Raw genomic sequence first — 46189 nt, 5'->3', positions numbered from 1 at the left:
TACCGGCTCTGAAGTCGAGCTGGCTGTTGGTGCGTATGACAAACTGACTGCCGCCGGACGCAAGGTACGCGTGGTGTCGATGCCGTCAACGGACGCATTCGACAAGCAGGACGCCGCCTACCGTGAAGCTGTACTGCCGAAAGCGGTAGCGGCGCGCGTAGCGATTGAAGCGGGTATCGCGGATTACTGGTTCAAGTACGTCGGCCTGAACGGCGCGATTGTCGGGATGACGAGCTTCGGCGAGTCGGCTCCGGCTGAACTGCTGTTCGAAGAATTCGGCTTCACTGTCGATAACGTGGTCGAAAAAGCGCAGGCGCTGCTGAAGTAATTACGCCTAGTTAACGCCGATATGAGAAGCCGTCAGCTAACGCTGGCGGTTTTTTTTCATCTTTAATTTGTCCTACTGCTCGACACTCGTTATCCGCCCTAACTCCTGCTTTTTTATTTTTATGACGTAGGTCACTCTTCTGGCGTGTGCCAGACGAGAATATTTCTTTTATGCGTTAATTCGTTTATGCTAGCTGAAGCGTTTCAGTTGTTGTGCTGACGGCGTTTCGCCAGGGGTTCTCTGGTGTCTAAGAAGGGTATATTCTATGCACTGGGTAACCCTACCATGACATAAGGAACCACAAGGAACGCCATGACGATCCGTATTGCGATAAACGGTTTTGGCCGCATAGGCCGCAGTGTTTTACGTGCGTTGTATGAATCGGGCCGCCGAGCCGAGATTACCGTTGTGGCTATTAACGAGCTGGCGAGCTCGGAAGGTATGGCACACTTGCTCAAGTATGACACCAGCCACGGCCGTTTTTCGTGGGATGTTCGTCAAGAGTGCGATCAACTTTATGTCGGTGATGACTGTATTCGTCTGTTACATCAGGCAGAGATTCAGCAATTGCCCTGGCGAGAACTCGGTGTAGATATCGTAATGGATTGCAGCGGTGTCTACGGTAGCCGGGAAGATGGGGAAGCCCATCTGGCGGCAGGTGCGAAGAAAGTGTTGTTTTCTCATCCGGGAACGACGGATTTAGATGCCACGGTAGTGTTTGGCGTCAATCACGATCGGTTGGAAAGAGGGCATCGCATTGTTTCCAATGCGTCCTGCACAACCAACTGCGTTATCCCGGTGATCAAGCTGCTGGATGATGCCTTCGGTATTGAGAATGGTACGGTGACGACGATTCACTCATCGATGAACGATCAACCGGTGATCGATGCTTATCATCACGATCTGCGGCGTACTCGAGCCGCCAGCCAGTCGATCATTCCGGTAGATACTAAACTGTCGGCGGGGATCACCCGTATTTTTCCGCAGTTTGTCGATCGCTTTGAGGCGATCTCGGTGCGGGTGCCGACGATTAACGTCACGGCAATTGACCTGAGCGTTAGCGTCAGGAAAGCCGTAAACGTGAATGAAATTAATGCACTATTGCAAAAATCAGCGCATGAGTCGTTTCGTGGTATAGTTGATTATACTGAATTACCATTAGTGTCAGCTGATTTTAACCACGATCCGCACAGCGCCATTGTCGATGGCACGCAGACTCGGGTCAGTGGTCAGCATCTGATTAAAACATTGGTCTGGTGCGATAACGAATGGGGTTTTGCCAACCGGATGTTGGATACAACACGGGCGATGGCAGCCTGCGGTTTCTAGTACGATGGTGGCGATCAGGGGTCGCTATCTCGCTCAAGCAACTTTAAAAGAGAATCAACAAGAGGATTCACCATGTCTGTAATTAAGATGACCGATCTGGATCTGGCTGGTAAACGTGTTCTTATTCGTGCGGATCTGAACGTACCAGTAAAAGAAGGGAAAGTGACGTCTGATGCGCGCATCCGTGCCTCTCTGCCGACCATCGAAATCGCTCTGAAACAAGGCGCTCGCGTTATGGTCACTTCCCACTTGGGACGCCCGACCGAAGGCGAGTACAACGAAGAGTTTTCTTTGCTGCCTGTTGTTGACTACCTGAAAGAGAAACTCTCTTCTCCTGTACGTCTGGCGAAAGACTATCTGGATGGTGTTGATGTCGCCGAAGGCGAGCTGGTTGTACTGGAAAACGTCCGCTTTAACAAAGGCGAGAAGAAAGACGACGAAGTCCTGTCCAAGAAATACGCAGCGCTGTGTGATGTGTTCGTGATGGACGCCTTCGGTACGGCGCACCGTGCACAGGCTTCAACCCACGGTGTAGGTAAATTTGCCACTATCGCTTGTGCGGGTCCGCTGCTGTCTGGTGAGCTGGAAGCGCTTGGTAAAGCACTGAGCAAACCTGCACGTCCGATGGTTGCGATTGTGGGCGGTTCTAAAGTTTCTACTAAACTGACCGTACTGGATTCTCTGTCTAAAATCGCTGACCAGCTGATCGTCGGTGGTGGTATCGCCAATACCTTCGTTGCTGCACAAGGCCACAACGTAGGTAAATCCCTGTACGAAGCAGATCTGATTCCTGAAGCGAAAAAACTGCTGGAAACGTGTGATATTCCTGTACCGAGCGATGTCCGCGTGGCATCAGAATTCTCTGAAACTGCGGCAGCAACGCTGAAGTCTGTTACCGCGATTAAAGACGAAGAGCAGATTCTGGATCTGGGTGATGTTTCCGCTGAGCGTCTGGCTGAAATTCTGAAGAGTGCCAAAACTATCCTATGGAATGGCCCAGTTGGCGTCTTCGAATTCCCGAATTTCCGTAAAGGAACCGAGACCATCGCCCGTGCTATCGCAGAGAGCGACGCATTCTCTATCGCAGGTGGCGGCGATACGCTGGCTGCGATCGATCTGTTTGGTATTGCAGACAAGATCTCCTACATTTCTACCGGTGGTGGCGCATTCCTGGAGTTTGTTGAAGGGAAAAAACTGCCAGCAGTCGTTATGCTGGAAGAACGCGCCAAGCAGTAATTTAAGGTAAGGGCTGCTTTTACCCTTTCCTGTGGTTGTCTCGACAGGTAGTTATCACAATATCGTGTCGGGACAACCTGTCGATTTAACATCGATTTCTCTAACCCCTCCACGGCCAACGAAACGGGACACGTAACATGTCTAAAATTTTTGATTTCGTAAAACCCGGTGTCATCACTGGTGATGACGTTCAGAAAGTTTTCGCAGTAGCAAAAGAAAACAAATTCGCTTTGCCAGCAGTGAACTGTGTCGGTACCGACTCAATCAATGCTGTGCTCGAAGCCGCAGCCAAAGTGCGCGCGCCGGTCATCGTTCAGTTCTCTAACGGCGGCGCAGCATTCACCGCAGGTAAAGGCCTGAAAGCGGAAGGTCAGCAGGCGGCAATTTTGGGTGCGATTTCTGGCGCTCATCATGTGCACCAAATGGCTGAGCATTACGGTATTCCAGTAATTCTGCACACTGACCACTGCGCGAAAAAACTGCTGCCGTGGATCGATGGCCTGCTGGACGCGGGTGAAAAACACTTTGCCGCTACCGGCAAACCGCTGTTCTCTTCTCACATGATTGACCTGTCTGAAGAGTCTCTGGAAGAGAACATCGAGATCTGTTCTAAATATTTGGCGCGTATGGCCAAAATCGACATGACCCTGGAAATCGAACTGGGTTGTACCGGTGGTGAAGAAGACGGTGTGGATAACAGCCACATGGACGCTTCTGCTCTGTACACCCAGCCAGAAGATGTTGACTACGCGTACACCAAACTGAACGCGATCAGCCCACGTTTCACCATCGCTGCCTCTTTCGGTAACGTGCATGGCGTATACAAGCCAGGTAACGTGAAGCTGACTCCGACCATCCTGCGTGATTCTCAGGAATATGTTTCCAAGAAACATAACCTGCCACACAACAGCCTGGACTTCGTGTTCCACGGCGGTTCTGGTTCCAGCGCTCAGGAAATCAAAGATTCCGTCAGCTACGGCGTAGTGAAAATGAACATCGATACCGACACCCAGTGGGCAACATGGGAAGGTATCCTGAAATACTACAAAGAAAACGAAGCCTATCTGCAAGCTCAATTGGGCAACCCGAAAGGCGACGATCAGCCGAACAAGAAATACTATGATCCACGTGTATGGCTGCGTTCCGCTCAGACAAGCATGGTTGCTCGTCTGGAACAAGCCTTCAAAGAGCTCAATGCGGTTGATGTGCTCTAAGTAAGACGACTGACATAGTTTGATGCTAAGGCTCCTACGGGAGCCTTAATTTTTGGGGCCGATGTTGCGGTTTTAGATGCGGACGTTATGCTTTCCCAGTGATTAAGAAAACAGGAGCTTTTAAATGGAAGAACTTAATACGGGTTTGGATCAGGCAGGGAACTGGTTGGTGACACATCAGAACTTGTTTTTGCAGTATGCCGTGAATATTGTTGCAGCATTAGTGATCCTTATCGTTGGTCTGGTGATCGCACGGATCGTCTCCGGCACCATCAATAAGCTGATGATTAAACGTTCTATCGATTCAACCGTGGCAGATTTCCTGTCTGCGCTGGTTCGCTATGGCATTATCGCGTTCACGCTGATTGCAGTATTGAGTCGGGTTGGCGTACAGACGGCATCGGTGATTGCCGTGCTGGGTGCCGCGGGCTTGGCTGTTGGTTTGGCATTGCAGGGGTCGTTAGCCAACTTTGCTGCGGGCGTTTTGCTGGTAATTTTCCGGCCTTTCCGTACCGGCGAATGGGTCGATTTGGGCGGCGTATCCGGCTCGGTCACGCAGGTACAGATCTTCTCGACGACGCTGCGCACGTCTGATGGAAAAATTATCGTGGTCCCAAATGGCAAAATCATCGCTGGCAACATCATCAACAGCTCGCGTGAGCCGGATCGCCGTACCGAAATTATTGTCGGCGTGGCCTATGATGCCGATATCGACGTAGTGAAAAAGCTGCTGGGCGATATTGTCGCCGCTGACGATCGTATTCAGCATGACAAAGGCGTCACGATCCGCCTGAATGAAATGGCGGCGTCATCGCTGAATTTTGTGGTGTGGGTATGGACGACCAACGGCAACGCACAGGCGGTGTACTGGGATCTGCTGGAAAGCTTTAAACGCGTGCTGGATGAACACCGTATTGGCATCCCTTATCCGCAAATGGATGTGCACTTGCATAACTTACAACCTGTAGTGAAACAGCCAGAATAAACTCTCTGATATAAGCTTGCAGGTATGCACCATGTCCTGATATCGGCATGGTGCATCGCCAGAAATCGTCCCTTTATCTAACATTTCCTTCTTCTGCCCTTAGTGCATTAGCATCGCTAATGTAGCGTTAGAATATTCAATTTCACTTATTTAATCGGCTTTCATAAACTCCCCGCGACAACAATAAATGGCGTAGGAGAGAAGTATGTGGGCGGTCTATTTACAGGGCGTTCTATTAGGGGCGGCGATGATTCTGCCATTGGGTCCACAGAATGCATTCGTCATGAATCAGGGAATTCGTCGACAGTATCACCTGATGGTGGCGCTGCTATGTGCCGTGAGTGACATGGTGTTAATTACCGCGGGTATTTTTGGCGGCAGCGCGTTGCTCAGCCAGTCTTCGTTGCTATTGGGCGCAGTGACCTGGGGCGGCGTTGCGTTTTTGCTTTGGTTCGGCTGGGGAGCAATGAAAACAGCCTTCAGCAAAAATATCACGCTGGCTAGCGCTGACGTAATGAAACAGAGCCGCTGGCGGATTATCGCTACCATGCTGGCGGTGACTTGGCTTAATCCCCATGTTTATCTGGATACTTTCGTGGTACTGGGGAGTTTGGGGAGCCAGTTTGCGGATGACGCTCGACGCTGGTTTGCGCTGGGAACGGTGACCGCTTCCTTCACCTGGTTCTTTGCGCTAGCACTATTAGCTGCTTGGTTGGCACCGTGGCTGAATACACCTCGGGTACAGCGAGTTATCAACTTTTTTGTCGGTGTGGTGATGTGGGGAATTGCTTTGCAACTAGCGCGTCACGGCTGGCAATAGTGGTTAGAAATAAATGACACCGCTTTACGCTACGTTTCAGAAATTCACCTATATTGTGTGGAGTCGGTAATACGTTATGTTATCTGGTAAAAGATACCCTTTTTGTATCTTTCATTCTGGAACGTGTTGTGCCGAAGCAGCAAAAAACTGCTGAGCCACATGCGTGATGACACATAAGTAAGGAGAGAGTGTGAAGCGAGGTATGATGAAGCTAAATGCACTGGCGCTGGCTGCCGCAGTAGGATTTGGCGGTGTGTCGATAGTTGCACAGGCGGCGGAACTGCCGGATGGCCCGCATATCGTAACGTCGGGGACATCCAGCGTAGACGCGACACCGGATATTGCACGTTTGGCGATTGAGGTGAGCGTGTCATCGAAAAATGCGGCAGAGGCGAAAAAGCAGGTTGATTCCCGCGTTGCACAATATTTCGATTTTCTGGGTAAAAACGGCATTGAGAAAAAAGATATTAATGCTGCCAATTTACGCACACAGCCGGAATATGACTATCTGAAAACGGGCGGTTCGGTGCTGAAAGGCTATCGTGCAGTGCGTCAGGTAGAAGTGACGCTGCGTCAGTTAGACAAACTGAACGAACTGCTGGATGGTGCGTTGAAGTCAGGGTTAAATGAGATTCGCACGGTAGAGTTAGGTGTTGCTAATCCAGAAACGTATCGCGATGAAGCGCGTAAGAAAGCCATCGAACAGGCGACGAGTCAGGCGGCATCGCTAGCCCAGGGCTTCAACGCCAAGCTGGGACCGATCTACAGCGTTCGCTACCATGTTGCCAACTATCAGCCGATGCCAATGGCACGGATGTTTAAAACGGCAGATGCGGCAGCACAAAGCGAAGCAGCGCAAACGTATGAACAGCAAACCATTCACTTTGACGATCAGGTGGATGTCGTATTTGAGTTGCAGCGCGCGCAATAAGAGATGTGCTAGCGAGTTGATCGTACTAACAGGCCTGTTTAGACAGGCCTGTTAGTTTTTACTACGACGTCAGTAGCACTTTCTCAGTACGTTATGACTGCCTCAGTACCTGATGGCCGTGTGAGAGCAGGGCATCCGTCACTTTCCTCATCATCCGACTTTCCGGCGCGAAGCGATGCCAGTAGAGCATCCGGCGCTGAAATAGCCCTGGCGTCAGGTCGACTAATTCGTTGTTGGCAAGTTCTCTCTCGATTTGCAGATGCGGGATCATGCAGCAGGTCGTGCCCTGTCGTGCCAGTTGTACAAAGGCTTCCGACGAATTCACGATATGGCAGGGAACGCTGCCCGGCGACAAATCAAAGTTCTGCTGTAAAAAAGCCTGATGCATATCATCCAGATGGTCGAAGGCAACCGCGGGGGCGCGTAGCAGCGCCGAGCGCGTCACGCCATTCGGGAAATAGCGGGCGGCAAAGGCTGGCGACGCGACAAACAGATAATCCAGCGCGCCCAGTTTATCCACCAGACAGCTCGGCAGCGGCTGAGACTGAATACTCACGGCACCGACCACTTCACCTCGGCGTAGCCTCTCCTGAGTGCGCGTTTCGTCTTCTACCTGCAAATTAAGACGAATCGGCGAATCGACCAACACCGGCTGTAACGCAGGCAGCAGCCAGGTTGCCAGACTGTCGGCGTTCACCGCCAGCGATAGCAGCAGTGGAATATCGCTGTTGGTTTCATTCCCCAGCCACTCTTCTTCGAGTAACTCTACCTGATGAAGCAGAGCCAGGAGCTTTTGCCCTTGTTCCGTTGGACGAGGTGGGATGGTTCTAACCAACAGCGGCTGGCCGAACAGATTTTCCAACTGTTTAATACGCTGCGAAACGGCAGATTGGGTAATACACAGTTTTTGGGCAGCGCGTTCAAAACCACGTTCGCGGATGACGGCATCCAGAGCCTGAAGCGTTCGATAGTCCGGGCGTTTCATGAAAGTCAAAGTCCCCTGAATGAGTCTGTTTTTTTTCACTATGCCACATTTTGCTGGTTTGCCATGCAGAAATCTTATTTTGGCTATCGTGTGAAATCACGATTCAGCACGGTACGTGTCAAATTGCGTGCGTGAAATAATGCATCGGTGATGAGGTGAATTGCACGCTTTCCCCAACGCGCATGTTCTATAATACGCACACGTTTTCGTATATCGATTCTACAGGCCAAAAGCAGATTATGACGCAAGATGAACTGAAAAAAGCAGTGGGATGGGCAGCGCTTGACTATGTTCGCCCTGACACCATTGTGGGAGTAGGAACCGGATCGACGGCAGCACACTTTATTGATGCGCTGGGTTCGATAAAACATCAAATCAAAGGCGCGGTTTCCAGCTCGGATGCCTCAACGGAAAAGCTGAAAAGTCTGGGCATTCCCGTTTTTGACGCCAATGATGTGGATTCGTTGGATGTCTATGTGGATGGCGCCGATGAGATCAACGGGCATATGCAGATGATCAAAGGCGGTGGTGCTGCACTGACCCGTGAGAAAATCATTTCGGCACTGTCGCGTCAGTTCATCTGCATTGTTGATGCGTCAAAGCAGGTTGATGTGCTGGGTAAATTCCCGTTGCCGGTTGAAGTTATTCCGATGGCGCGGTCTTACGTGGCGCGTGAACTGGTGAAGCTGGGTGGTCAGCCGGAATATCGTCAGGGTGTGGTGACGGATAACGGCAACGTCATTCTGGACGTACACAACCTGAATATCATGGATGCGGTCGCGGTAGAAAACCACATTAATGGTATCCCGGGCGTTGTAACCGTTGGACTGTTTGCCAATCGCGGTGCGGATGTGGCATTAGTCGGCACGGCTGATGGTGTAAAAACCGTCGTTAAATGAGTGCATGAGCGTTCTGACGTGGTTGACGGTCACGTCAGAAATTTTTTAGCTAAAAAAATCTATTTAGTTAACAGCTCATTTTTGGCACTTAATATCACATTTTCTTATTTTGTTTATCGCCGATATGGCGATGCACATCTTTGGCAATATTTTTTGCCATAAATCAGGTGCGCTTCTCTGTAGCGCGATTTGGGCGAAGCAATCGTTTGTATTGCTGACTGCGTAATTTTTGTTATGTTGGCAGAGGCTATTTAGCACTCTGTCACATTTGAAGTCTGAAAATAAGGTCGGGAAATGGCAAAGGTATCACTGGAAAAAGACAAGATTAAGTTTCTGTTAGTGGAAGGCGTGCACCAGAGCGCGCTGGATAACCTGCGTGCAGCGGGTTACACCAACATCGAGTTCCACAAAGGGGCGCTGGATCCTGAAGCATTGAAAGCTTCTATCCGCGACGCGCATTTTGTGGGGATTCGCTCGCGTACCCATCTGACAGAAGAGATTTTTGCTGCGGCGGAAAAACTGATCGCGGTAGGGTGTTTCTGTATCGGGACTAATCAGGTTGAACTGTCGGCCGCGACCAAACGCGGTATCCCAGTGTTTAATGCACCTTTTTCCAATACCCGCTCCGTGGCAGAAATGGTGATCGGCGAAATGCTGCTGATGCTGCGTGGTATCCCGGCAGCGAACGCGAAAGCGCACCGTGGTATTTGGCACAAACTGGCTGTGGGATCGTTTGAAGCTCGCGGTAAAAAGCTCGGGATCATCGGCTACGGCCATATCGGTATGCAGTTGGGTATTTTGGCTGAAAGCCTGGGTATGCACGTTTACTTCTATGATATTGAAAGTAAATTGCCGCTGGGCAATGCTCAGCAGGTGCGCCACCTGTCCGACCTGCTGAATATGAGCGACGTGGTGAGCCTGCACGTGCCGGAAAATGAAAGTACGCATAATATGATGGGTGCGGAAGAACTGGCACTGATGAAACCAGGTGCCATCCTGATTAACGCTGCTCGCGGTACGGTGGTTGATATTCCCGCGCTGTGTGAAGTGCTAAGCAGCAAGCATTTGTCCGGTGCAGCGATTGACGTATTCCCACAGGAGCCGGCAACTAACAGCGATCCATTCCTGTCGCCGCTGTGCGAGTTTGATAACGTGCTGTTGACGCCGCATATCGGTGGATCCACGCAGGAAGCGCAGGAAAATATCGGTGATGAAGTCGCCGGGAAACTGGCGAAATATTCAGACAACGGTTCTACGCTGTCTGCGGTGAATTTCCCAGAGGTGTCGCTGCCGGTTCATGGCGCACGTGCAAGCCGCCTGCTGCACATTCATGAAAATCGCCCAGGTATGATTACCAAAATTAACCAGATCTTTGCTGAGAAGGGCATTAACATTGCCGCGCAGTATCTGCAAACGACACCTGAAATTGGTTATGTGGTGATTGACGTAGAAACCGACGGTGCGCAAACGGCACTGCAGCTGATGAAGGCGATTCCCGGCACGATTCGTGCCCGTCTGCTGTTCTGATGTCTGATTGATCAGTGAGTCAATTGATCGGTAAATAATCAGCCCCGAAAGGGGCTGATTGCGGTATTAAAGCGCGATAACGATCTTACCGCGCATATGCCCTTCCAGCACTTTATCATGAGCCTGCTTCAGCGTTTCTACCGTTAATCCTTGCAGCGTTTCGCTGGCGGTACCCTGAAGTTTTCCTGCATCAACCAGCTGTGCGACTTCGTGCAAAATGTTCCCCTGTTCCGCGATATCCGGTGTGGTGAACATGCTGCGGGTAAACATGAGTTCCCAATGCAGCGCCGCACTTTTGAGTTTTAGCGCCGTTTGGTCGAGCGGGGTTTTGTTTTCCACGATAGTGCAGATGTGGCCCATTGGCGCGATCAGTTTGCTGATGGCGTCCCAGTGGCCATCGGTGTCGTTCAGGCAGAAAATATAATCGACCTGTTTGATCCCTTCCTTTGCCAGTTCCTCGACCAGATTACGATAATCCACGACTTTATGTGCGCCGCGCTGGCGGCACCACTCTGCCGAGTCAGGCTGTGACGCAGTGGCGATGATGTTCACCGAACTGCGTAATGCCGCCAGAGAAATCGCGAGCGAACCTACGCCACCCGCGCCGCCGATAATCAACAACGTTTTCTCACTGTCGGCCTGCTGTATTTTCAGATGCTCGAACAGCCCTTCCCACGCGGTCAGCGCCGTAAGCGGCAGTGCAGCAGCGGCTGCCCAGTCCAGAGACACGGGCTTGCGTGCCACGATGCGTGAATCAATCAACTGATGTGTGGTATTGCTGCCGGGCCGGGTGATATCGCCGGCGTACCAGACTTCATCGCCCACCTGAAGGTGGCTAACGGCGCTGCCGGTTTTCAGCACGATACCGCTGGCATCCCAGCCGAGAATTCTGGGTTGCTGTAACCCATTTTGACGTAACCCGGCATGAACTTTGGTATCAACGGGGTTGATGGAAATGGCTTTTACGCCGATCAACAGATCGTATTCGCCGGGTTCGGGAATGTCCTGCGTAATGGCGATGAAATTTTCTGGCTGTTGTGGATCAACGGCTATCGCATGAACGGTCATGATGTGTTCCTCATTATTTTCAGAATAGGGTCCTGTGAATGTGACAAGTGTAGAACACTGAGATAGGACTGATAAGATGGACAATAAATAATGAAGTGTTCGGCTAGGGTGAACAATGATGTTTAAACAATTACAGGATATGGCGCTGTTTGCGCTGGTGGCCGAGTGTGGCAGCTTTACACAGGCGGCGCGAAAAGCGGGGTTAGCAAAATCTAGCCTGAGTTTGCGCATTAGCCAGCTCGAACAACAGATCGGTCTGCGATTGCTTAACCGAACGACGCGCCAGCTAAATCTGACGTTTGCTGGTGAGCGTTACCTGATTCACTGTCAGGAGATGCTGCAAGCCAGTGAGCGTGCCGATCTCGCCATACAGCGTTTGCGTGATAACCCCAGCGGACGGCTGCGTATTACCAGCCCTGCTGGGTTAGGTTCCACACTGCTGGCGCGGCTCACCGCCGAGTTTCAGCAGCGCTTTCCGGCGGTATCACTGGATGTTCTGATTTCAGATACGGTGATCGATCTGGTGCAGGAGGGCTTTGATGTCGCTTTTCGCACCGGCAAACCTCACGATTCGTCACTCATTGGGCGTTCACTCGGGCAGACTCCGCGCTATTTGCTGGCATCGCCTGACTATCTTGCACGGCATCCGGCGTTGCTTCACCCGCAACAGCTCCAACAACACCGTTGTATTGCGCATCACGCCTGGACAGAGTGGCTTCTTCACCGCGGTTCAGAACTCTATCGCTGGTTATTGCCTGACGCACACATTACAGACAATCTGCTTTACGCCCGCGAGTGCGCTATTGCGGGGGCGGGGATTACGCTATTGCCGGATTTTCTCTGCCGGGATGAGGCAGTATCTGGAAAGTTGGTTAGGGTTCTGCCGGATTGGCACGCGGAAGCCAATGAGCTTTATCTGGTGTACCCCAGCCGCAAGCTGAATTCGCCTGCACTCGCGTGTTTTATCGACTTTGTTTTGCAGCATCGCGCGTTGGATGATTACTCAATACTTTTGAGAAAATAACAGTGGTATATTGCGCAGAGATTTTTGTTTCATTTTTATGTTAAATCGTAAATTTTTATTGAAACGTGATTTCTATCAACTTATTTTAGGTGCGTTTTAGATTGGGAATGCCGATAACAATCTTGGTTCCTTTTGACTTTTTTATGAAAGGCATGTCCTGCGTGGCGTTTTGTCACGGTGATATTCGGGCTCTGTCACATTGATTAGTGATAGAGATAATGTATACCAGTGATGGTGAAAATGAGAATGCAATCGATGTCTGTTCAAAAAGAGAAGTTGAGTTACATCAACAATATACGTCTCGTATCGTTATTTATTACTCTTTTTTCAATTATCCTGATTCTCTTTGCGCTTTCTATTGGCACAGCGAGCTATTTCTTAAAGCAGAGTAATGATTCACTGGATAAAGCAAATGAGCTGTCTGATATTCGCGCGGGTATCAGCAGTAGTCTCGATCAGCTGCGTGTTGCCAGGCTGCTGCTCATTCAGGCGGGTGCGGCAAACCGTATTAGCGACCACGAGGTATTTAAAGCTGCTTCAGACCAAGCTGCTGGCCGGGTCAGAGCCTCACAGAAACGCCTTGATGAATATCTCGCGCGTCCCGACAGACTGGAAAGTGAAAAAGCCTTGGACGAGGATATCCTCAAGGCTTATACCAACTATCGCGATAATGCGATTGTCTTGATGCAGAAAGCCACGAGTGATGGTGAATTTGAAGATCTGGTGTCGTTGGAAAGTACGCTGGCGCGCACGTTAGATGAAGAGTTTAGCGTTCCTGTACGTAAAAAAGTGACTGAACTGACAAAAACTGCGCAGGATATCAATCAGCGGGCAGAACAGAATGCCCAACTGGGATACTGGATGATGGCTGGCTCGTTTGCCTTATCTATTATTATGGCGATCATGGCGTACATCATGGTGCGCAACGTGATCCTTGCGCCAATCAACAGACTGGTTGAACGTATCCAGAAAATTGCAGCGGGTGACCTGACATTACCACCGATGGCGATGGGGCGTAATGAGATAGGCACGTTGGGTACGAATATTCAGAACATGCAGGCGGAGCTGACGGATACGGTTACGATCGTGCGTGAAGGTGCGGATTCGATCTATCAAGGATCGTCAGAAATTACGGCGGGTAACGTCGATCTCTCTTCACGTACCGAGCAGCAGGCAGCCGCTCTGGAAGAAACGGCAGCGAGTATGGAACAGCTGACCGCAACGGTGAAACAGAACTCTGATAATGCCCATCATGCTAGCCAGTTGGCGAAAAATGCCTCTGAAAAAGCAGAGAAGGGCGGGCAGATTGTGCAAGGCGTGGTGGACACGATGCAGGATATTTCCACTAGCTCAAAACGCATTTCCGAGATCACTTCCGTTATTAACAGCATCGCTTTCCAGACCAATATTCTGGCGCTTAACGCCGCAGTAGAAGCGGCTCGAGCAGGCGAACAAGGGCGTGGTTTTGCTGTTGTTGCGGGTGAAGTTCGCAATCTGGCGCAGCGTAGTGCACAGGCGGCGAAGGAAATCGAAACGCTGATTGGCGAATCTGGCAGGCTGGTGAATACCGGTTCTGGGCTGGTGGCGCAGGCAGGGACAACCATGGGCGAGATTGTCCGTGCGGTCGTCAGCGTGACGGACATCATGGGGGAAATTGCTTCCGCTTCTGATGAACAGAGTCGTGGTATTGGGCAGGTCAGTCAGGCCGTGTCTGAAATGGATAGCGCAACGCAGCAGAATGCAGCGTTAGTGCAGGAAGCGTCGGCAGCTGCTGTTTCACTTGAAGAGCAGGCTGCACGTTTGACGCAGGCTGTCGCGGTATTCAAGTTGTCCGGTATCGTCCAGCAAGTGAGGTCATCATTGCCGAAATCTGCGCCGCAACCGCGTTTAGCGCCAGCGATGGCGATTGCCGGAAGTAGCAAAGGCAACAGTAATCAAAACTGGGAAACGTTCTGATTCCCAGTAGATGAAGTATGACTGGAAAGAAAAATGGCCCGCAATACATTGCGGGCCATTTGTTTATGACGTCTGGTGACGGCTTATTTAGTAATCTTCTTGTATTTGATGCGGTGAGGCTCCAGCGCCTCTGCGCCCAATGTACGCTTCTTATATTCTTCGTACTCGGTAAAGTTGCCTTCGAAGAATTCCACTTTACCTTCATCCTGATAATCCAGAATGTGCGTGGCGATACGGTCGAGGAACCAACGGTCATGCGAGATCACCATGGCACAGCCAGGGAATTCCAGCAGGGCATTTTCCAGCGCGCGCAGGGTTTCGATATCCAGATCGTTGGTCGGTTCATCGAGCAGCAGCACGTTGCCGCCTACCTGCAACAGCTTAGCCAGATGCAGACGACCGCGCTCACCACCGGATAGCTCACCAACGCGTTTGCCCTGATCAACCCCTTTGAAGTTGAAACGGCCAACGTAGGCACGGCTTGGCATTTCGGTGTTGCCGACACGCATGATGTCTTGCCCGCCGGAGACTTCTTCCCAGACGGTTTTGCTGTTGTCCATCGCGTCGCGGAACTGGTCGACTGACGCTAGTTTCACCGTTTCACCCAGCTCAATGGTGCCGCTATCTGGCTGTTCCTGACCAGACATCATACGGAACAGCGTCGATTTACCCGCACCGTTCGGACCGATAATGCCGACAATCGCGCCTTTCGGTACGGCGAAAGAAAGTCCGTCGATTAACTGACGCTCACCGTAAGACTTGCTGAGGTTGGTGACTTCCACCACTTTATCGCCGAGGCGAGCACCTGGTGGAATAAACAGTTCGTTGGTTTCGTTACGTTTCTGGTATTCCGTGCTGTTCAGCTCTTCAAAGCGCGCCAGACGAGCTTTACCTTTGGACTGACGGCCTTTAGCGCCTTGACGCACCCACTCCAGCTCTTTCTCAATGGATTTACGGCGTGCCGCTTCCTGAGAGGCTTCCTGTGCCAGGCGCTGATCTTTTTGCTCCAGCCAGGAAGAGTAGTTGCCTTCCCACGGGATGCCTTCACCGCGGTCTAGCTCCAGAATCCAGCCTGCGACGTTATCGAGGAAGTAACGGTCGTGGGTAATCGCCACCACGGTGCCCTCGAAGTCGTGCAGGAAGCGTTCCAGCCAGGCTACCGACTCGGCATCCAGGTGGTTGGTTGGTTCGTCGAGCAGCAGCATGTCTGGCTTTTCCAGCAGCAGACGGCACAGCGCAACGCGGCGACGCTCACCACCAGACAGGGTCGCGATTTTCGCATCCCACTCTGGTAGACGCAGGGCATCCGCCGCGCGCTCTAACTGGTTATTCAGGTTGTGACCGTCATGCGACTGAATGATCTCTTCCAGTCGACCCTGCTCGGCAGCCAGTTTATCGAAATTTGCATCCGGGTCGGCGTACAGCGCATAGACTTCATCAAGACGTTTCAGCGCGGTCACGACTTCTGAAACCGCTTCTTCCACAGACTCACGTACAGTGTGCTCCGTGTTCAACTGCGGTTCCTGCGGCAAATAGCCGATTTTGATTCCAGGTTGTGGGCGAGCTTCGCCCTCGATGTCCGTATCAATGCCAGCCATAATACGTAACAGCGTTGATTTACCGGACCCGTTCAGACCCAGTACGCCGATCTTGGCACCGGGGAAAAAACTGAGGGAGATGTTTTTCAGAATGTGACGCTTCGGCGGAACGACCTTACCGACGCGATGCATGGTATAAACATATTGAGCCACGTTGCGACTTCGCCTCTCTCTTATCTCTATGATTTGTCACCATAAGCGGGTGACCATGGGTAATTAATAGCGCTGCTGAAGGATATGCTTTAGCAGCGGCTCGATTATTCTAAGCGCATTACTCTAAGTACGAAGTGTAGCGGGTTTCAGCCCGCGATCCCAGCTATCCGGCGATTTGCCATGGCCGATCTGAGACGTATGCCCGTCTGATGAATTTCAGAATCGGTTTGCGGATCGGCATACCGTTGTCTGGCATGATGTGCCACACTGGATCTGCCCGATAGGATAGGGGTATCGATACGATGAAGGATGCCGATAGCAAGTTCGATAACGGATGAGGTTAATGCAGGTGATGAAAGCAGGTCATTGGTGGTACGCCGTTGCGGCGGTTTGTCTGGCTGGGGCTTCCGGTCATGTGCTAGCGGATTCTTTGGACGAACAGCGTCAGCGCTATCAGCAGGTTAAGCAGGCATGGGACAGTAACCAGATGGACACGGTAGCGCAGCTGATGCCGACGCTGCGCAGTTACCCACTTTATCCTTATCTTGAATACCGCTCGCTCACGCAGGATCTGAGTCAGGTCAGCGCGACGCAGGTGAAGCAGTTTATGGCAACGCATCCGACGTTGCCGCCAGCCCGTAATCTCAATACCAGCTTTGTGAATGAACTGGCGCGCCGTCAGGATTGGATCGGGCTGCTGGCATTTAGTCCGCAGCCGCCGAAGCCGGTCAGCGCTCGCTGTAACTTTTATTATGCCCAGTGGGCAACCGGCCAGCGTCAGGGCGTGTGGGAAGCCACGCGTGATATCTGGCTGACAGGTCGTTCGCTTCCTACCGTGTGCGATAAACTTTTCTCCGTCTGGCAGCAGGCCGGTGAGCAGACGCCGCTGACGACGTTGGAGCGTGCACGTCTGGCGATGGATGAAGGCAGCGGTAGTCTGGTGAGCTACCTCATCAAGCAGCTACCCGACGATTACAAAACGATGGGCGATGCGCTGCTGAAACTTCAGAACGATCCCAATTCTCTGGAGAGCTTTGCCCGTACCGTCGGACCAACGGATTTTACCCGTAAAGTTACGCTGTCGGCCTTTACGCGCACGGCGCGTCAGGATACGGATAATGCCCGTTCGATGCTGCCGGTCATTGTCCGTTTGCAGAAGATGAGCGCCGCAGAACGTCAGGATATGGAGGAAACCATCGCCTGGCGTTTGATGGGCAACGACGCTACGCCAGAGCAGGCACAGTGGCGGGATGACGTGGTGCGGCGGAGTACGTCGACCACCTTGCTGGAACTGCGGGTGCGCATGGCGTTGGGTGCTGGCGATCGTCAGGGACTGACGAGTTGGATGGCGCGCTTACCGGCGGAGGCGTTGCAGAAAGACGAATGGCGCTACTGGCGCGCTTCGGCGCTGTTGGATCAAGGCAAACGTCAGGAAGGTGAGACGATATTACGTGGTCTGATGCAGGATCGCGGGTTCTATCCTATGGCGGCCGCGCAGAAACTTAACGAGCGCTATCCCATTACTATCATGACGGCGGTGAAGCCGGATCCTTCGTTGTCTCAGCTACCGGAGATCACCCGCGTGCGGGAATTGATGTTCTGGCAGATGGATAATCTGGCGCGTAGCGAGTGGGTTGGGCTGGTGGCGAATCGCAGTAAACCACAGCAGGAAGCGCTGGCTCGCTATGCGTTTGAGCAGCGCTGGGCGGATTTGAGCGTGCAGGCGACGATTGTTGCGAAGCTGTGGGATCATCTGGAAGAACGCTTCCCGCTGGCCTGGAACGACGAATTCCGCCGTGAAACGCAGGGGAAAGGGATTAGCCAGAGCTATGCGATGGCGATTGCCCGTCAGGAGAGTGCCTGGAATCCGAAAGCGCGTTCCCCTGTTGGCGCATCGGGCCTGATGCAACTGATGCCTGCGACGGCGCAGCATACGGCTAAAATGAGCAATATCACGTTCTACACGAACAGTAGTCAGCTGTTTGATCCTGAGACCAACATACTGTTGGGAACCAGCTATTTGGAGTACGTGTACCAGACATTTGGCCGTAACCGCATTCTGTCTTCTGCTGCCTATAACGCCGGGCCGTCGCGCGTGAATACCTGGTTGAGAAACAGCGCGGGGCGCATCGATCCCGTCGCGTTTATCGAAAGTATTCCGTTTTCGGAAACTCGGGGTTATGTGAAAAATGTGCTGGCCTACGACGTCTTCTACCGCAATTTCCTTCATCAGCCAGCCAATGTGCTGACGGATGCAGAATGGCAGCGGCGTTATTGAGACGAGGCGTTGCGATCGCTCCCCGAAATTGTGTTATGCTGCCGTACTAGTTAAATAGTATGGCAGCCCGTTATGACTCCGTTATCGCTTATCGACCCGGCACTTTCTGAACAAGACAATGAATATTGGTTACGCTTTGTCGCGCTGTTACAGCAGTCTATTGCGGAGGATCTCCAATTGCCGCTGCTTCAACTGCTACTGACGCCCGATGAACGTACCGCGTTGGGAACGCGAGTGCGGATTGTGCAAGAGTTAATGCGGGGTGAAATGAGCCAACGTGAGCTGAAAAGCGAGCTAGGTGCGGGAATTGCCACGATTACACGCGGTTCAAATAGCCTGAAAGCCGCGCCCCCCGCGTTGAAAAGCTGGCTGGAAGCGCAGTTACTGTCGACAGATAAACCGTTGGGTAATGACGCGTAACGGTTACTGTTTTATTGTCTGAACGGGAATCTGATAGATCGGGTTATGGAACGGCACCAGCGCTAGCAGCAGCGCCTGATGGTACACGCTAGTACGAGACAGTTTACCGTCGGTGAAGACGCCGATGGCACCACCTTTATGTTTGATATTCTGAACGCCCGTCAAACGTTCCATTTCATCACCTAATTCCCGCCCTTCACGAATACCATGTAATATACTTTCTGGAAGAACCAGACTTGCAGAACGTGATTCGCCACGCAGATGGGCATTTTCGATCACCATCCAGGCGAAAGTCATACTTTCTTCAATGCCTGCTTCGACACCGACCCAAAAATCGGCTTCTGGCCTTACCTGGCGCGCCATCATAACGCGATTTCTGGCACCAGTACGGGTTTCGATAGAACCAAGAGGCTGACGCGGAACGCCGCTATCGACGTCAACGCCTTCGATGCGGCAATTTTCTTCACCAAAGACATCGATGAATGCCAGACTAATAGCCTTAATTTTTGCCGGGTTGGTAGTTGCAGCGACAACGTGATACATAACAGTTTCGTACCTTTAGTTAATTTGACGCAGTATAACGGAAAATAACCATGTTACAGGTATATCTTGTTCGCCACGGCGAAACAGAATGGAATGTGGCTCGACGTATTCAGGGTCAATCGGACAGTGCACTGACGCCAAGAGGTGAGCAACAGGCACAACAGGTTGCTGAACGAATCGGGACGTTAGGGATTACGCATATTTTCACCAGCGATCTCGGAAGAACGCGCCAGACGACAGAAATCATCGCTAAATATTGTGGTGATTGCCAGATAATCCTGGAACCCGGTTTACGCGAATTGAACATGGGCGTATTGGAAGCGCGCGATCTGGATTCGCTGACCGCCGAGGAGGAAGGGTGGCGTAAACGGCTGGTGGATGGCACACCTAATGGCCGAATCCCGGAAGGTGAATCGATGGTGGATGTCGCATCACGTATGCACGGTGTCTTAGAACGTTGTCTGGCATTGCCTGCCGGGAGCCGCCCGTTGCTGGTTAGTCACGGCATGGCGCTGGGGTGTTTACTCAGTACGGTTCTGGGGCTACCTGCATCGGCTGAACGACGTTTGCGACTACGCAACTGTTCCTTGTCGCGCATCGATCATCAGCAAAGCCCGTGGCTGGCATCTGGTTGGGTGGTGGAAACGGCCGGGGATATTTCTCATTTAGATATCCCGGCACTGGATGAGTTACAGCGCTGAGATCGGCTCTGCATGCTGGATAGGGATGAGGTACTCGCAGCGGATGATGTCGGGAATATCATCGCGCGACGTGCCGTCTGGGTGGAAGCGTTCGGCATCGAACCCTTTGCGGCGCGTGAGTTGGAAGGTCGGCAGACAGGTGTCATACAGCGTGATAATAAAATCCTGTAGCTCGTCTTTCGGCCCTTCAAATACGAACATCGCGTAGTCGCCGCCCGGTAGCGTAATGGGTTCGCCAGTGTGGACATCATCGGGCAGGTACTGCGGTTCCAGCGCGGTGGTGTAGAGCACCTCGTGTTCGTCGTCTTTCTCTTTACTTGGGCGCGAATGATGTAGCCCGTAAAGTACTGGCGGCACAGAGCAGGTCTCACCTAAAAATTGGCGCCAGTAGTGGACGCGAATTTCCGTACGGAAGTTACAGATCTGTTCAAGTCGACAGTTATAGGTTTGCGTCAGCCCAAGTAATTGCGTTTCCGGGAGCTCCACAAATTCTGGCTGTGGCAGGGTAAATTCACCGAGCCGGATCGGCGGACGAATGCCGAAAGTATTCCAATTATCGGAACGACGATAAGACGCTGGCGTTTGGGCAAACTGCTTTTTAAACGCACGGGTAAACGTTTGTTGTGAGTCAAAACGGTATTGCAGAGCAATATCAAGGATGGGGCGGCTGGTCAGACAAAGTGCAACCGCCGCTTTGGTCAATCTCCGCGCTCGGATATATGAACCAATAGCATTGCCCGTTACGTCTTTGAACATTCTTTGCAGATGCCACTTGGAATAACCTGCTTTCGCTGCCACATTATCGAGTGATAGCGGTTGGTCGAGATGGCTTTCTAGCCAGTTAAGCAAGTCACGTATGATACCGGCTTGATCCATAATCTTCCTCATCAAACACATTGAGCGCGAGCGTATTGAGATCCCGCATCATAGCAATATTTTCACTTTGGTACTGCCGAAGATTTTTGAAAATATTCCGCAGGTAATTTGGATAAGGAGGATTATCAAAGTCGTTTATTTTGCACATCCTCTTTTTAATTGTGGTTATTAATTGTTTGTCATGAATCATCACAGAGCCTGAAATTATGAACATAAAGCGAATCATGAGTGTGGGTCTGTTAGTGCTATCTGCTGTTAGCACCGCCAGTGCGGAAGAGGTGGGATCTGTCGATACGGTCTTTAAACTGCTGGGGCCGGATCATAAGATCGTGGTCGAAGCGTTTGACGATCCTGATGTATCAAACGTGACCTGTTACATCAGCCGAGCCAAAACAGGCGGAATAAAAGGGGGGCTAGGGTTGGCGGAAGACACGTCAGATGCGGCAATCTCCTGCCAGCAGGTTGGGCCGATTACGCTGTCCGATAAAATCAAAAACGGCGGTGATCGTGGAACCGTGGTATTCCAGAAAAGAACATCGCTGGTTTTCAAGAAGTTGCAGGTTGTTCGATTTTACGATCAAAAGCGCAATTCTCTGATCTACCTTGCTTACTCCGATCGATTGGTCGATGGTTCGCCGAAGAATGCGTTAAGCGCGGTGCCAGTTATGCCGTGGGGAAAGAGCGAGTAGCGTGCGGTAAGAAGGGAAAAACAGCCGGAACAGAAGCCTGTTCCGGCTGAGTGGGATTAATTTTCCAGATCGCCACAGAAGCGATAGCCTTCACCGTGGATCGTCGCGATGATTTCCGGCGTATCAGCTGTCGATTCAAAATGCTTACGGATGCGGCGGATGGTGACGTCAACGGTACGGTCATGCGGCTTAAGCTCACGACCCGTCATTTTCTTCAGCAGTTCTGCGCGAGACTGAATCTTGCCCGGGTTTTCGCAGAAGTGCAGCATCGCGCGGAATTCACTGCGCGGCAGCTTGTATTGCTCACCAGCTGGGCTGATCAGAGAACGGCTATTGATGTCCAGTTCCCAGCCGTTGAAACGATAGCTTTCCACCAGACGACGTTCTTCAGTGCCTGTACCCAAATTCATGGTACGTGACAGCAGGTTACGTGCGCGGATCGTCAGTTCACGTGGGTTGAACGGTTTGGTGATGTAATCATCCGCACCGATTTCCAGACCCAGGATCTTATCGACTTCATTGTCGCGACCGGTGAGGAACATCAAGGCAACGGTGGCTTGCTCGCGCAGTTCACGTGCCAGCAATAGACCATTTTTCCCTGGCAGATTGATGTCCATGATCACCAGATTGATGTCATTCTCAGACAAAATATGGTGCATTTCTGCGCCATCGGTGGCTTCGTGAACAACATACCCTTCTGCCTCAAAAATGCTTTTGAGGGTGTTACGGGTTACCAACTCGTCTTCAACAATAAGAATGTGCGGCGTCTGCATGTTTGCTACCTAAAATTGCCAACTTAAATTATAGAAATCGGAAGTACAGAAGTCGCTGTCATACCCTGCTGGCCCGCTGGCTATAACGCCAGTTATTCCGGGTATTTCCCTGGAGCTTATCGAGGTAAATATACGCTCTCGCTCAACATCAGACTCAAGTACGTAAATGCGTTACTGGTGTTCATTCTCTACCCGCTTAGAGGTACTGCTAGCGGGTGAGTGTGGCGCTAATTTAACTGCGCTCAAAGTGGCGCACAGTTTAACCTTATTAACAGCAACATAACAGTAAGCACTGATTTTGCCTGCTGATAAATCTACGGTTCTGTTGACATATATCAAATTTCATTTTAGCACGTTAACTATTTTGTGATAAACACTTATAGGATTGCTAGTTTACGTCACAATTTAGCACTTTTTATGAACGATTTAGCATAGCAAATGCCAATAATCATAATTGACGCTACACAGTCGTTGGTGTTTTTATAACTTATTGAAATAAAATAATTTACCTTGTTTTTATTGTGGTTTTCTCTTCCCGCCCATTTATTGGACATCACTGATGTTTCCTACCGAAGGCCGAGTTGATGCCAGAAATCCTGTTGGTTTATTGTTAATTTTCCACCCGTAGTGATGGATGGATAGCTGTTGATAGAGAATTATTGCTGACTCGTTACCAATGAGCCGTTATCAATAAATCGTGATTGATTACACGTCCGTGTTATTTCGCTGTTGGCGAAAATAGTGCCAGAGCGAACGTAACCCATACTGGGGAGTCTATGCAGTTTCATATTATTTTGGTTGAGCCCGCCCGGGCAGAGAACGTAGGGGCGGCAGCCCGTGCGATGAAAACGATGGGGTTCAGCAGTTTGCGTATTGTCGGGAGTACTGTACATCAGGAACCCGCAGCCCGTTGGGTGGCGCATGCGTCGGGGGATATTCTGGATAATGTACAGGTATTCTCCACGCTGGCTGAAGCATTGGTCGATGTTGATTTTACTGTCGCGACTACCGCGCGCAGCCGGGCTAAATATCGTTATTACTGTACGCCAGCGGAGCTGACAGGGGTATTGCAGGAGAAGGTGCAGTGGATGGCGTCTGCGGCGTTGGTGTTTGGTCGGGAAGATGTCGGCCTGACGAATGAGGAACTCGAACTGGCCGATGTGCTGACTGGCGTGCCGATGAAAGCGGATTATCCTTCGTTAAATCTGGGTCAGGCGGTGATGGTGTACTGTTACCAGTTGGCTGAACTCATGCATGTCAAGCCGGAAGCGGTGCAGCCAGCAGTAGCGGGCCAATTGTCGGCGCTGCACGATCGTTTGGATCGGCTACTGGTCAATTTGGCCGTTGAGGACGATGAAAAGTTGCGGAACTGGCTGCATCAGCGGCTGGGACGTTTAGAGCAGCGCGATACGGCGATGCTCCATCGGTTGCTGCACGATATTGAAAAAAGATTGCCGAAATAAGATAGCAGAGATGGCTTTTTTGGCAGTCGAACATCTTGATACGTGTGTTTTGGCAATGGTTTGTCTGGCTTATTCCTGTTTCGGTAGTGGGTTCAGCGGTAGGTTTCTTTCGTTCGGCGAGAAGAAAAAAAAGAAATCCGTTGACTTAAAAGGGCGATTAGCCTAACTAATAGGGCAGATAACTCTACTTCTAATGAGATTCGATTTTAGCATGCGCACTATCAGCCTAATCACAACGATTATTACCATCACCGATACAACCAGTAACGGTGCGGGCTGACGCATACCAAGATTCCAGAAAAAGCCCGCACCGAACAGTGCGGGCTTTTTTTTTATGGCAGGTTATCCCTCAAACGCCGCCTGTGAGCGGCATACAAAAAACGTTTTTAGCGTTTTGGTTGGCAGAAATTCAGGAGAACAGATAAAAATGCGAGTGTTGAAATTTGGCGGGACTTCAGTAGCGAATGCGGAGCGCTTTACCCGCGTTGCCGACATTATCGAAAATAACGCGCGCCAGGGACAGGTGGCTACCGTATTGTCCGCGCCGGCGAAAATTACCAACCATCTGGTTGCAATGATTGAGAAAACCGTCGCCGGACAAGATATCCTGCCTCATTTAAACGACGCCGAAACTATCTTCTCTTCACTGCTGCAAGGTCTTGCAGCATCCCAAGCGGGCTTTGACCACGCACGCCTTAAGGCATTCGTGGATCAGGAATTCGCACAGCTGAAACACGTTCTGCATGGTATCGCTCTGCTGGGTCAGTGTCCTGACAGCGTGAACGCCGCGATTATCTGCCGAGGGGAAAAACTGTCTATCGCCATCATGGAAGCGGTCTTTCAGGCGCGCGGCTATGGGGTATCCGTCATTAATCCGGTCGAGAAACTGCTCGCGCAGGGACATTATCTTGAATCTACCGTCGATATCACTGAGTCGACTCGTCGTATCGCGGAAAGCGCGATCCCGAAAGATCATGTGATCCTGATGGCGGGCTTTACTGCCGGCAACGACAAAGGCGAGCTGGTGGTGTTGGGCCGTAACGGTTCAGACTATTCCGCCGCGGTGCTGGCTGCCTGTCTGCGTGCCGATTGTTGTGAGATCTGGACCGATGTTGACGGCGTTTATACTTGCGATCCGCGTCAGGTACCAGACGCCCGGTTATTGAAATCGATGTCCTATCAGGAGGCGATGGAGCTGTCCTATTTCGGCGCCAAAGTCCTCCATCCTCGCACCATCGCTCCTATCGCCCAGTTCCAAATTCCCTGCCTTATCAAAAATACCGAAAATCCTCAGGCTCCCGGTACGCTCATCGGCATGGACAGCACCGATACGCAGTATCCGGTGAAGGGCATTACCAACCTGAACAACATGGCGATGGTTAACGTATCCGGCCCTGGGATGAAAGGCATGGTCGGCATGGCGGCGCGTGTGTTTGCCGCGATGTCGCGTGCGGGCATCTCGGTGGTACTGATCACGCAGTCATCTTCTGAATACAGCATCAGCTTCTGCGTATCGCAGAACGAACTGGCGCGTGCCAGAAAAACGCTGGAAGACGAATTCTATCTGGAACTGAAAGAAGGCGTTCTGGAGCCGTTGGATGTGATGGAACGTCTGGCGATTATCTCTGTGGTGGGCGATGGTATGCGCACGCTGCGCGGCCTGTCTGCCCGTCTGTTCTCTGCACTGGCGACGGCAAACATCAATATCGTGGCTATCGCGCAGGGCTCATCCGAGCGCTCTATCTCTGTTGTCGTGAACAATGATGTCGCCACCACGGGCGTACGCGTTGCACACCAGATGCTGTTTAACACCGATCAGGTGATCGACGTGTTTGTTATCGGCGTGGGTGGCGTGGGCGGTGCATTGCTGGAGCAGATTCACCGTCAGCAGCCGTGGCTGAAAGACAAGCATATCGACCTGCGCGTGTGTGGGATCGCCAATTCTAAAGCCATGCTGACCAACATTAACGGTGTTTCGATGGACACCTGGCGTGAAGATCTGGCAAAAGCTCGTGAGCCGTTCAATCTGGGGCGTCTGATTCGTCTGGTTAAAGAGTATCACCTGCTGAACCCCGTTATTGTCGACTGTACGTCCAATCAGGCTGTAGCCGATCAGTACGTAGATTTTCTGGCTGACGGTTTCCACGTGGTGACGCCAAACAAGAAAGCCAACACCGGGTCGATGAACTATTATCACCAACTGCGTAGCGCAGCGGCGAAATCCCGTCGTCGTTTCTTGTATGACACTAACGTCGGCGCAGGCCTGCCAGTCATTGAGAATCTGCAAAATCTGTTGAATGCAGGTGATGAGCTGATTCGCTTTACCGGTATTCTCTCTGGCTCGCTGTCCTTTATTTTCGGTAAACTCGATGAAGGCATGTCGCTGTCGGAAGCGACCTCGCAGGCGAAAGAAAAAGGCTATACCGAACCCGATCCACGTGACGATCTGTCTGGTATGGACGTTGCACGTAAGCTGCTGATTCTGGCGCGTGAAGCGGGCTATCAATTGGAGCTGGGTGATATTGAGGTGGAGTCCGTTCTGCCTGTCAGTTTCGATGCCTCCGGCGATGTCGCCAGCTTTATGCAGCGCCTGCCGGCGGCAGACGATGAGTTTGCCAGCCGTGTTGCACAAGCGCGTGATGAAGGTAAAGTATTGCGCTATGTCGGCGTCATTGAAGAAGGTCGCTGTAAGGTCAAAATCAGTGCGGTTGGCGGTAACGATCCACTGTTTAAAGTCAAAGATGGCGAGAATGCGCTGGCGTTCTACAGCCGTTATTATCAGCCACTGCCGCTTGTATTGCGCGGGTATGGCGCGGGTAACGATGTTACCGCTGCTGGTGTGTTCGCCGATCTGCTGCGCACCTTGTCATGGAAGTTGGGAGCATAATTATGGTTAAGATATATGCACCTGCATCAATCGGTAACGTCAGCGTCGGATTTGATGTGCTGGGTGCGGCCGTTTCACCTGTAGACGGTTCACTGCTGGGTGATTGTGTCTCTGTTGAGGCCGCCGATCTATTCAGTCTGCGTAATGAAGGGCGTTTTGTTAGCAAACTGCCAGACAACCCGAAAGAAAACATTGTGTACCAATGTTGGGAGCTGTTCTGTCAGGAAATTGGCAAAACGGTGCCGGTGGCGATGACGCTCGAAAAGAACATGCCAATCGGTTCGGGGCTAGGCTCCAGCGCCTGTTCTGTTGTTGCCGGGCTGATGGCGATGAACGAATTTTGTGGCAAACCGCTGGATGACACCCGTCTGCTAACGCTGATGGGCGAGCTGGAAGGGCGCATTTCCGGCAGCGTTCACTACGATAACGTTGCCCCGTGTTTCCTCGGTGGCGTCCAACTGATGTTGGAAGAAAACGGCATTATCAGCCAGCCTGTGCCGTCGTTCGATGACTGGCTGTGGGTCATGGCGTATCCGGGGATTAAAGTCTCAACTGCCGAAGCGCGCGCGATTCTGCCTGCGCAATATCGTCGTCAGGATTGCATTAGCCACGGTCGCTATCTGGCGGGCTTTATCCATGCCAGCCACACTGGACAAGCCGAGCTGGCGGCGAAACTGATGAAGGATGTCATCGCAGAACCTTATCGCACTAAACTGCTGCCCGGCTTTGCTGCCGCTCGTCAGGCTGCTGAAGATATCGGGGCGCTGGCCTGCGGTATTTCCGGCTCTGGCCCAACGTTATTCTCCGTCTGCAACGACATGGCGAGCGCACAGCGTCTGGCCGACTGGCTACGGGATAACTATTTGCAGAACGATGAAGGTTTTGTTCATATTTGCCGTCTTGATACGACTGGCGCACGACAACTGGGATAACGCATGAAACTGTACAACCTTAAAGATCATAACGAGCAGGTCAGTTTTGCTCAGGCTATCAAGCAAGGGCTGGGGAGCCAGCAGGGGCTATTCTTCCCGTTGGAATTGCCGGAGTTCGAGCGCACCGAAATTGATGCTTTGCTGGATCTGGATTTTGTCACCCGTAGCAGCCGTATTCTGTCTGCCTATATCGGCGATGAAATTGCGGCTGAAACTGTGTTTGAGCGTGTCAAAGCGGCCTTTGCGTTCCCTGCACCTATCGCACCAGTCGAAGAAGATATCGCTACGCTAGAATTGTTCCACGGCCCGACGCTGGCTTTTAAAGATTTCGGCGGCCGCTTTATGGCGCAAATGCTGACTGAAGTTTCTGGCGACGAGAAAATCACTATTCTGACGGCGACCTCTGGCGACACCGGTGCGGCTGTGGCGCACGCCTTTTATGGTCTGAAAAATGTCCGTGTCGTGATCCTGTATCCGCAAGGCAAAATCAGCCCGTTGCAGGAAAAACTGTTCTGTACGCTAGGTGGCAACATTCACACCATCGCTATCGACAGTGATTTCGATGCCTGTCAGGCATTGGTGAAAAAAGCGTTTGATGATGAAGAACTGAAAAAGGCAATTGGTCTGAACTCAGCGAACTCTATCAACATCAGCCGTTTGCTGGCACAAATCTGCTACTACTTTGAAGCCGTTGCACAACTGCCGCAGGAAGCGCGTAACCAACTGGTGGTTTCTGTACCGAGCGGTAACTTCGGCGATCTGACGGCCGGCCTGCTGGCGAAATCGCTGGGTCTACCGATCAAGCGTTTCATTGCGGCGACTAATGCTAATGACACCGTGCCGCGCTTCCTGAGCAAGGGTAACTGGGAACCGAATAAAACGGTGGCAACCTTATCTAACGCGATGGATGTGAGCCAGCCGAACAACTGGCCGCGCGTGGAGGAATTGTTCCGCCGTAAGAACTGGCAGTTGAAAACGCTGGGCTTTGGTGCGGTGAGTGATGACACCACGAAAGAAACCCTGCACCAGTTGGATGCGTTAGGCTATGTCTCCGAGCCGCACGCTGCGATTGCTTACCGTCTGCTGCGCGATCAACTGCAAGCTGGCGAGTTCGGCCTGTTCCTGGGTACGGCGCACCCGGCGAAATTCAAGGAAAGCGTAGAAGAAATTCTGGGCAAAGAGCTGGATCTGCCGGAAGCGTTGGCTGAGCGTGCCGATCTGGAGCTGCTGTCGCACAACCTGCCAGATGACTTTGCACCGCTGCGTGAATTCCTGATGTCTCTGCCGGAATAAGATTGTAGCGATAAAGACCGAAGGATAAGGGCGGAGAATTCCGCCCTTTTTACGTTTTTGACTTACTGCTCGTGGCGCTTGAACACCAGCTCATCAGTTGAAGAACTTGCTGCTTCAAAGAAGTAACCGTCCAGATTAAACGCTTTCAACTGTTCCGGTTGAGTCAGGCGATTTTGAATAATGAAACGACTCATCAGGCCGCGCGCTTTCTTCGCGTAGAAACTGATTACCTTAAATTTACCGTTTTTTTCATCCAAAAAGATGGGTTTGATCAGGCGTGCATTGAGCTTTTTCGGTTTGACGGCTCTGAAATATTCATCCGATGCCAGATTAATCAGCACGTCGTCACCTTGATCGCGCAACGCGTGATTCAGCTTTTCAGTGATGGTGTCACCCCAGAAACTGTAGAGGTCTTTACCTGCTTTATTTTCCAGTTTGGTGCCCATTTCCAGCCGATACGGCTGCATCAAATCCAGCGGACGCAATACGCCGTACAGACCCGACAGCATACGCAGATGCTGCTGGGCGAAATCGAAGTCATCTTCGCTGAAATCTTCTGCGGCTAATCCAGTATAAACATCGCCCTTAAACGCCAGCAGAGCCTGACGCGCGTTCTCCGGTGTGAAATCGGGGTGCCACTCGTTAAAGCGGCCCGCGTTAAGGTCAGCCAGTTTATCGCTGATGCTCATCAGTGAGGCGATCTGTGCTGGCGTCAGCTTTTTACACACGCCAATCAGCTTACTGGAATAGTCCAGAAGCTCTGGCTGGGTATAGCGCGTCGTTGCCAAAGGACTGGTGTAGTCGAGCGTTTTTGCGGGTGAAATAGTAATAAGCATGCGCCATGTCCTGTCGGTCTGATTCTTGATGCGTCTACTATAGCAAGAACCCGATAAGAAAGCGGCGATGGCTACAATAGCTTCATCTTTCAAGATGCTTCAATTTTCAAGTGCAATAATTTCAGTCGGGTAATAGATAGGGCTGTGTGGACAGGATTAACAGCTGGCTTGCGCGGGAAAGTGCGCGTGTTATTATCAGATTTAGGCGCAAAACAGACAGCCAACGGATTAGATAACAAGTCGATTCATATACGAGTACAAGCTATTTTCATTCACGAGCACCACGTATAAACAACGAGACATGCCAACATGACGGATAAACTGACTTCCCTACGCCAATTTACCACGGTTGTAGCTGATACCGGCGATATTGCGGCAATGAAACTGTACCAACCGCAAGATGCGACCACCAACCCTTCACTGATTCTGAACGCTGCGCAAATTCCTGAATACCGCAAGCTGATCGACGAGGCGATTGCCTGGGCGCGTGAGCAGAGCAGCGATCGCAAACAGCAGGTCGTGGATGCTACGGATAAACTGGCGGTCAATATCGGTCTCGAAATCTTAAAATTGATCCCAGGCCGCATCTCTACAGAAGTGGATGCGCGTTTGTCTTATGACACTGAAGCTAGTGTGGCGAAGGCAAAACACCTGATCAAGCTGTACAACGACGCGGGCATCAGCAACGAGCGTATCCTGATTAAACTGGCTTCAACCTGGCAGGGTATCCGCGCGGCGGAGCAACTGGAAAAAGAAGGCATCAACTGTAACCTGACGCTGCTGTTCTCCTTTGCGCAGGCGCGTGCCTGTGCTGAAGCCGGCGTGTTCCTGATTTCACCGTTTGTTGGCCGTATTCTTGACTGGTACAAAGCCAATGGCGATAAGAAAGAATTCGCGCCGCATGAAGATCCAGGCGTGGTTTCCGTCAGTGAAATCTATGATTACTACAAAGAGTACGGCTATGAAACCGTTGTGATGGGCGCGAGCTTCCGTAACGTTGGCGAGATTCTGGAATTGGCCGGGTGTGACCGCCTGACGATCGCTCCAGCTTTGCTGAAAGAGTTGTCAGAAAGCGAAGGCGAACTGGTGCGCAAACTGTCTTACGTTGGTGACGTGAAAGTTCGCCCAGCGAAAATGACGGAAGCTGAGTTCTACTGGCAGCATAACCAGGATCCAATGGCGATTGATAAACTGGCCGACGGGATCCGTAAATTTGCTATCGACCAGGAAAAACTGGAAAAGATGATTGCAGATTTACTGTAAACATTCTGCTGATAAAAATAGCCGGGGCTCCCGGCTATTTTTTTGTCTGCGGTTTGATGTCGTGGAGGGAGGAAGTCTATTTGGCCGTCGCATTACGGGTTTTCTTCGCGATATAAAGATTGTCATCGGCACGCTTCATTACCTCGCTGAGGTCTTCCCCTGCGATATAGTATTCCACCAGTCCAATACTAACCGTTAACCTGATTTTCCCCGCGGCCGTTTCACAAGGCGTCTCGCTAACGCGTTCTCTTGCTTTATCCACGATGGTATAGGCATCGTCTAATCCAATATTCGGTAGCACGATCGCGAATTCATCGCCGCCAATACGACCAAAAATATCGTCACGACGAAATGATTTTTTGAAGGTATCAGCAACAAACTTCAGGGCATCATCACCGACGCTATGGCCGAAACTATCGTTCACCTGCTTAAAGTAGTCGATGTCGATCAGAATGACGCTAACGGGGCGCTTAGTCAGATTGGCGATACTAAAGGCTTTATTCGCGGCCAGAAAGAAAGCGTCTCGTCGTAAATAGCCAGTGAGATCGTCATACCGCGCGATGATCGGCAATTCCACCAAATATTTTTTCGTCAGTACTGACAGTAGGCTGCCTAAAATAGCAAAAATCAGCACACTGCCAAGAATAATGAGGGTCGATGACAGGGAAAGCAGCGTCTGGATAAATGATGGCTGTGGGTGTTCCGACGTCGTCCTTATCCAAATACCCAGTAATTCATCGGTTGGTGACAGAATAGGGAAGATAACCGTCAGCGTGTCTTTACCTGCATAATCTCCAATAGAGGGCAGCTTATTTTGGCAGGTGCGAATAACGGCCATGTCGTTGAAGTTGAGGTCGGAAGAAGAAAGCTTGTTTATGCATTCGCTACGTGAATCCCGCGTGTTAAACGCGAATGTTCTGGTACGTGAAGACAAATAAGTGCCGGATTGCCGAACCATGTCGCTTTCTGTTACTTCACCGCTGTTTCTGTAGGAGCCGTAGGTTTTGATTGCGGTATCGAGATTTGTCCGTTCTGCTTTCCAGGTCGATTTGTTGGCTTCATGCATAATAATGATGGTGAGGATAAAGGAAATCGCCCCGAACAGGAAAAAGGCGTACGTCGGATGGGCAAAAAGTTTAAGTATCTTATACTTAAGATCGTTCATGGCGACTTTCTTGATAAGGCTTTTTTACTTATTGTGATACTAAAGAAGTGCTTTAATTTTATCATATTATTTGATTTTACGTGATGTTCTGTCGTGGCGGATATCACCCTTTTCTCTTTAATATATCGGCTTATTTCATTCGCTCTTAATGGGTAAGCGATCTTTTTTATTCGCCGACTATTTTTAAATTTTAATTTCGCCACGGTATTATTAATTTACGTGATTCTATTGCTTTTTTTTGAGACGACAATTAATAACTATTATCAAATGTCATATCGTACATGATGTGAAATAACGGATGTCGTGTGAATTTCCTCATGAACGCTAATTGTTTTCTAAAAGCCTTCAATATCCTGATAAAATTGGTGTTTTGTTTACAATGAGGTGCTTATGAACGTATTGCGAATTGGTTTGGTCTCCGTATCCGATCGCGCTTCCGGCGGGGTTTATCAGGACAAAGGCATCCCAGAATTGGAATCCTGGCTCCGTAGCGCTCTGACCACGCCTTTTGAAGTGGAAACGCGACTGGTACCGGATGAACAGCCGATGATTGAACAAACGCTGTGTGAGCTGGTGGATGAGCGAGGTTGTCACTTGGTGCTAACGACGGGAGGCACGGGGCCTGCGCGTCGTGATGTGACGCCGGATGCCACGCTGGCCGTTGCCGATCGAGAAATGCCGGGATTTGGTGAGCAAATGCGACAAATTAGCCTGCGTTTTGTTCCTACCGCCATCCTCTCCCGTCAGGTTGGTGTGCTGCGCAAGCAGGCACTGATTCTCAATCTGCCGGGGCAGCCCAAGTCGATTAAGGAAACGCTGGAAGGCTTAAAAGATGCTGATGGCAAGGTGATTGTGGCCGGTATCTTTGCCAGCGTACCGTATTGTATCCAACTGCTGGAAGGCCCTTACATTGAAACCAATGCGGGTGTTGTAGCAGCTTTTCGCCCTAAAAATGCCGTGCGCGAAATAAAAGACTGAAGTTAGGCGATTTGAAACATAAGATTCAGCTTTGCTGGTGTATAAAAATTTTGCCGCTATAGTAATTTCTACTTTACACACTGCGGTGGCGTTCTTCTTTTCTCACTCTGGCAATGCACGGTAACTTATGACTCAGGATCAACACGCCCATCCTCGCCGGTTGAATCGGCAGGACTATAAAACGCTGTCTCTGGCTGCGCTGGGTGGCGCGTTAGAGTTTTACGATTTTATTATTTTCGTCTTCTTTGCTGCCGTGATTGGCGATCTCTTCTTCCCGCCAGATATTCCTGAATGGCTACGGCAGGTACAGACGTTCGGTATTTTTGCCGCAGGCTATCTGGCTCGCCCGCTTGGGGGCATCATCATGGCCCACTTTGGCGATAAGAGCGGACGTAAGAAAATGTTCAGCCTGAGCATATTGCTGATGGCGTTACCGACGCTGGCAATGGGCCTGCTGCCGACCTATGAAGCCATTGGTATTGCGGCTCCGCTTTTACTGCTGTTAATGCGCGTATTACAAGGTGCAGCAATCGGCGGAGAAGTCCCCGGTGCGTGGGTCTTTGTTGCCGAGCATGTGCCTCGCGCCCGCATTGGATTTGCCTGCGGTACGCTGACTGCTGGCTTGACCATGGGGATTCTGCTGGGTTCGCTGATCGCGACGCTGCTGAATACGGTGCTCACGCCAGAGCAGATGTCCGGTGGCGGTTGGCGTCTGCCGTTCTTCATCGGCGGGGTATTTGGCCTTGTGGCGATGTATCTGCGTCGCTGGTTACAGGAAACGCCCATTTTTATGGAAATGCAGACGAAGAAAAAACTGGCAGAAGAGTTGCCGTTGAAATCGGTCGTCTTAAATCATAAACGTGCAATTGTGGTTTCAATGCTGCTGACCTGGCTGCTGTCTGCGTGCATCGTCGTCGTTATTCTGATGGCGCCGACCTACCTACAAAAAGTCCACGGCATTCCTGCTGCGCTGGCATTGCAGGCGAACTGTCTGGCAACGATTGCCCTGATGGTGGGCTGCGTCGGTTCAGGGCTGTTGGTTGATCGCTTTGGTGCCAGTAAGCTGTTCATTATAGGTAGCCTGTCGCTGGCGGCATGTAGCTGGTTTTTTTACAGTTCGGCGGCAAGCAGTACGACGTTGCTCTTTGTCAGCTATGCAATTGTAGGGCTCAGCGTTGGCGTGGTGGGCGGCGTGCCTTATGTCATGGTGCGGGCGTTTCCGGCTGCCGTGCGGTTCTCGGGAATCTCTTTTTCCTACAATGTTTCCTATGCCATTTTCGGTGGCCTGACGCCCGTTTTTGTTACGCTGATCATGAAGGTGACGCCAATGGCACCGGCATTCTATGTTCTGACGCTGGCCGCGGTGGGATTGCTGTTGGGTGTTTATTTGCAACGCGATCTGGATGCTGACTCACGTACTTCTGCCGATAGCAACGCGCGCGATCGTTCACCCGTCGAAGTGTAAACGTATTTTATCTTTGTCAAAAACAAACGAGCCCTGTCAGGTTGACAGGGCTCGTTAGCATTTAACGCGGGCTAGTGCTTATAGACAGTGTCTATCGCGTCGGTACTTATCGTGCGTTAGAACTTAGTGTGACGCGCCGCGTGCACCAATTGGCAGTACGGTGCGGCCAAACTTCTCGTTCAGCACTTCAGCCATTGCCAGATAAATGGCGCTAGCGCCACAGATGATACCTTCGTAACCCGCGAAGGTCAGCAGTGCGTGGTTGCCGGTAAAGTTACCCACAGCCAACAGAGCAAACAGCACGGTCAGACTGCCGAAGACAAACTGCAGTGCGCGGTTGGTGCCGAATGTGCCGAAGAACATAAACAGCGTGAAGACGCCCCACAGGCCAAGGAATACGCCAAGGAACTGCGCGTCGCTGGCTTCCGCCAGACCCATTTTAGGCAGTACGAGAATGGCAACCAGCGTCAGCCAGAATGCGCCGTAAGACGTGAACGCCGTCACGCCAAACGTATTCCCTTTTTTATATTCCAGCAGGCCAGCCAGGATCTGGGCAATACCGCCGTAGAAAATACCCATGCTAAGAATGATGGAAGAAAGTGGGAAAAAGCCTGCGTTGTGCAGGTTCAACAGAATAGTGGTCATCCCGAAGCCCATCAGTCCTAATGGACCAGGATTTGCCAACGTGTTCGTGCTCATAAATCCTCTGCAATAACAGATTATTAATAGTCCCTTCGCGTCGGGCGCGGCATTAAGGTTAGCGGATGCGCCAATCACGTTGGGATAGGTGTCGTTTAGGTGTTATTGCCCGCCATTGTGTAGGGAAATGTTCCCATTTCTGTAGCGAGCGCGGCATCATATCGGGCGTTTGGAATGGACACAACATGGGGAAGGCAGAATAGTTTGATCGTACGAGGGATAAAGGTCATTTTTTTTCATCTTCCCCCCTTGATGATAGAAATGTTGGCCCCATCTTATTTCCAACCGAAACAGTTTGACCTGCCGCAAAGGCGTGTGTTGGGCCGTTACATCGGTGGTTAGCATGAAAATGAGACGTGTGCTGCTGATGAAAAACGAGGGTGTGTCGTTGGAAAACGAGAAATCTTGTTGAAAAACGACATTTCGCCCGCACAGTAGGTTTAACCACCATACCGAATATGACTTTTTAGTGGAGATGTTTAGATGGGTAAGATTATTGGTATCGACCTGGGTACAACCAACTCTTGTGTCGCGATTATTGACGGTACTCAGGTAAAAGTACTGGAAAATAGCGAAGGCGATCGCACCACGCCTTCAATCATTGCTTATACGCAAGACGGTGAAATTCTGGTTGGCCAACCGGCTAAACGTCAGGCAGTGACTAACCCGCAAAATACACTGTTTGCTATCAAGCGTCTGATTGGCCGTCGTTTTAAAGACGAAGAAGTCCAGCGTGATTCCAACATCATGCCGTACAAAATCATCGCAGCAGATAATGGCGATGCATGGTTGGAAGTGAAAGATCAGAAAATGGCTCCGCCGCAGATTTCAGCTGAAGTGCTGAAAAAAATGAAGAAAACGGCGGAAGACTATCTGGGTGAGACGATCACCGAAGCGGTTATCACCGTACCGGCTTACTTTAACGATGCTCAGCGTCAAGCAACCAAAGATGCTGGCCGTATTGCGGGTCTGGAAGTCAAACGTATCATCAACGAACCGACAGCGGCAGCGCTGGCGTACGGCCTGGATAAAGAAGTCGGCAACCGTACTATCGCGGTTTACGACCTGGGCGGCGGTACGTTCGATATTTCTATTATCGAAATCGACGAAGTTGATGGCGAAAAAACCTTCGAAGTTTTGGCAACCAACGGTGACACGCACCTGGGTGGTGAAGACTTCGATAGCCGCATGATCAACTATCTGGTTGACGAATTTAAGAAAGAGCAAGGTTTCGACCTGCGCAACGACCCGCTGGCAATGCAGCGTCTGAAAGAAGCCGCAGAAAAAGCCAAGATCGAGCTGTCTTCTGCACAGCAGACCGACGTTAACCTGCCGTACATTACGGCGGATGCTACCGGTCCTAAGCACCTGAACATCAAAGTGACGCGTGCGAAACTGGAATCACTGGTAGAAGAGCTGGTGAACCGTTCTCTTGAGCCGCTGAAAGTGGCGTTGCAGGATGCTGGCCTGTCCGTTTCTGAAATTCAGGACGTGATTTTGGTTGGTGGTCAGACGCGTATGCCTCTGGTACAGAAGAAAGTCGCTGACTTCTTCGGTAAAGAGCCACGTAAAGACGTGAACCCGGACGAAGCGGTTGCCATTGGTGCTGCGGTTCAGGGCGGTGTCTTGTCTGGTGACGTGAAAGACGTTCTGCTGCTGGACGTAAGCCCGCTGTCTCTGGGTATCGAAACCATGGGCGGCGTGATGACGGCGCTGATCGCTAAAAACACCACGATCCCGACGAAACACAGTCAGGTGTTCTCAACGGCGGAAGACAATCAGTCTGCAGTAACGATTCATGTTCTGCAGGGTGAGCGTAAGCGTGCGCATGACAACAAATCTCTGGGTCAGTTTAACCTGGATGGTATTCAGGCTGCACCGCGCGGTATGCCGCAGATCGAAGTCACTTTCGACATCGATGCGGATGGTATCCTGCACGTTTCCGCGAAAGACAAAAACAGCGGCCGTGAGCAGAAGATCACCATCAAGGCATCTTCTGGTCTGAACGAAGAAGAAATTCAGAAAATGGTACGCGATGCAGAAGCGAATGCTGAAGCTGACCGTAAGTTTGAAGAGCTGGTTCAGGCACGTAACCAGGGCGATCACCTGCTGCACAGTACGCGTAAGCAGCTGGAAGAAGTGGGCGATAAACTGGCCGCTGATGACAAAACTGCCATTGAGGACGCACTGAAAGCGCTGGAAAGCGCGCTGAAAGGTGAAGACAAGGCAGAAATCGAAGCGAAAATTCAGGCACTGGTTCAGGTTTCTGGCAAGCTGCTGGAAGCGTCTCAGCCACAGCCTGGTGCTGAAGGCGCCGCTGATGATGCCTCTGCTCGTCGCGACGACGATGTCGTTGATGCTGAGTTTGAAGAAGTAAAAGATAAAAAGTAATCGCCCTTAAGCGGGCGCAATAGCAGCTACAGGGCTATTGCTGGCAATCAGCACGGGCGTCGAGGAAACTCTGCGCCCGTGCACGCATGTTGAGGGGCAGGAAAAGAAATGGCGAAGCAAGATTATTACGAAAGCCTAGGCGTTGCTAAAAACGCGGACGATCGCGAAATAAAGAAAGCGTACAAGCGTCTGGCGATGAAGTACCACCCGGATCGTAATCCTGGTGATAGCGAGGCAGAAGCCAAGTTCAAAGAGATCAAAGAAGCTTACGAAATCCTTATCGATTCGCAAAAACGCGCAGCCTACGATCAGTACGGTCACGCAGCGTTTGAGCAAGGTGGTATGGGCGGAGGCGGTGCTGGCTTTGGCGGCGGCGGTGCCGATTTTGGTGATATTTTTGGCGACGTGTTCGGGGACATTTTTGGCGGTGGTCGCCGTCAGCGCGCGAGCCGTGGATCCGATTTACGCTACAACATGGAGTTGACGCTGGAAGAAGCGGTACGTGGCGTCACCAAAGAGATCCGTATTCCCGCGCTGGAAGAGTGTGATGTATGCCACGGCAACGGTGCGAAGCCGGGTAGCTCACCGATCACCTGTCCAACCTGTCATGGTAACGGCCAGGTGCAGATGCGCCAGGGCTTCTTTACCGTGCAGCAGGCGTGTCCGCACTGTCACGGTCGTGGCAAGATCATTAAGGATCCGTGCATCAAGTGTCACGGTCACGGTCGCGTAGAGAAGAGCAAAACGCTGTCGGTGAAAATTCCGGCGGGTGTGGACACGGGTGACCGTATCCGCTTGTCCGGCGAAGGTGAAGCAGGCGAGCACGGTGCACCGTCAGGTGATTTGTACGTTCAGGTGCAGGTTAAAGCGCACCCGATCTTCCAACGTGAAGAAAACAATCTGTACTGCGAAGTGCCGATCAACTTTGCAATGGCAGCATTAGGCGGCGAGATTGAAGTCCCGACGCTGGATGGCCGCGTGAAGCTGAAAGTGCCTGCAGAAACGCAAACCGGGAAATTGTTCCGTATGCGTGGAAAAGGTGTGAAATCGGTTCGCGGTGGTGCGCAGGGCGATCTGCTGTGCCGTGTGGTTGTGGAAACGCCGGTTAATCTGAACGAGCGCCAGAGACAACTGCTGCAAGAACTTGACGAGAGCTTCGGTGGCCCGTCTGGTGAAAGAAACAGCCCACGCTCGAAAAACTTTTTCGATGGCGTGAAGAAGTTTTTCGACGACTTGACCCGTTAATCGACAATCGTTAACGCGTGATAGAAAGACCGGTGGGGTTAAACCCGCCGGTTTTTTTATGACGGATATATTTGTCCGTCACCCTGAGGCCGTTGCTATGCAACGTTGAAAAACGCTCCCGACGTTTTTTTATTCCTTCCTCTACACAATCTCAATTCGATAGATCGATTTTTTCGAGTTTTAAGCCAGTTTTAATCTGCTTTTAACGAGTGATTGAATTGCGTAATCTTGCCAGCAAGAAAGCGGATGTTTGGTATTGACGTTCGCACCTGATGGGAGATTAAGTCAATGATAACAATGATTCGGCGCTTTATTCGATTGGATGCGGCCGCTGGCGTGATGCTGATGATGGCCACCGTTTTGGCGATCGTATTTGCCAATTGGTCTGCTACTGCTGCGGGCTATCAACAATTCCTGATGATGCCAGTGGAAATGCGATTTGGCGCACTGGAAATCAATAAGAACCTGCTGCTGTGGATTAATGATGGCCTGATGGCGATTTTCTTCCTGCTGATTGGTCTGGAAGTGAAGCGTGAGCTAGTCGAAGGCACGTTAGCCAGCCGTCAGCAGGCGATGTTGCCACTGGCGGCCGCAGTAGGCGGAATGCTTTTTCCCGCTTTGCTATTTCTGCTTTTTAACGCAAATAATGAGGTGACGCGCGTTGGTTGGGCTATTCCCGCCGCGACAGATATCGCGTTCGCCGTTGGTGTATTGACGTTATTGGGCAAGCGCGTTCCCGCAGGGTTAAAGGTTTTCCTGCTAGCATTGGCGATCATTGACGATCTGGGAGCGATCTTGATCATCGCCCTGTTTTATACGCAGCAGATCTTCTGGCCTGCATTGGGCGGCGCGGTGCTGGCGATTGCTGTGTTGGCCTATATGAACAGGCAGCAGGTTGGCAAAACGTCCGCCTATTTGCTGGTAGGGATCGTCTTGTGGGTTTGCATTCTGAAATGTGGCGTTCATGCGACGCTGGCGGGGGTAATTGTCGGATTTTTTATTCCTCTGCGCACATCCGACGGGAAACCTTCTCCGGCAACCACGTTGGAACATGGCTTACAAACGTGGGTCGCGTTTCTGATTGTTCCGCTGTTTGCATTTGCCAACGCAGGCATTGTATTGCAGGGAATGGTGATGGAAAAACTGTTTTCCCCTTTGAGCCTGGGTATTGCCGCTGGGCTACTGCTCGGTAAACCACTGGGCATTACCTTGTTCAGTTGGCTAACGATACGATTGGGCTATGCGAGCCTGCCCGTTGGTGTCCATTTTAGCCAGATCGTGGCAGTTTCTGTGCTGTGTGGTATCGGTTTTACCATGTCGATATTCATTACGCTGTTGGCATTCTCTGGCGGTGATGCGGAGTTGATTACCTATGCCAAGCTGGGGATCTTGCTGGCGTCAGGGCTGGCAGCATTGCTTGGCTATCTGGCATTGCGCGGAGTATTACCCGCGCTGGACAAGGCGGTTCAGCCGTGTAAGGGTTGATACTATGCCAGAGGCGCGAAGAGGGGGCGGGTGTGTCTCATTTGAATTTTAATCATCTCTATTATTTCTGGCAGGTTTATAAGTCGGGCTCCGTTGCCGGTGCGGCAGAAATGCTGTTTTTAACGCCGCAGACCATTACTGGGCAAATCAAATGTCTGGAAGAGCGTTTACAGGGAAAACTTTTCAAACGCAAAGGGCGAGGGTTGGAACCGACGGAGCTGGGGCAGCTTGTTTTTCGCTATGCGGATAGCATGTTCCAGCTCAGCCAGGAAATGTTGGATATTGTGAACTATCGCAAAGAATCAAACCTGCTGTTCGATGTCGGCGTGGCAGATGCGTTGTCCAAACGGCTGGTGAGCAGAGTGCTGGAAACGGTCGTGACAGAGCAGGAACATATCCATCTGCGCTGTTTTGAGTCGACGCATGAAATGCTGTTGGAGCAGTTGAGCCAGCATAAACTGGATATGATTCTGTCGGATTGTCCGGTTGATTCAACGCAGCAGGAAGGGTTGTTTTCACTCAAGTTGGGCGAGTGTGGCGTCAGTTTTTACTGTAAGCGTCCGCAGCCTGAGCAGCCTTTTCCAGCCTGCCTTGAACAACGTAAGCTGTTAATTCCAGGGCGGCGAACCATGTTGGGACGAAAGCTCTTGAATTGGTTTACTGCGCAGAATATTCAGGTGAACATTTTGGGTGAATTTGATGATGCGGCACTGATGACAGCGTTCGGCATCAATAACGATGCGATTTTCGTTGCGCCTTCGCTGTATGCCCATGAAATCTACCAGCAGGGCGATATCGTCGAGATTGGCAGGATCGAGAACATTCAGGACGAGTATTATGCGATTTTTGCGGCCAGGATGATCCAGCATCCGGCGGTACAGCGTGTCTGTAACGCGGATTTCTCAGCACTCTTCTGTGATAGCGCAGAAGGCCTGTCGCGGGGGATGGATAAGCACTTGCCGTGAAATAACAGACGCAAAAAAACCGGCCTAGGCCGGTTTTCTTTAGCAACTACACGCAGATGCGTGATTATTGCATGGCGTTGATGCGCGCAACCAGATTGGATTTATGACGTGCAGCTTTGTTTTTGTGAATCAGACCTTTACTAGCCTGGCGATCCACGATCGGTTGCATGTCATTAAACGCTTTCTGTGCCACTTCTTTATCGCCAGTAGCGATCGCCGCGTATACTTTCTTGATGAAAGTACGCATCATTGAGCGACGGCTTGCATTATGCTTACGGCGCTTCTCAGATTGTACGGCGCGTTTCTTAGCTGATTTGATATTAGCCAAGGTCCAACTCCCAAATATATTCAATCGAGGACAATTCAAAGGCCGTGGAATATGCTCGTTTAGCCTTCGTTTGTCAATGGATTTGTGCAAATAAGCGTCGTTTGTACGTCGACACTTGTTACGTTGTGATGGCGCAGGATTTTAGCAGCTTCACGCGGTGGAATACAGCTTTTCGCATCATAAATTCATCCTGAATTTGATAAAGCCCTGTCTGCCATCGGTAAAGTCGGATTGTATACGGCATCCGCTACCTGGATATTCTGCTTGTGGGCGTTATCCATCGAGGATTCAGCTAAAAAACATGAAAATACTGGCACGATTTACAGGGTGGCTGCAAAAGGCGCGAATCGCGGGTTAACCTTACTCGCTGTACAAGGTATAATCCGCCGATTTCCATAATATTAACCCTTTGTTCTGGGCCAGCCATGCAGCTAATTCGCGGTATACACAATCTTCGGGCACACCATTACGGCTGTGTGCTCACTATTGGTAATTTTGACGGCGTGCACCTCGGACACCAAATGCTGCTTGAACGACTGAAGCAGGAAGGTCGCACTCGTGGGTTGCCAGTGATGGTCATGATTTTTGAACCACAGCCGCTGGAACTTTTTGCTGCGGAAAAAGCGCCTGCCCGCCTGACGCGTCTGCGCGACAAGGTGAAATACCTGGCGCAGGCTGGCGTGGACTATCTGCTGTGCGTCAGATTCGACGCGCGGTTTGCCGCTAATGATGCTGAGACGTTCGTTTCTTCTCTGCTGGTGAAGAAATTGGGCGTGAAGTTTCTGGTTGTCGGAGATGACTTCCGTTTCGGGGCTGGTCGTCAGGGAGATTTCCTGTTATTACAGAAGGCTGGGTGTGGGGCGGGGTTTGCTGTCATCAGTACCGATTCGTTCTGTAATGGCGGCAAGCGTGTCAGCAGCACTGCGGTACGTGAAGCGCTCAGTCATGATGAACTGGAACTGGCAGAAAGCCTGCTAGGACATCCTTACAGCATTTCTGGACGCGTGGAACATGGCAAAGAATTAGGGCGAACCATTGGGTTCCCTACCGCCAACCTCCCATTGAAACGTCAGGTTTCTCCTGTCAGCGGCGTGTATGCCGTCAGTGTTTATGGGCTGGGGCAAGAACCGTTGCCGGGCGTCGCCAATATTGGTACGCGTCCAACCGTAAACGGTGACAAACGCCAGCAGCTTGAAGTGCATTTGCTGGACGTGACGATAGATCTTTACGGTCGTCATATTGAAGTCGTACTGCGTAAAAAAATCCGTAATGAACAGCGTTTTGCTTCGCTTGATGCGTTAAAACAGCAAATCGCCGATGATGTGGTGACAGCCCGGACGTTCTTCGGGTTAAAGACACCGGTTTAATTTTTCTAGCCGAAACGAAATCGAGAATCTAATGAGTGACTATAAGACTACCCTGAACTTGCCGGAAACAGGGTTCCCGATGCGTGGCGATCTGGCCAAGCGCGAACCTGACATGCTGAAACGTTGGTATGAGCAGGATCTGTACGGGATTATTCGCAATGCGAAGAAGGGAAAGAAGACCTTCATTCTGCACGATGGCCCTCCATACGCGAACGGCAGCATTCACATTGGTCACTCAGTTAACAAGATTCTGAAAGATATTATCGTTAAATCGAAAGGCCTGTCTGGCTACGATTCCCCTTATGTGCCGGGCTGGGACTGCCATGGTTTGCCGATTGAGCTGAAAGTCGAACAGTTGATTGGTAAACCGGGTGAGAAAGTCAGTGCGGCAGAATTCCGCGCTGAGTGCCGTAAATATGCGGCAGAGCAGGTTGCTGGTCAGAAAGCCGACTTTATTCGTCTCGGCGTGCTGGGCGACTGGGATCGTCCTTATCTGACAATGGATTTCAAAACCGAAGCGAACATCATTCGCGCGCTGGGTCGCATCATTGAAAACGGTCACCTGCACAAGGGTGCTAAGCCGGTTCACTGGTGTGCCGACTGTGGTTCCGCACTGGCGGAAGCAGAAGTTGAGTATTACGACAAAACGTCCCCATCCATTGATGTGACGTTTAACGCTAGCGATGTAGCGGCGGTATTAGCCAAGTTTGGCGTGAGCAGCGTAGATGGCCCTGTTTCTCTGGTGATCTGGACGACGACACCGTGGACGCTGCCAGCAAACCGTGCAATCTCGTTAAATGCAGAGTTCGATTATCAGCTGGTTCAGATTGACGGCCAGGCACTGATTCTGGCGGCCGACCTGGTTGAAAGCGTCATGAAACGCGTGGGTGTGACCCAGTGGGCAGTTCTGGGTGATTGCAAAGGCGCCGATCTTGAGCTGTTGCGTTTCAAGCATCCGTTCCTGGGCTTCGACGTACCGGCCATTCTGGGCGACCACGTAACGCTGGATGCGGGTACCGGTGCGGTACACACCGCCGGTGGTCACGGTCCTGACGACTATGTGATCAGCCAGAAATACAATCTTGAAATCGCTAACCCGGTTGGGCCGAACGGCTGCTACCTGAGCGGTACCTATCCTGAACTGGATGGTAAATTCGTTTTCAAAGCCAACGATCTGATCGTTGAAATCCTGCGTGAAAAAAGCATGTTGCTGCACGTAGAGAAATTACAGCACAGCTATCCGTGCTGCTGGCGTCATAAGTCGCCGATCATTTTCCGTGCGACGCCGCAGTGGTTTGTCAGCATGGATCAGAAAGGCCTGCGTAAGCAGTCGCTGTCTGAAATCAAAGGCGTGCAGTGGATCCCAGATTGGGGTCAGGCGCGTATCGAAGCGATGGTCGCCAACCGTCCTGATTGGTGTATCTCCCGTCAGCGTACCTGGGGCGTGCCGATGTCGCTGTTCGTCCACAAAGAGACGGAAGAGCTGCACCCGCGTACCGCTGAGCTGATTGAAGCTGTGGCGAAACGTGTTGAAGCGGACGGCATTCAGGCATGGTGGGATCTCGATCCGGCTGATGTGCTGGGCGCAGAGGCAGATAACTACGTCAAAGTGCCAGACACGCTGGATGTGTGGTTCGATTCTGGATCGACGCACGCGTCAGTAGTCGATGTTCGTCCTGAATTTGGCGGTCACGAAGCGGATATGTATCTGGAAGGTTCCGATCAGCATCGTGGCTGGTTCATGTCTTCTCTGATGATCTCCACCGCGATTAAAGGCAAAGCGCCTTACCGTCAGGTACTGACCCATGGTTTCACCGTCGATGGTCAGGGACGCAAGATGTCCAAATCGATCGGTAATACCGTTAGCCCGCAGGACGTGATGAACAAGCTGGGCGCAGACATTCTGCGCTTGTGGATCGGTTCAACGGATTACTCCGGTGAAATCGCCGTATCCGACGAAATCCTGAAGCGCTCTGCCGATGCCTATCGCCGTATTCGTAACACTGCGCGTTTCCTGTTGGCGAACCTGAATGGTTTCGATCCACAGAAAGATAGCGTGAAGCCAGAAGACATGGTGGTACTGGATCGCTGGGCGGTTGGCTGTGCGAAAGCCGCGCAGGATGAGATCCTCGAAGCGTATGAAAGTTACGATTTCCACCGTGTCGTACAGCGCCTGATGCAGTTCTGCTCGATCGAAATGGGATCTTTCTATCTGGATATCATTAAAGATCGTCAGTACACAGCAAAAAGCGACAGCGTTGCACGCCGTAGCTGCCAGACTGCGCTATACCATATCTCAGAAGCGCTGGTGCGCTGGATGGCACCGATTATGTCCTTCACGGCGGATGAGATCTGGAGTTACCTGCCGGGCGAACGTGCGCAGTATGTGTTTACCGAAGAGTGGTATGACGGTCTGTTCGCGCTGGATGACAATGAAGAATTAGATAATGATTTTTGGAATGATGTTCGTGGGATAAAAGCAATTATTAATAAGGCCATTGAAGACCAGAAGAGTATGGGGATTAAGTCTAGTTTAGAGACATCTGTTCGGATAAGTTTTCCAATAGAAACTCGAACTATTCAATTGTTACGTAACGAATTACGTAACGAAGCTAGTTTTATATTCTTAACATCTCAAATCTCCATTGATGAAAATTGTACACCAATGGAAATATTATACCCTGATAGCAATGAAACCATTGCGACTGAAGAGTTTTTCGGCAGTTCAGTTAGTTCTATTAAAACTGTTGTCAAAGCGTTTGTATCTCAGGCAGAAGGGCACAAGTGTCCACGCTGCTGGCATTACGAGACGGATATCGGTAGCAATGCCGACCATCCTGAAGTGTGTGGTCGCTGTGCGACTAACGTGGGCGGCAACGGCGAAGAGCGTAAATTTGTCTGATGAATAAAATTTGTTCGAGTGGATTGCGCTGGCTCTGGCTGGCGGTGCTGGTTTTAGTTATTGATCTTGGTAGCAAGCAGTGGATCCTTGCCCACTTTGCGCTGGGTGATACGGTACCAGTGATGCCTTCTCTGAATCTGCATTACGCCCGTAACTACGGCGCAGCATTCAGCTTCTTGGCGGATAAAGGCG

The 46189-nt window shown here is 51.3% G+C and carries 40 protein-coding genes and 1 other annotated feature (1 of these 41 running past the window's edge); of the genes, 30 read left to right on the top strand and 10 right to left on the bottom strand.

Annotation, left to right across the window (positions count from 1 at the left end; all coding sequences use genetic code 11):
• The 7 genes from A0G03_RS15745 to A0G03_RS15715 form a co-directional block, all read left to right on the top strand.
• Positions 1-328, top strand: a 328-nt coding sequence (locus A0G03_RS15745; RefSeq protein WP_279628613.1) for a transketolase-like TK C-terminal-containing protein, incomplete at its 5' end; no start/stop codon positions are given.
• A gap of 312 nt (positions 329-640) precedes the next feature.
• Positions 641-1657, top strand: coding sequence for an erythrose-4-phosphate dehydrogenase (gene epd, locus A0G03_RS15740; protein WP_048262481.1), 1017 nt, complete (start codon positions 641-643; stop codon positions 1655-1657).
• A 72-nt stretch (positions 1658-1729) separates the two neighbouring features.
• Positions 1730-2893, top strand: coding sequence for a phosphoglycerate kinase (gene pgk, locus A0G03_RS15735; RefSeq protein ID WP_048262479.1), 1164 nt, complete (start codon positions 1730-1732; stop codon positions 2891-2893).
• A 137-nt stretch (positions 2894-3030) separates the two neighbouring features.
• Positions 3031-4107 carry a class II fructose-bisphosphate aldolase gene (gene fbaA, locus A0G03_RS15730; protein WP_011095408.1) on the top strand — a complete coding sequence of 359 codons (1077 nt, stop codon included), beginning with the start codon at positions 3031-3033 and terminating at the stop codon, positions 4105-4107.
• Between the two features lie 124 nt (positions 4108-4231).
• Positions 4232-5092: a small-conductance mechanosensitive channel MscS gene (mscS, locus tag A0G03_RS15725; protein ID WP_048262476.1), complete on the top strand. Its 861-nt coding sequence runs from the start codon at positions 4232-4234 to the stop codon at positions 5090-5092.
• Between the two features lie 205 nt (positions 5093-5297).
• Entirely contained in the window at positions 5298-5912 is a 615-nt protein-coding gene (gene argO / locus A0G03_RS15720; protein ID WP_048262475.1) for an arginine exporter ArgO, read from the top strand.
• Positions 5913-6117: 205 nt separating this feature from the next.
• The gene (locus A0G03_RS15715; RefSeq protein ID WP_048262503.1) at positions 6118-6843 is read left to right on the top strand and encodes an oxidative stress defense protein; all 726 of its coding nucleotides are present in this window, start codon (positions 6118-6120) and stop codon (positions 6841-6843) included.
• A gap of 91 nt (positions 6844-6934) precedes the next feature.
• Here the strand turns inward: A0G03_RS15715 and A0G03_RS15710 are convergent, their stop codons facing one another.
• Positions 6935-7828, bottom strand: a complete 894-nt coding sequence (locus tag A0G03_RS15710; RefSeq protein WP_048262472.1) for a LysR family transcriptional regulator ArgP — start codon at positions 7826-7828, stop codon at positions 6935-6937.
• A gap of 239 nt (positions 7829-8067) precedes the next feature.
• On the opposite strand from A0G03_RS15710, the gene rpiA reads away from it, so the two are divergent.
• Positions 8068-8727 (top strand): ribose-5-phosphate isomerase RpiA, encoded by a 660-nt coding sequence (rpiA, locus tag A0G03_RS15705; RefSeq protein ID WP_048262501.1) that lies wholly within the window; start codon positions 8068-8070, stop codon positions 8725-8727.
• 294 nt (positions 8728-9021) lie between these two features.
• Entirely contained in the window at positions 9022-10254 is a 1233-nt protein-coding gene (gene serA / locus A0G03_RS15700; RefSeq protein WP_048262471.1) for a phosphoglycerate dehydrogenase, read from the top strand.
• A gap of 66 nt (positions 10255-10320) precedes the next feature.
• Here serA and A0G03_RS15695 read toward each other — a convergent pair whose 3' ends face one another.
• Entirely contained in the window at positions 10321-11322 is a 1002-nt protein-coding gene (locus A0G03_RS15695; RefSeq protein WP_048262469.1) for a zinc-binding alcohol dehydrogenase family protein, read from the bottom strand.
• A 118-nt stretch (positions 11323-11440) separates the two neighbouring features.
• On the opposite strand from A0G03_RS15695, the gene A0G03_RS15690 reads away from it, so the two are divergent.
• Both A0G03_RS15690 and A0G03_RS15685 read left to right on the top strand, forming a co-directional pair.
• Positions 11441-12346: a LysR family transcriptional regulator gene (locus A0G03_RS15690; RefSeq protein WP_048262498.1), complete on the top strand. Its 906-nt coding sequence runs from the start codon at positions 11441-11443 to the stop codon at positions 12344-12346.
• Positions 12347-12601: 255 nt separating this feature from the next.
• Positions 12602-14302 carry a methyl-accepting chemotaxis protein gene (locus tag A0G03_RS15685; protein WP_053075322.1) on the top strand — a complete coding sequence of 567 codons (1701 nt, stop codon included), beginning with the start codon at positions 12602-12604 and terminating at the stop codon, positions 14300-14302.
• A gap of 83 nt (positions 14303-14385) precedes the next feature.
• Here the strand turns inward: A0G03_RS15685 and ettA are convergent, their stop codons facing one another.
• Positions 14386-16053, bottom strand: a complete 1668-nt coding sequence (ettA, locus tag A0G03_RS15680; RefSeq protein WP_072062065.1) for an energy-dependent translational throttle protein EttA — start codon at positions 16051-16053, stop codon at positions 14386-14388.
• A gap of 343 nt (positions 16054-16396) precedes the next feature.
• Here ettA and sltY point away from each other — a divergent pair, with 343 nt between their 5' ends.
• Together sltY and trpR are read left to right on the top strand one after the other, a co-directional pair.
• Positions 16397-18331: a murein transglycosylase gene (sltY, locus tag A0G03_RS15675; RefSeq protein ID WP_048262464.1), complete on the top strand. Its 1935-nt coding sequence runs from the start codon at positions 16397-16399 to the stop codon at positions 18329-18331.
• A 72-nt stretch (positions 18332-18403) separates the two neighbouring features.
• A complete protein-coding gene (gene trpR, locus A0G03_RS15670) occupies positions 18404-18751 on the top strand; it encodes a trp operon repressor (protein WP_048262463.1) in 348 nt (115 codons plus the stop codon).
• Between the two features lie 3 nt (positions 18752-18754).
• On the opposite strand, the gene yjjX is transcribed toward trpR, so the two are convergent.
• Positions 18755-19294, bottom strand: coding sequence for an inosine/xanthosine triphosphatase (gene yjjX, locus A0G03_RS15665; RefSeq protein WP_048262461.1), 540 nt, complete (start codon positions 19292-19294; stop codon positions 18755-18757).
• A 50-nt stretch (positions 19295-19344) separates the two neighbouring features.
• Between yjjX and gpmB the strand changes: the two genes are divergently transcribed.
• On the top strand, positions 19345-19995 hold the full coding sequence (gene gpmB / locus A0G03_RS15660; RefSeq protein WP_048262460.1) for a 2,3-diphosphoglycerate-dependent phosphoglycerate mutase GpmB: 651 nt from the start codon (positions 19345-19347) through the stop codon (positions 19993-19995).
• Here the strand turns inward: gpmB and robA are convergent.
• Entirely contained in the window at positions 19984-20871 is an 888-nt protein-coding gene (gene robA, locus A0G03_RS15655; protein ID WP_048262458.1) for an MDR efflux pump AcrAB transcriptional activator RobA, read from the bottom strand. The two genes, gpmB and robA, sit on opposite strands and share 12 nt — an antisense overlap.
• Before the next feature lie 206 nt (positions 20872-21077).
• Here robA and creA point away from each other — a divergent pair, with 206 nt between their 5' ends.
• Positions 21078-21560, top strand: a complete 483-nt coding sequence (creA, locus tag A0G03_RS15645; protein WP_048262455.1) for a protein CreA — start codon at positions 21078-21080, stop codon at positions 21558-21560.
• Positions 21561-21616: 56 nt separating this feature from the next.
• Here creA and arcA read toward each other — a convergent pair whose 3' ends face one another.
• The gene (gene arcA, locus A0G03_RS15640) at positions 21617-22333 is read right to left on the bottom strand and encodes a two-component system response regulator ArcA (RefSeq protein ID WP_048262454.1); all 717 of its coding nucleotides are present in this window, start codon (positions 22331-22333) and stop codon (positions 21617-21619) included.
• A gap of 776 nt (positions 22334-23109) precedes the next feature.
• Here arcA and A0G03_RS15635 point away from each other — a divergent pair.
• From A0G03_RS15635 to thrC, 5 genes are all read left to right on the top strand, one after another.
• Complete coding sequence (locus tag A0G03_RS15635) at positions 23110-23796, top strand: tRNA/rRNA methyltransferase (protein WP_048262452.1); 687 nt, start codon at positions 23110-23112, stop codon at positions 23794-23796.
• Between the two features lie 193 nt (positions 23797-23989).
• Positions 23990-24076: a thr operon leader peptide gene (gene thrL, locus A0G03_RS22130; protein ID WP_071531141.1), complete on the top strand. Its 87-nt coding sequence runs from the start codon at positions 23990-23992 to the stop codon at positions 24074-24076.
• Positions 24015-24130, top strand: a sequence feature (Thr leader region). Its footprint overlaps the gene before it by 62 nt.
• 93 nt (positions 24131-24223) lie before the next feature.
• A complete protein-coding gene (thrA, locus tag A0G03_RS15625; protein WP_048262450.1) occupies positions 24224-26683 on the top strand; it encodes a bifunctional aspartate kinase/homoserine dehydrogenase I in 2460 nt (819 codons plus the stop codon).
• A 2-nt stretch (positions 26684-26685) separates the two neighbouring features.
• On the top strand, positions 26686-27615 hold the full coding sequence (thrB, locus tag A0G03_RS15620; protein ID WP_048262448.1) for a homoserine kinase: 930 nt from the start codon (positions 26686-26688) through the stop codon (positions 27613-27615).
• A gap of 3 nt (positions 27616-27618) precedes the next feature.
• Complete coding sequence (gene thrC / locus A0G03_RS15615; RefSeq protein WP_048262446.1) at positions 27619-28908, top strand: threonine synthase; 1290 nt, start codon at positions 27619-27621, stop codon at positions 28906-28908.
• A 62-nt stretch (positions 28909-28970) separates the two neighbouring features.
• Here the strand turns inward: thrC and yaaA are convergent, their stop codons facing one another.
• Positions 28971-29744 carry a peroxide stress protein YaaA gene (yaaA, locus tag A0G03_RS15610; RefSeq protein ID WP_048262444.1) on the bottom strand — a complete coding sequence of 258 codons (774 nt, stop codon included), beginning with the start codon at positions 29742-29744 and terminating at the stop codon, positions 28971-28973.
• Positions 29745-30053: 309 nt separating this feature from the next.
• On the opposite strand from yaaA, the gene tal reads away from it, so the two are divergent.
• Complete coding sequence (gene tal, locus A0G03_RS15605; RefSeq protein ID WP_048262443.1) at positions 30054-31007, top strand: transaldolase; 954 nt, start codon at positions 30054-30056, stop codon at positions 31005-31007.
• Between the two features lie 76 nt (positions 31008-31083).
• On the opposite strand, the gene A0G03_RS15600 is transcribed toward tal, so the two are convergent.
• The gene (locus A0G03_RS15600; protein WP_048262441.1) at positions 31084-32172 is read right to left on the bottom strand and encodes a GGDEF domain-containing protein; all 1089 of its coding nucleotides are present in this window, start codon (positions 32170-32172) and stop codon (positions 31084-31086) included.
• 390 nt (positions 32173-32562) lie between these two features.
• Between A0G03_RS15600 and mog the strand changes: the two genes are divergently transcribed.
• On the top strand, positions 32563-33150 hold the full coding sequence (gene mog / locus A0G03_RS15595; RefSeq protein WP_048262439.1) for a molybdopterin adenylyltransferase: 588 nt from the start codon (positions 32563-32565) through the stop codon (positions 33148-33150).
• A 127-nt stretch (positions 33151-33277) separates the two neighbouring features.
• Positions 33278-34615, top strand: a complete 1338-nt coding sequence (locus A0G03_RS15590) for an MFS transporter (RefSeq protein WP_048262438.1) — start codon at positions 33278-33280, stop codon at positions 34613-34615.
• A 123-nt stretch (positions 34616-34738) separates the two neighbouring features.
• On the opposite strand, the gene satP is transcribed toward A0G03_RS15590, so the two are convergent.
• Entirely contained in the window at positions 34739-35314 is a 576-nt protein-coding gene (satP, locus tag A0G03_RS15585; protein WP_005973207.1) for an acetate uptake transporter, read from the bottom strand.
• Between the two features lie 483 nt (positions 35315-35797).
• On the opposite strand from satP, the gene dnaK reads away from it, so the two are divergent.
• The 4 genes from dnaK (at position 35798) to nhaR (ending at position 41400) form a co-directional block, all read left to right on the top strand.
• Positions 35798-37705 carry a molecular chaperone DnaK gene (gene dnaK / locus A0G03_RS15580; protein WP_048262436.1) on the top strand — a complete coding sequence of 636 codons (1908 nt, stop codon included), beginning with the start codon at positions 35798-35800 and terminating at the stop codon, positions 37703-37705.
• Between the two features lie 108 nt (positions 37706-37813).
• Positions 37814-38950 (top strand): molecular chaperone DnaJ, encoded by a 1137-nt coding sequence (dnaJ, locus tag A0G03_RS15575; protein WP_048262435.1) that lies wholly within the window; start codon positions 37814-37816, stop codon positions 38948-38950.
• Positions 38951-39238: 288 nt separating this feature from the next.
• Positions 39239-40435: a Na+/H+ antiporter NhaA gene (nhaA, locus tag A0G03_RS15570; protein WP_048262433.1), complete on the top strand. Its 1197-nt coding sequence runs from the start codon at positions 39239-39241 to the stop codon at positions 40433-40435.
• Positions 40436-40467: 32 nt separating this feature from the next.
• The gene (gene nhaR / locus A0G03_RS15565; protein ID WP_048262431.1) at positions 40468-41400 is read left to right on the top strand and encodes a transcriptional activator NhaR; all 933 of its coding nucleotides are present in this window, start codon (positions 40468-40470) and stop codon (positions 41398-41400) included.
• Positions 41401-41464: 64 nt separating this feature from the next.
• Here nhaR and rpsT read toward each other — a convergent pair whose 3' ends face one another.
• Positions 41465-41728 carry a 30S ribosomal protein S20 gene (gene rpsT / locus A0G03_RS15560; RefSeq protein WP_048262429.1) on the bottom strand — a complete coding sequence of 88 codons (264 nt, stop codon included), beginning with the start codon at positions 41726-41728 and terminating at the stop codon, positions 41465-41467.
• Positions 41729-42153: 425 nt separating this feature from the next.
• On the opposite strand from rpsT, the gene ribF reads away from it, so the two are divergent.
• The 3 genes in view from ribF to lspA are tightly spaced (at most 31 nt apart) and all read left to right on the top strand, a layout consistent with a single transcriptional unit that may run on beyond the window.
• Positions 42154-43095 (top strand): bifunctional riboflavin kinase/FAD synthetase, encoded by a 942-nt coding sequence (ribF, locus tag A0G03_RS15555; protein WP_048262428.1) that lies wholly within the window; start codon positions 42154-42156, stop codon positions 43093-43095.
• Between the two features lie 31 nt (positions 43096-43126).
• Positions 43127-45997 (top strand): isoleucine--tRNA ligase, encoded by a 2871-nt coding sequence (gene ileS / locus A0G03_RS15550; RefSeq protein ID WP_048262426.1) that lies wholly within the window; start codon positions 43127-43129, stop codon positions 45995-45997.
• Positions 45994-46189, top strand: partial view of a signal peptidase II gene (lspA, locus tag A0G03_RS15545; RefSeq protein WP_101749522.1) — the start only. It continues 320 nt past the right edge of the window; the window shows 196 of its 516 coding nt (coding positions 1-196); it begins with the start codon at positions 45994-45996; its stop codon lies off the right edge, out of view. Before ileS ends, lspA begins: the two co-directional genes overlap by 4 nt.

The organism is Pectobacterium peruviense (assembly GCF_002847345.1).
Classification (GTDB): domain Bacteria; phylum Pseudomonadota; class Gammaproteobacteria; order Enterobacterales; family Enterobacteriaceae; genus Pectobacterium; species Pectobacterium peruviense.
This window is presented reverse-complemented; position numbering and strand designations above follow the sequence as displayed.

Bases quoted from the DNA above. Each gene is read 5' to 3' on its own strand.
- A0G03_RS15710 (WP_048262472.1), bottom strand. From the start codon at position 7,828: ATGAAACGCCCGGACTATCGAACGCTTCAGGCTCTGGATGCCGTCATC.
- mog (WP_048262439.1), top strand. From the start codon at position 32,563: ATGAACGTATTGCGAATTGGTTTGGTCTCCGTATCCGATCGCGCTTCC.
- A0G03_RS15685 (WP_053075322.1), top strand. From the start codon at position 12,602: ATGTCTGTTCAAAAAGAGAAGTTGAGTTACATCAACAATATACGTCTC.
- ribF (WP_048262428.1), top strand. From the start codon at position 42,154: ATGCAGCTAATTCGCGGTATACACAATCTTCGGGCACACCATTACGGC.
- gpmB (WP_048262460.1), top strand. From the start codon at position 19,345: ATGTTACAGGTATATCTTGTTCGCCACGGCGAAACAGAATGGAATGTG.
- serA (WP_048262471.1), top strand. From the start codon at position 9,022: ATGGCAAAGGTATCACTGGAAAAAGACAAGATTAAGTTTCTGTTAGTG.
- yjjX (WP_048262461.1), bottom strand. From the start codon at position 19,294: ATGTATCACGTTGTCGCTGCAACTACCAACCCGGCAAAAATTAAGGCT.
- rpiA (WP_048262501.1), top strand. From the start codon at position 8,068: ATGACGCAAGATGAACTGAAAAAAGCAGTGGGATGGGCAGCGCTTGAC.
- yaaA (WP_048262444.1), bottom strand. From the start codon at position 29,744: ATGCTTATTACTATTTCACCCGCAAAAACGCTCGACTACACCAGTCCT.
- trpR (WP_048262463.1), top strand. From the start codon at position 18,404: ATGACTCCGTTATCGCTTATCGACCCGGCACTTTCTGAACAAGACAAT.
- robA (WP_048262458.1), bottom strand. From the start codon at position 20,871: ATGGATCAAGCCGGTATCATACGTGACTTGCTTAACTGGCTAGAAAGC.
- dnaK (WP_048262436.1), top strand. From the start codon at position 35,798: ATGGGTAAGATTATTGGTATCGACCTGGGTACAACCAACTCTTGTGTC.
- thrA (WP_048262450.1), top strand. From the start codon at position 24,224: ATGCGAGTGTTGAAATTTGGCGGGACTTCAGTAGCGAATGCGGAGCGC.
- thrL (WP_071531141.1), top strand. From the start codon at position 23,990: ATGAGATTCGATTTTAGCATGCGCACTATCAGCCTAATCACAACGATT.
- tal (WP_048262443.1), top strand. From the start codon at position 30,054: ATGACGGATAAACTGACTTCCCTACGCCAATTTACCACGGTTGTAGCT.
- epd (WP_048262481.1), top strand. From the start codon at position 641: ATGACGATCCGTATTGCGATAAACGGTTTTGGCCGCATAGGCCGCAGT.
- arcA (WP_048262454.1), bottom strand. From the start codon at position 22,333: ATGCAGACGCCGCACATTCTTATTGTTGAAGACGAGTTGGTAACCCGT.
- fbaA (WP_011095408.1), top strand. From the start codon at position 3,031: ATGTCTAAAATTTTTGATTTCGTAAAACCCGGTGTCATCACTGGTGAT.
- thrB (WP_048262448.1), top strand. From the start codon at position 26,686: ATGGTTAAGATATATGCACCTGCATCAATCGGTAACGTCAGCGTCGGA.
- A0G03_RS15590 (WP_048262438.1), top strand. From the start codon at position 33,278: ATGACTCAGGATCAACACGCCCATCCTCGCCGGTTGAATCGGCAGGAC.
- thrC (WP_048262446.1), top strand. From the start codon at position 27,619: ATGAAACTGTACAACCTTAAAGATCATAACGAGCAGGTCAGTTTTGCT.
- satP (WP_005973207.1), bottom strand. From the start codon at position 35,314: ATGAGCACGAACACGTTGGCAAATCCTGGTCCATTAGGACTGATGGGC.
- creA (WP_048262455.1), top strand. From the start codon at position 21,078: ATGAACATAAAGCGAATCATGAGTGTGGGTCTGTTAGTGCTATCTGCT.
- ileS (WP_048262426.1), top strand. From the start codon at position 43,127: ATGAGTGACTATAAGACTACCCTGAACTTGCCGGAAACAGGGTTCCCG.
- A0G03_RS15635 (WP_048262452.1), top strand. From the start codon at position 23,110: ATGCAGTTTCATATTATTTTGGTTGAGCCCGCCCGGGCAGAGAACGTA.
- A0G03_RS15715 (WP_048262503.1), top strand. From the start codon at position 6,118: ATGAAGCTAAATGCACTGGCGCTGGCTGCCGCAGTAGGATTTGGCGGT.
- argO (WP_048262475.1), top strand. From the start codon at position 5,298: ATGTGGGCGGTCTATTTACAGGGCGTTCTATTAGGGGCGGCGATGATT.
- pgk (WP_048262479.1), top strand. From the start codon at position 1,730: ATGTCTGTAATTAAGATGACCGATCTGGATCTGGCTGGTAAACGTGTT.
- A0G03_RS15690 (WP_048262498.1), top strand. From the start codon at position 11,441: ATGTTTAAACAATTACAGGATATGGCGCTGTTTGCGCTGGTGGCCGAG.
- sltY (WP_048262464.1), top strand. From the start codon at position 16,397: ATGCAGGTGATGAAAGCAGGTCATTGGTGGTACGCCGTTGCGGCGGTT.
- A0G03_RS15695 (WP_048262469.1), bottom strand. From the start codon at position 11,322: ATGACCGTTCATGCGATAGCCGTTGATCCACAACAGCCAGAAAATTTC.
- A0G03_RS15600 (WP_048262441.1), bottom strand. From the start codon at position 32,172: ATGAACGATCTTAAGTATAAGATACTTAAACTTTTTGCCCATCCGACG.
- dnaJ (WP_048262435.1), top strand. From the start codon at position 37,814: ATGGCGAAGCAAGATTATTACGAAAGCCTAGGCGTTGCTAAAAACGCG.
- nhaA (WP_048262433.1), top strand. From the start codon at position 39,239: ATGATAACAATGATTCGGCGCTTTATTCGATTGGATGCGGCCGCTGGC.
- mscS (WP_048262476.1), top strand. From the start codon at position 4,232: ATGGAAGAACTTAATACGGGTTTGGATCAGGCAGGGAACTGGTTGGTG.